Annotated in this window: 52 protein-coding genes (1 of these 52 running past the window's edge); 6 read left to right on the top strand and 46 right to left on the bottom strand. The window is 58.9% G+C overall.

The window, feature by feature from the left end; translation table 11 throughout:
• Positions 1-346 precede the first annotated feature (346 nt).
• The 19 genes from ASH01S_RS10250 to fmdA form a co-directional block, all read right to left on the bottom strand.
• Entirely contained in the window at positions 347-1,390 is a 1,044-nt protein-coding gene (locus tag ASH01S_RS10250; protein WP_067927451.1) for a DUF4097 family beta strand repeat-containing protein, read from the bottom strand.
• Positions 1,391-1,423: 33 nt separating this feature from the next.
• Positions 1,424-1,954 (bottom strand): hypothetical protein, encoded by a 531-nt coding sequence (locus ASH01S_RS10255; protein ID WP_067927452.1) that lies wholly within the window; start codon positions 1,952-1,954, stop codon positions 1,424-1,426.
• Positions 1,955-1,976: 22 nt separating this feature from the next.
• The gene (locus ASH01S_RS10260; RefSeq protein ID WP_067927455.1) at positions 1,977-2,405 is read right to left on the bottom strand and encodes a zf-HC2 domain-containing protein; all 429 of its coding nucleotides are present in this window, start codon (positions 2,403-2,405) and stop codon (positions 1,977-1,979) included.
• On the bottom strand, positions 2,402-2,914 hold the full coding sequence (locus ASH01S_RS10265; RefSeq protein WP_067927458.1) for a sigma-70 family RNA polymerase sigma factor: 513 nt from the start codon (positions 2,912-2,914) through the stop codon (positions 2,402-2,404). Before ASH01S_RS10265 ends, ASH01S_RS10260 begins: the two co-directional genes overlap by 4 nt.
• A 332-nt stretch (positions 2,915-3,246) precedes the next feature.
• Positions 3,247-4,182 (bottom strand): ROK family protein, encoded by a 936-nt coding sequence (locus ASH01S_RS10270; protein ID WP_067927461.1) that lies wholly within the window; start codon positions 4,180-4,182, stop codon positions 3,247-3,249.
• 49 nt (positions 4,183-4,231) lie between these two features.
• On the bottom strand, positions 4,232-6,694 hold the full coding sequence (locus tag ASH01S_RS10275) for a beta-mannosidase (RefSeq protein ID WP_306302860.1): 2,463 nt from the start codon (positions 6,692-6,694) through the stop codon (positions 4,232-4,234).
• 56 nt (positions 6,695-6,750) lie between these two features.
• Positions 6,751-7,689 (bottom strand): glycoside hydrolase family 113, encoded by a 939-nt coding sequence (locus tag ASH01S_RS10280; RefSeq protein WP_067927465.1) that lies wholly within the window; start codon positions 7,687-7,689, stop codon positions 6,751-6,753.
• A gap of 221 nt (positions 7,690-7,910) precedes the next feature.
• The gene (locus tag ASH01S_RS10285; protein ID WP_067927468.1) at positions 7,911-8,363 is read right to left on the bottom strand and encodes a VOC family protein; all 453 of its coding nucleotides are present in this window, start codon (positions 8,361-8,363) and stop codon (positions 7,911-7,913) included.
• 191 nt (positions 8,364-8,554) lie between these two features.
• Positions 8,555-9,586, bottom strand: coding sequence for a HoxN/HupN/NixA family nickel/cobalt transporter (locus ASH01S_RS10290; RefSeq protein ID WP_067927470.1), 1,032 nt, complete (start codon positions 9,584-9,586; stop codon positions 8,555-8,557).
• A 25-nt stretch (positions 9,587-9,611) separates the two neighbouring features.
• A complete protein-coding gene (locus ASH01S_RS10295) occupies positions 9,612-10,466 on the bottom strand; it encodes an urease accessory protein UreD (protein ID WP_067927473.1) in 855 nt (284 codons plus the stop codon).
• Entirely contained in the window at positions 10,438-11,046 is a 609-nt protein-coding gene (ureG, locus tag ASH01S_RS10300; RefSeq protein WP_067927476.1) for an urease accessory protein UreG, read from the bottom strand. Before ureG ends, ASH01S_RS10295 begins: the two co-directional genes overlap by 29 nt.
• A gap of 20 nt (positions 11,047-11,066) precedes the next feature.
• Positions 11,067-11,768 carry an urease accessory protein UreF gene (locus tag ASH01S_RS10305; protein WP_157067087.1) on the bottom strand — a complete coding sequence of 234 codons (702 nt, stop codon included), beginning with the start codon at positions 11,766-11,768 and terminating at the stop codon, positions 11,067-11,069.
• Positions 11,765-12,235, bottom strand: coding sequence for an urease accessory protein UreE (locus ASH01S_RS10310; protein ID WP_067927481.1), 471 nt, complete (start codon positions 12,233-12,235; stop codon positions 11,765-11,767). The genes ASH01S_RS10305 and ASH01S_RS10310 overlap by 4 nt, the downstream gene beginning before the upstream one ends.
• Before the next feature lie 58 nt (positions 12,236-12,293).
• Positions 12,294-14,009 (bottom strand): urease subunit alpha, encoded by a 1,716-nt coding sequence (gene ureC / locus ASH01S_RS10315; protein ID WP_067927483.1) that lies wholly within the window; start codon positions 14,007-14,009, stop codon positions 12,294-12,296.
• Positions 14,006-14,329: an urease subunit beta gene (locus ASH01S_RS10320; RefSeq protein ID WP_067927485.1), complete on the bottom strand. Its 324-nt coding sequence runs from the start codon at positions 14,327-14,329 to the stop codon at positions 14,006-14,008. Before ASH01S_RS10320 ends, ureC begins: the two co-directional genes overlap by 4 nt.
• Before the next feature lie 65 nt (positions 14,330-14,394).
• The gene (locus ASH01S_RS10325; protein ID WP_067927489.1) at positions 14,395-14,697 is read right to left on the bottom strand and encodes an urease subunit gamma; all 303 of its coding nucleotides are present in this window, start codon (positions 14,695-14,697) and stop codon (positions 14,395-14,397) included.
• A 1-nt stretch (position 14,698) separates the two neighbouring features.
• The gene (locus ASH01S_RS10330) at positions 14,699-15,754 is read right to left on the bottom strand and encodes an aliphatic amidase (protein WP_067927493.1); all 1,056 of its coding nucleotides are present in this window, start codon (positions 15,752-15,754) and stop codon (positions 14,699-14,701) included.
• A gap of 40 nt (positions 15,755-15,794) precedes the next feature.
• A complete protein-coding gene (locus ASH01S_RS10335) occupies positions 15,795-16,076 on the bottom strand; it encodes an FmdB family zinc ribbon protein (protein WP_067927497.1) in 282 nt (93 codons plus the stop codon).
• 23 nt (positions 16,077-16,099) lie between these two features.
• Positions 16,100-17,281 (bottom strand): formamidase, encoded by a 1,182-nt coding sequence (gene fmdA / locus ASH01S_RS10340; RefSeq protein WP_067927499.1) that lies wholly within the window; start codon positions 17,279-17,281, stop codon positions 16,100-16,102.
• 321 nt (positions 17,282-17,602) lie between these two features.
• Here fmdA and ASH01S_RS10345 point away from each other — a divergent pair, with 321 nt between their 5' ends.
• Entirely contained in the window at positions 17,603-19,306 is a 1,704-nt protein-coding gene (locus ASH01S_RS10345; protein ID WP_067927502.1) for a purine-cytosine permease family protein, read from the top strand.
• Positions 19,307-19,411: 105 nt separating this feature from the next.
• Here the strand turns inward: ASH01S_RS10345 and ASH01S_RS10350 are convergent, their stop codons facing one another.
• The 17 genes from ASH01S_RS10350 to ASH01S_RS10430 all read right to left on the bottom strand — a co-directional run bounded on the left by ASH01S_RS10350 (position 19,412) and on the right by ASH01S_RS10430 (position 40,594).
• Complete coding sequence (locus ASH01S_RS10350; RefSeq protein ID WP_373278569.1) at positions 19,412-20,869, bottom strand: aldehyde dehydrogenase family protein; 1,458 nt, start codon at positions 20,867-20,869, stop codon at positions 19,412-19,414.
• A 231-nt stretch (positions 20,870-21,100) separates the two neighbouring features.
• A complete protein-coding gene (locus ASH01S_RS10355) occupies positions 21,101-22,651 on the bottom strand; it encodes a DHA2 family efflux MFS transporter permease subunit (protein ID WP_067927622.1) in 1,551 nt (516 codons plus the stop codon).
• A 584-nt stretch (positions 22,652-23,235) separates the two neighbouring features.
• A complete protein-coding gene (locus ASH01S_RS10360) occupies positions 23,236-23,865 on the bottom strand; it encodes an isochorismatase family protein (protein ID WP_067927504.1) in 630 nt (209 codons plus the stop codon).
• Positions 23,866-23,964: 99 nt separating this feature from the next.
• The gene (locus tag ASH01S_RS10365; RefSeq protein ID WP_067927624.1) at positions 23,965-25,239 is read right to left on the bottom strand and encodes an MFS transporter; all 1,275 of its coding nucleotides are present in this window, start codon (positions 25,237-25,239) and stop codon (positions 23,965-23,967) included.
• 188 nt (positions 25,240-25,427) lie between these two features.
• Positions 25,428-26,315 carry a DUF1932 domain-containing protein gene (locus ASH01S_RS10370; RefSeq protein WP_067927508.1) on the bottom strand — a complete coding sequence of 296 codons (888 nt, stop codon included), beginning with the start codon at positions 26,313-26,315 and terminating at the stop codon, positions 25,428-25,430.
• A 48-nt stretch (positions 26,316-26,363) separates the two neighbouring features.
• A complete protein-coding gene (locus tag ASH01S_RS10375) occupies positions 26,364-27,044 on the bottom strand; it encodes a 4-carboxy-4-hydroxy-2-oxoadipate aldolase/oxaloacetate decarboxylase (RefSeq protein WP_067927511.1) in 681 nt (226 codons plus the stop codon).
• The gene (locus ASH01S_RS10380) at positions 27,041-27,748 is read right to left on the bottom strand and encodes a PIG-L deacetylase family protein (RefSeq protein WP_067927514.1); all 708 of its coding nucleotides are present in this window, start codon (positions 27,746-27,748) and stop codon (positions 27,041-27,043) included. The genes ASH01S_RS10375 and ASH01S_RS10380 overlap by 4 nt, the downstream gene beginning before the upstream one ends.
• Before the next feature lie 85 nt (positions 27,749-27,833).
• Positions 27,834-28,760: a DUF6282 family protein gene (locus tag ASH01S_RS10385; RefSeq protein ID WP_067927517.1), complete on the bottom strand. Its 927-nt coding sequence runs from the start codon at positions 28,758-28,760 to the stop codon at positions 27,834-27,836.
• Between the two features lie 167 nt (positions 28,761-28,927).
• Positions 28,928-29,587 carry a GntR family transcriptional regulator gene (locus ASH01S_RS10390; RefSeq protein ID WP_245629026.1) on the bottom strand — a complete coding sequence of 220 codons (660 nt, stop codon included), beginning with the start codon at positions 29,585-29,587 and terminating at the stop codon, positions 28,928-28,930.
• A gap of 37 nt (positions 29,588-29,624) precedes the next feature.
• Entirely contained in the window at positions 29,625-30,566 is a 942-nt protein-coding gene (locus ASH01S_RS10395; protein WP_373278570.1) for a catechol 2,3-dioxygenase, read from the bottom strand.
• Positions 30,567-30,928: 362 nt separating this feature from the next.
• Positions 30,929-32,443 (bottom strand): NCS1 family nucleobase:cation symporter-1, encoded by a 1,515-nt coding sequence (locus tag ASH01S_RS10400; protein WP_067927530.1) that lies wholly within the window; start codon positions 32,441-32,443, stop codon positions 30,929-30,931.
• A 69-nt stretch (positions 32,444-32,512) separates the two neighbouring features.
• A complete protein-coding gene (locus ASH01S_RS10405; RefSeq protein ID WP_067927533.1) occupies positions 32,513-33,406 on the bottom strand; it encodes a nitrilase-related carbon-nitrogen hydrolase in 894 nt (297 codons plus the stop codon).
• 23 nt (positions 33,407-33,429) lie between these two features.
• Entirely contained in the window at positions 33,430-34,821 is a 1,392-nt protein-coding gene (gene hydA / locus ASH01S_RS10410) for a dihydropyrimidinase (RefSeq protein WP_067927538.1), read from the bottom strand.
• A gap of 124 nt (positions 34,822-34,945) precedes the next feature.
• Entirely contained in the window at positions 34,946-36,202 is a 1,257-nt protein-coding gene (gene preA / locus ASH01S_RS10415) for an NAD-dependent dihydropyrimidine dehydrogenase subunit PreA (RefSeq protein ID WP_067927539.1), read from the bottom strand.
• 2 nt (positions 36,203-36,204) lie between these two features.
• Entirely contained in the window at positions 36,205-37,572 is a 1,368-nt protein-coding gene (locus ASH01S_RS10420; RefSeq protein ID WP_281178212.1) for an NAD(P)-dependent oxidoreductase, read from the bottom strand.
• A 239-nt stretch (positions 37,573-37,811) separates the two neighbouring features.
• Positions 37,812-39,260, bottom strand: a complete 1,449-nt coding sequence (locus tag ASH01S_RS10425) for a CoA-acylating methylmalonate-semialdehyde dehydrogenase (protein WP_067927540.1) — start codon at positions 39,258-39,260, stop codon at positions 37,812-37,814.
• A 17-nt stretch (positions 39,261-39,277) separates the two neighbouring features.
• Entirely contained in the window at positions 39,278-40,594 is a 1,317-nt protein-coding gene (locus ASH01S_RS10430; protein ID WP_067927541.1) for an aspartate aminotransferase family protein, read from the bottom strand.
• A 523-nt stretch (positions 40,595-41,117) separates the two neighbouring features.
• Between ASH01S_RS10430 and ASH01S_RS10435 the strand changes: the two genes are divergently transcribed.
• From ASH01S_RS10435 to ASH01S_RS10450, 4 genes are all read left to right on the top strand, one after another.
• On the top strand, positions 41,118-42,389 hold the full coding sequence (locus tag ASH01S_RS10435; protein WP_067927545.1) for a PucR family transcriptional regulator: 1,272 nt from the start codon (positions 41,118-41,120) through the stop codon (positions 42,387-42,389).
• A gap of 136 nt (positions 42,390-42,525) precedes the next feature.
• On the top strand, positions 42,526-45,183 hold the full coding sequence (gene ppdK, locus ASH01S_RS10440; protein WP_067927549.1) for a pyruvate, phosphate dikinase: 2,658 nt from the start codon (positions 42,526-42,528) through the stop codon (positions 45,181-45,183).
• A 172-nt stretch (positions 45,184-45,355) separates the two neighbouring features.
• Entirely contained in the window at positions 45,356-45,910 is a 555-nt protein-coding gene (locus tag ASH01S_RS10445; protein ID WP_067927552.1) for a shikimate kinase, read from the top strand.
• A 100-nt stretch (positions 45,911-46,010) separates the two neighbouring features.
• Positions 46,011-47,264 (top strand): MFS transporter, encoded by a 1,254-nt coding sequence (locus tag ASH01S_RS10450; RefSeq protein WP_067927555.1) that lies wholly within the window; start codon positions 46,011-46,013, stop codon positions 47,262-47,264.
• A gap of 87 nt (positions 47,265-47,351) precedes the next feature.
• On the opposite strand, the gene ASH01S_RS10455 is transcribed toward ASH01S_RS10450, so the two are convergent.
• The 4 genes from ASH01S_RS10455 to gabT form a co-directional block, all read right to left on the bottom strand.
• Positions 47,352-47,753: a Na-translocating system protein MpsC family protein gene (locus ASH01S_RS10455; RefSeq protein ID WP_157067090.1), complete on the bottom strand. Its 402-nt coding sequence runs from the start codon at positions 47,751-47,753 to the stop codon at positions 47,352-47,354.
• A gap of 83 nt (positions 47,754-47,836) precedes the next feature.
• A complete protein-coding gene (locus tag ASH01S_RS10460) occupies positions 47,837-48,685 on the bottom strand; it encodes a carbon-nitrogen hydrolase family protein (protein ID WP_067927558.1) in 849 nt (282 codons plus the stop codon).
• 27 nt (positions 48,686-48,712) lie between these two features.
• Positions 48,713-50,059 (bottom strand): APC family permease, encoded by a 1,347-nt coding sequence (locus tag ASH01S_RS10465; protein ID WP_067927572.1) that lies wholly within the window; start codon positions 50,057-50,059, stop codon positions 48,713-48,715.
• Between the two features lie 16 nt (positions 50,060-50,075).
• A complete protein-coding gene (gabT, locus tag ASH01S_RS10470; RefSeq protein WP_067927579.1) occupies positions 50,076-51,413 on the bottom strand; it encodes a 4-aminobutyrate--2-oxoglutarate transaminase in 1,338 nt (445 codons plus the stop codon).
• Positions 51,414-51,750: 337 nt separating this feature from the next.
• Between gabT and ASH01S_RS10475 the strand changes: the two genes are divergently transcribed.
• A complete protein-coding gene (locus ASH01S_RS10475) occupies positions 51,751-53,412 on the top strand; it encodes a sigma-54 interaction domain-containing protein (RefSeq protein WP_067927582.1) in 1,662 nt (553 codons plus the stop codon).
• Positions 53,413-53,615: 203 nt separating this feature from the next.
• Here ASH01S_RS10475 and ASH01S_RS10480 read toward each other — a convergent pair whose 3' ends face one another.
• From ASH01S_RS10480 to ASH01S_RS10505, 6 genes are all read right to left on the bottom strand, one after another.
• The gene (locus ASH01S_RS10480; RefSeq protein ID WP_067927586.1) at positions 53,616-54,542 is read right to left on the bottom strand and encodes a catechol 2,3-dioxygenase; all 927 of its coding nucleotides are present in this window, start codon (positions 54,540-54,542) and stop codon (positions 53,616-53,618) included.
• A gap of 14 nt (positions 54,543-54,556) precedes the next feature.
• Positions 54,557-54,934, bottom strand: a complete 378-nt coding sequence (locus ASH01S_RS17955) for a 2Fe-2S iron-sulfur cluster-binding protein (RefSeq protein ID WP_083517045.1) — start codon at positions 54,932-54,934, stop codon at positions 54,557-54,559.
• Between the two features lie 51 nt (positions 54,935-54,985).
• A complete protein-coding gene (locus ASH01S_RS10490; protein WP_067927590.1) occupies positions 54,986-55,417 on the bottom strand; it encodes a GlcG/HbpS family heme-binding protein in 432 nt (143 codons plus the stop codon).
• Positions 55,418-55,504: 87 nt separating this feature from the next.
• A complete protein-coding gene (locus ASH01S_RS10495; protein ID WP_067927593.1) occupies positions 55,505-56,362 on the bottom strand; it encodes an alpha/beta fold hydrolase in 858 nt (285 codons plus the stop codon).
• A 112-nt stretch (positions 56,363-56,474) separates the two neighbouring features.
• Positions 56,475-57,500 (bottom strand): NADH:ubiquinone reductase (Na(+)-transporting) subunit F, encoded by a 1,026-nt coding sequence (locus tag ASH01S_RS10500; RefSeq protein WP_067927596.1) that lies wholly within the window; start codon positions 57,498-57,500, stop codon positions 56,475-56,477.
• Positions 57,487-57,671 carry the end of a XylR N-terminal domain-containing protein gene (locus ASH01S_RS10505; RefSeq protein ID WP_067927602.1) on the bottom strand. It continues 1,768 nt past the right edge of the window, so 185 of the gene's 1,953 nt are visible here — the last part of the coding sequence; the start codon falls outside the window, past its right edge — the gene reads right to left on this strand; it ends in the stop codon at positions 57,487-57,489. Before ASH01S_RS10505 ends, ASH01S_RS10500 begins: the two co-directional genes overlap by 14 nt.

Here is a 57,671-nt window from a genome sequence, read left to right on the forward strand (position 1 = left end):
GGGTCCTATACACGTAGTATACCTCATTGTGGGCGTCGTGCAAGCCTGGAATACGACCTCCAGGTCGGATGACGACCATTCGCATGCAGCATGCCATCACCGCCGCGCTCAGAGATCATCCTGACGGCTCCACGAACCGATGAGTTCGTACCAGCCACCGGTGCCTCTACGAAAGTGCCTGGCGCACTCGTAGGTAGCACGCGGTGGGCTTTTGATCGATTCAGGCGACAAGTTTCACAGGTGATTCCGCCCCCGCAGGCCGTACGAAAAACCGCCACTCAGACATGAGCAGCGGTCTCGCACAAATCAGGAACAAATGGCCTATGTTTTTGCTATATCATTTGCTTTACCTATTTACCGATTCTCGTCGATCGACCTTTACGCTACCATTTGTTGTACTCAAGTATACCTCATGGTCCCCCGAACCCAGATTGACCCTGCCATGTTGCCTGGAAGCAAACGTCCAGTGTACGCCACCGCCAATGCTCCCATTGGTGGTCTGAGCATGCACCGTCGCGTTGGTATCAGATGGGACGCTTAATTCAATGGCTCCATTAGTCGTCGAACACGTCCAATCTCCGCCGATCTCGGACGTCCCCCGAATCCTCCCATTCGTCGTGTGTACGTCGACACGGCCTGCGATATTCTTCAGCGTGACCGTGCCATTACTGGTTCCCACGGTGACGTCACCTCTGACATCCGTCAAGCCGACCACGCCATTGCTGGTATGAACAGTACTGGACGAGTTCATTTGCGCTACTTGCACGGAACCGTTGGACGTCACCACCTCGGTTGATAACGTCTTGGGGACTTGCACGTTCAAGTAAGGATGCGGGCCCGCAAAGCCCCCCATGAAACCGAGGGATGGCCTTGTATTCAAACGCATCTCAAGTACATCCCCCACTTGATGGACAGACCATTGGGCATGAATTTTCCGCTCCGCGTCCCTTGGTGAAAACGCGCCAACGTCCAACTCGCCATCATAGGTCACCTCCGAGCCGGTCGCCCCAGTGACCGTCACCCGAGCGTTCTCGACCTCAATCTGAACCCTCTTGATTCCGTTGCCTACACTCACATGGCCGTTCACGGGTTCCACATACCTCACACCGATGTGCTTCCCGATAAACCCGGATGCCCTTACAGATTGACCGATGCCCAACAACATCACCAGTACAATCAGAACCAGGCTCCATCCGCTCACCTGCACACGCTGCTCGCGGTTCGTGAGATATCCCCAAACCAACTCCACGCCGAACGCGACGAGCAGGATTGGCCATAAGTACTTGAAAACCTCGTAGGATACCAGCCCGCTTATATGCAAGACGATGACGACTCCGATTGCGATAAACGTGAACGCGCTTGTCAATATGCCGATTTTCACTGTCTTCATGGATCTTCCCCCGTCAGCCTTGCTCGGCTTGTTTCATGACTTCTTGCTGTACGTTCGAATCAACCACAGCCCAAACCCTATCAATACGACCGCGAGCAGGATACTGCCGATGTGCATGACTACCAGCATATGCCACACTATCGGAAAAACCTCTCTCACGAGTACCAACAGGCCGACGAGGATGCAGACACCGCCAATCCACAGTGGATTCACGGTGTTTTGTTCGCGCAAGGCCCGTAGCGGATCGATGGCTTGATCCAAATCTGTGGTCAGAGAATCACGGCCAATTCCTGCGTCTCCCGAGTCAGCCGGAATCGATGGGGCTCCCTGTTGCGAGGCCAGTGTATTTATCACTGTTGCCTTTTGCAACGCGTCGAACAGGGAATAGAACCAGAGAATCGCTAACACGAACGGAAACACAAACGGCAACAGCGGAATCAAGATGATACAGGCGAAGAATGCAGCCATGAACTGAAGTCCCCGCTTATTGAGTCCGAGGTACAGGTGACCAAGCCCCGGAAGCCAGGAGAGCACAAATGTCAGAAATGCGCTTTTGCGTGTCAAGGTTGAACCTCCATTCCTTTATTTACATATTGGATAAAAAATGCATCAAACTGTATATTCGGTCTGACAGCACCAGGCCATTTTGCATCAGAGTCGCTCCTAAGCGTGCGAACACACCGAACTGAAACAGGGCCAGAGCGATGGACGCGGCCAGCCCATAATGAACCAGCGTGATGCGAGAAGGAACGTTCCACCGTGGTGCCACGCCTGAATCCCCAAGCTCAGGAGATCTGTCTGCCACTTCAAGGCGTGAGAGCACCGCGTCCACCAGGTTAAGTCCTGATACCTGCACGTCCTCCATCCACACATCCGCCAGACCCAGAACCTCTTGGTGCCAGAGGCGGCACTCTTCGCACGTCTTGATGTGGCGCCGAACGGCCTCGGCCTTCGTCGTCGGCAAGTCCCGCGTCACGAACGCGGCCATCAGGTCTTGAACCTCTGAACACTTCACCGCAACCCTTCTCCTTTCTCGCGCAGCATCCTCCTTGCCCTGTATAGCTGTGACTCGACTGTCTTGACCGACGTTCCCGTCCGTTCTGCAATCTCCTTGTAGGATTGTTGATAAAAATAGAACAGCTTGGTCACTGTGCGATATGGTTCCTGTAACCCCTCCACGAGCTCACGCAATCGCAGGGTCCGTTCCTTGTCCACCAAACTGCGTTCCGGTGTCTCCGAATCGGGCCATTCGTATTCGTCATATAGCGCTTCCCCGTGTCGTTGCCACTCTCGTTCCACCGAGCGTTTCCAATCCAGGCACTTGCGAACCGTAATTTGGTAAAGCCAAGTGGAAAACAAAGCATCCTGCCGAAAACCTGAAAGGGCATGGTACGCCTTGATAAAAACCTCTTGTGCCAGGTCTTCGGCCGCGTGTTCGTCGCGAGTGAACTTCAGGCAGACTCGGTACACCATGCTCTGGTATTTGGCGACCAGTTCGCCATAGGCGTCACGATTTCCGGCCACGGCTTCGTGGATGCACTTGAGTTCGTCCAGAGCACCTCACTCCTCCCGCTCATCCCATTAGACGATAAGGAGCATCGAGCCACTGCACAATCAAATCCTGGCCACTGGTGACGAACGGATCCACATTATGTATGAAATATGGAATTGTAATTCGCACAACATCATTGGTCCGTGTCGAGTTCCAGGAGGTGAGAACCTCACGGCGGGCATGGGGCGAGTTTGAGGGACTTGTATACCCGCCAAATTGTGGGGCGGCATGCCGATTGGAGGATGGCCAAAGAGCTCGTCATTCAGGCTTTGGGGAAAGCGCATCAGCGCTGGTCGAGGATACATCAACACGGGTGAGAGTCGACTGCCGTCCTGCAGGCCAACCAGGGGAGGGCGGCCGCGCCGATGACGCCCGCTTTCGTCCCCAGATGAGCGGGTACAATTGGCACGTCCATGCCGTAGCTTTGGCGGAAGTAATTGTGCAAGACCGCCTCATGCAGGGCGTCGAACAGCGGCGGTCCGATGCGCGCCACACCCCCGCCGATGACAATCAAGTCCGGATCGTACAGGTTCACGATATTCACCAGACCGATGCCTAGATAGGAAAACGCCGTGTCGAGAACCTGCCGCGCCTTTTTGTCTCCACGCGCCGCCAGTTCAGCCACCTGCTCCGCCGTCAGGTCGCGCCTGAACGCCTCGCTCGCCATGCGTGCAATGGCCGTCCCCGACGCCACAGCCTCCAGGCAGCCGCGGTTGCCGCAGTGGCAGCGGGCGCCGGCTGGATCGACAATCATGTGGCCAATCTCGGCAAACCCGCCGGCGGCCCCCTGGCGCACCTGCCCATCCACCACCACGCCACCGCCGATGCCGGTGCTGACGGTGATGTACACCATCTGCCGGCTGCCCTGGCCGGCGCCAAAGCGGTGTTCGGCAATCGCAGCCGCGTTGGCGTCGTTCTCCAGGTATACGGGGAGGCCGTACACCTCATGCAGCTTGTCCCGCAGCGGAATGTGGTCCCATCCCGGCAGGTTGGGCGGACCCAACACCGTGCCGGTGTGCGGGTTGAGGGGCCCGGGAGCCCCAATGCCGATGCCGATGACGTTGGCGTGCCCCACCCGATGCAGCATTTGATCGACGGTGCCGCGAATGCGATGGATGACGGCATCCGGGCCGTCTGTCGCCATCGTCGGCACTTCCAGAGTGTGATGCAGGGTTCCCTGCTCATCGAGAACCCCGGTCAAGATTTTGGTTCCGCCCAGGTCAACGCCAATACTGTACACGGCGGGTGTTCCTCCCTTTCCTAGCGCTGTCGGCGCACCCGCCGCGCGCTCATTCGTGATCGTACGTATCGTAGAGACTGGTCAACTGCAAAGCCTGCGCAAACTCGTCCCGGGACAACGGGTGAGACAGAGACGATTTGGCCACCGTGACCGTACGCGGCGCATCGGCCGACAGGTCGAAGAAGTTGTCGCTGAACACCGCGTCCGCACCGGACAAATCGACCGCCACGTACTTGGCGTACGCCTGCGCCGAAACGCGCACCACAAAGGCGTCGCCCGCGTCCTCCACAGCGGCGGACAGGTGCGGATCGACAAACTCAAAGTGTTTCGCCGGCACCAGCAGCAGCGTTCCCTGACGCACCCCGTCGCCAGTCTCGAAGCTGTATTCGAGATAGGTGCGGCGCCGCACGTCCATGTCTGTGAACACATCGGACAAATCGAGGTCGACGACCTTTTGCGGCGACAGCGCCGGCACCGTGACCGCCTGTTCGTCGGCGCGCAAAACCTGCGACCGCGGGTCGCAGAGCCGCCAGCGCACCGTGCCGGAGACCGGCTGCAAGCGGTCGTTGGTCAGCCACAGCGCCACCTGGCTGCCTTCCTCGCAGGCCGAGATGAGAACCGGATCGAAAAAGCGTCTGGCGAAGTAGTGCAGCGCCTTCCACCGACCATAATAATCGATGCTCGCCCAAGAAGCGACCGGCCAGCAGTCGTTGAGCTGCCAGTAGATGGCCCCCATGCAGCGCCCGCGGTGGCGGCGCCAGTGCTCGACTCCGTACTTGATGGCTTCCGCCTGCAGGATTTGGGACGTGTACACGAGCGCGGGCAGGTCCTTCGGATAACGGAAGTTCTCCGCTAGGTAATATAAAATCTTGCCGTTGGCCGATCCGTTCTTCTGATGATTCTCCATCACGTACGAGAAGACGTTGCGGTCCTCGGGCTCGGTGAAGGTCCCTATCGTCTTGATGGACGGGAAAGACTGAAACCCAAACTCCGAGCAGAAGCGGAAATGGAACTTCCGGTATTCGGTGAACGGCTTGAGCCCGTGCCAGACTTCCCAGTAATGGACGTCGCCGCGGTTCTCGTCGTTCGGGTTGTCAAAGCCGCCCCCCGACGACGGCGAAGCCGGCCAGTAATCCACCTGCGGCGCCTCCTGGCGCGCCACCTCCGCCAACACCTGCTCAAACATCCTCAGGTAGTCCTGGCGCAGGTCATCGGGCTTCGGGAATTGCCAGTCTGCCCAGGCCACCTCCATCTCATTGTTGCCGCAGAGGAGGCCAAGGCTGGCGTGGTGGCGCAGCCGACGCAGGTTGTCGATGGCCTCCTGGCGGATGTTTTCTTCAAACTCGGGCGTCAGCCGATAGACCCCGCAGGCGAACATGAAGTCCTGCCAGACCACGAGCCCCAGCTCGTCGCACAGGTCGTAGAAGTAATCCTCCGGATACAAACCGCCGCCCCAGACGCGGATGAAGTTAAAGTTGGCCGCGACACAGTCTTTGAGCAGCCGCCTGGTTTTTTCCCGGCTACGCCGGGCCAACAGGTTGTCTTCCGGGATGTAGTTGGCTCCGCAAGCGAAGATGCGCACCCCGTTGACCTCAAACAGGAAGGATTCGCCCCACTCGTCTGGTTCCCGCACCAAGCGCACAGTGCGCAGCCCGATGCGCAGCGACCGCGCGTCCCGCGTCCGACCGGCTGCTGCAAGACGCACCTCCACATGATACAGAGGCTGCTTCCCGTAGCCGTTCGGCCACCACAGCTCCGGGTTTTCGATCTCGACCGTCAGCGCGTTGTGCCCAGGCGCCGCGGATTGGCATGCGCGGTGGACCTGCCCATCCGGGGAGGTCACCTCCACCACCAGCTCGAGCGAAGTGTCCTGCCACGCCTCGACGTCCGTCAAGACGTCCAGCCGCACGCGGCCCTCCGAGTGGTGCTGGTCGATGCGCACATCGGCAATCCGGCCGACCCGGTAGGCGCGCAGAAAGATGTCGCGCCAGATACCCAAATCAGGAATCTTCGGGCCCCAGTCCCAGCCGAACATGTAGTGGCCCTTGCGCAGATGCGGAAACCCCTCCACCGAGTCGCCGGGTCCCCAGAGCGGATCCCGCGCGTTGGCCTCTAGGATGTAGTTGAGGGCCGAACGAAAGACGATGCGAATGTGGTTCTGTCCGGGATGGAGCAGATGCTTCACATCGAACTCGTACGTCCGGTGCATATTGTCGGTGTGCGCAACATGCTGACCATTGACCTCAATGGCCGCCAGCGTATCGAGACCCAGGCAGGTCAGCAACACCTTGTCAGCGGCGAGCAACTGCTCATCCACCTGGAACTCGCGCTCGTACTCGTAATCCTGCTTCGCCACATCGAAAACGCGCAGTTCGTTGTCGCGATAGAATGGGTCGGGAATGCGGCCCGCCCGCAGCAGGTCCAAATACACCGACCCCGGCACCTGAGCGGGCACCCACTCCGCCGCATTCACAGCCTTCATGCGCCAGTTGCCGTTCAGATCTATGACCACACGATGTCCTCCTATTCTCTATGTGCCCGTTCGTGCAGCACGAGCATCCCCGATGCTCATCCGGATGCCGCCTTGGCCGCGTAGTACGCACGAATGCGCTCGGCGGCCGGCTTGCCGTACATGCAGTAGCCGCGGTCCGTACTGGCCTGCTCCAAGGGATACAGGTGTGCCGGCCAGTCCCACAGCATATACCCATAGAACCAAGGTTCCTTATCCAACGCAGCAAACAGGGTCCGATAAAACTCGTCTTGTTCCCCGGGATTGGCTTCCCCCGGATGTGTCCAATCATAGGGCGCTTGGGCCGATCCCGTCCGACTTGGGCAACCGACTTCCATGAAGAAAAAGGGTTTGCTCCAGCGCTCGGCAAACGCCCGCAGTTGCTGAACCCGCGCCGGCCAGCTGGCGAGCGCGTAGTAGCCACTGGACGAAATCACGTCCACCGCGTCCCAGAATTGCACACGCTCCTCTTGGTACTTATCGCAGTTATACGTGACCAGCCCGGAATACACGTCCCGGACGCGGGCAACCAGTCTCCGCCAGTCGTCCACTCGCCTATCCGCCTGCACCATCTCGCAGCCCACGCAGAACATCTCACACTGCGTCCTTTCGGCGATGTCCGCGTAATGTAGGATGAAGTCGTCGTAGCTCTTCCACCACGCGCGCCACCCCGGCTCACCCGGCACCTCGTGGTCAAAGAAATTGATATGCGCCCGCCATGTGCCGTCCCGACAATTGACCACCGGTTTGAGGCAGACCTTGATGCCCAGCCGGTGAAAGCGGCGGATGGCGCCAATAACTTCGTCGTCTGTCAGTGTGTCGCCGCCTGCAAAGTCGATGCGCGTGGACTGCGGCTCATCCTGCAACCCTTGAAACGCAAGCGTCACCCAGTTGATGCCCAACTTGACCGCTTCCGCCATCGAGTGCTCCGCCTCTGATGTCGCCCACGTACCGGGAATGCCTACCCAACCCCATGTCAATCCCCGGATATACTCCATCGACGCACCTCTCCCTGTCCGCCCGCGCCGTTCAAGCTCGGCCCCGAGACCAGGATGCATGGCCTCATGACCACACTCTATCGAAATCGCTTACAGGCGAACATGATATTGAATTGAGATTTATGGCGTTTCTATCGTCAATACAGGCTCTGTTCGGATAACAAACAACTAACAGAGACAAACAAGCAGATGTCGTACAGGTGCCACAGCCCCCGCACCGGTTAGTCGTTTTCCAGAAGCTCCACAATCACCTTCAGGGACTCGCCGGCATCCACATAGGCGTATCGACCGCCCTCGTAATCCCCACGTTGGACCAACGGGATGCCCATGGCATCCAATGCCTTCAGTTTCCCCTGCATGTCCTTGACTACAAACGCGATATGATGGACCCCTTCACCGTGCGTGTCGAGGAACTCCTGCCAGGTGCTCGGGCCTCCGACCGGCTCAATCAGTTCAATGTCGACCGATCCCATGTGGAAAAACGCCAGTTTTGCACGCGCATCCGTCGCTTCGCCCCGGTACTCGGTATGCGCCCTGTCCTGCCCATCCGTCAACTGCCAAGACGGGGTTTCCACACCGAAAAATTCCGCGAATTTCCGCGCCGTCTTCTCAATATCACGCACAATGATGCCAATCTGCGTCACAATCTGGGTTCCCAATACACCATTAGCCACGCGAATTCCTCCGTTTCCGCGGAAGGGGCAGATGCCAGCTTCCGCATGGATTCACGGCGCTCTTCACAACCTCGCCTAACAAGCACGAGCGCCGACCCATTGCTTAATTGATTGTAGCGCTTCAACAAGCAAAAACAATTGACATTCCGTGCAAGTATAGTCATCCTGTGTGCTGAATCGGGAGGATGCCCTCAATCGGACAGGCGTCGAGCCCCAGCGCCGCCGCGCGCGCGGGGCGTACGCAGGCTGCGCAGCCAAGCCATCCCCCACAAGCACAACAGAAGCCCCGTCAACCACAAGCCCCACATGTCCTCGTGGCACCACTCGCCCAGGTTGATGGCCTGCCACATCGTGCCCACGAGACCTTCGGCAAAAATCTGTGTCCACTCAAAGGTGCCGACCATCCAGGCCGCCCCTGCCGACAGGGCAGTGACCGCCACGTTGTAGCGCCAGCGCCGCACGGGGTCTTGGTTCGCCCAGCCGTAGGCTCGGGCCATGCACAACCCGTCCAAACCGTCCAACAGACTCATGCCGGCCGAAAACAACAGGGGCAGCACCAGGACGCTCAGGGTTTCCAGAAGACTCCAGGCGTTCGTATGTACATCCCCGATTGTCGCCGTACCGAAAGCCAATAGGGCAATCTCAGTGGCCGTGTCGAAGCCGAGACCAAACAACAAGCCCACAAAGTACATGTGCCAGTCGCGGTTCACCCACCGCAGACTGACGCCGAACACGGTGCTCAGGATCCCCTTGCCTGCCGGCGCCTGCCTGTGCTCCGTGCCCGCATGCAGCCGTCTCTTGCGCAACAGGGTCCACAGCACCACCGCGTTCCAGATGGCCACCACGTAGAGGAAGGTCGCCGAAACCAGAGATCCGGTGAGCGTCAACGCGACCGGGGCGGCGGTGGCCACCCAGTGGCGGCCGCAGACCGCCAGGACGGCAACCAACCCAAACACCACGGTGGAATGCCCCAGTGAGAAATACAGACCCACCGCCCGCGGGCGGGATCCCTCGTGCAAAAGTTTGCGCGTGGTGGTGTCGATGGCGACCATGTGGTCCGCATCGACCGCGTGGCGCAGACCAAACAGGTACGCCATTGGCCCAAGCGTCCACAGGCTCGACAAATGATGGGCCCCCAACCACCACGCGCCCCATCCCAGGCACTGCAGAACGCCCATCACCATCTCCGGAGTGCGGCGACAAGGCGCGCCTTGTGGGCTCAATACTCTCCCCCCCTGTAAGACAGCCTTAATACTTGCGCAGCAGCTGCGGCGTCGCGCCGAACCATTCGCGCCAGATGCGCCCCCGAACAACATGAAAGACCTGCTCCACCTCGTCGGTGGACAATCCGAACACGCGCACCATAAACCCCGGGCCCGGCAGCGGCGACAAGCCGACGCACCCCTGTATACCAAGCCCTTGCACGGACTCGGCCAACACGTTATGCGTCGGGTGGGAGAGCTCATAGCCCATCACCAGCAGTGTCCCGTAATGGGTGTAACCTTCCATCTGGCCGAGGCCCAGGAACGTGTTATCTGGGCACAGCCACTGATGGTCGTACAAAACGGGCCGGTCATCCACCCAAACTGTCAACCACGAGCGAAACTCGCTGTAACGGAACCACCCGCCGTCGGCGGACCAGCCCGGGGTGAGAATCTCCGAATAAAGCAGCCGTGAGGAGGAGCTCATGCGCACGTGTGTGCGCTGGTGATAGCGGGCGTTCTCGTAGGGGATGATGACATCCGGGCGAAAGTCCAAGCAGCCGCCTGGCGCCAGTTCGATGGCGAGGGACTGTGTGACAGGCCGCACCGGACTCTTGTATACCTTGGTCGCGGACTGTGTGGTTAACACCGCCCGCGATCCGCTCTCACAGACCACGGTCAGCTCGTACGCGTCCCCCTCCACACACCCGCCGCCCACGTGAATCAGGTATAATTGTGGATCTGGCCCCACTCCGTACACCGGGCGGGACAAGCGAAACTCGCCTTCTTCGACCAGGGACTCAATCTCGGTCCGCCCCCGCCGCTCCGCCAACTCAATCCACAACCGCCCCGTCAACTTCGGACAGCGGGAGTCAGAGCCCGGCCAAGAATGCGTGCTCATGCAACCACCCCACCACTTCGGCCACACCAACGTCATCCCGCAGATTGGTCAGAAACAGTGGACGCCCCGCCCGTGCCCGCAGCGCATCTTGCTCCATGACTTCCAAGCGGGCTCCGACGTACGGTGCCAGGTCAATCTTGTTGATGATGAGCAAGTCAGATTTGATCATCCCCTGCCCGTTCTTGCGCGGAATCTTCTCCCCCTGGGCCACGTCAATCACGTAAATGGAGAGATCGACGAGCTCCGGGCTGAAGGTTGCCGACAGGTTGTCGCCACCGCTCTCGACAAAAATGACATCCAGGTGTCCGTGACGCTGAAGCAGTTCGTCCATCGCGGCGAAATTCATGGAAGCATCCTCGCGGATGGCGGTGTGCGGGCACCCGCCCGTCTCGACCCCGATGATGCGGTCCTCGGGCAGCACCCCTGCGCGGATGAGGTAATTCGCGTCTTCCTTGGTATAGATATCATTGGTAATGACTGCAACACTGAGCTGCGGATACAGCTGGCGCGTCAGTTTATCCACCAACATGGTCTTGCCGGCGCCAACCGGGCCGCCAATGCCAATACGCACCGTGTCCAAACCGGAATCCCTCCTGACGACTAGGACATGAAGATTCGCACGTGAACCTGGCTGTGCCGCAGCTGGGCCATCTCCAGTCCCGGGGATACCGCGCCAAAGTCGCAATCCTGCAGTTGCAGCACCCTGCTGACGGAGTCGGGAATCTGGGCGCGCAGCGCAAACAGCAACAGCTGTCCATCGGTCTGCCCCAGCGGGATGGCGCGCACCCCGTTCTGCACCTGGACAGCCAAACTGCTGTACAAATAGCCGGCCAATCCAAGCGGCATGTCGATCCCGGCGGCGTGCGCAGCCAATCCATACACCACCGCAGGATGCCCATGAACACGACCGGCCCGAACGCCCTCCGCATATTCCCTCAGCAGCGTGTCCTCTGGAAACAAGGAGCGGGCAGTCACCACCAACCGAGTGCCCATGCGGCACGCCGCGCCGCGGGTCTCCTGCGGAACGTTGTTCACATACAGACGCTCGTCCACGCTGGCGATCCGCCCGAAGTCGTGGTCTGCAGCCGCCTCGTGAACAATCCGGAAAGCGAAGCCATCCGTGTACACCAGCGGCCCTCGCAGATAGGCCTCCAGGTACTCCCGAAACGTCGCCGCATCACACACGCGGCCGTCCTGGATGTACGTCTCCAGCCCCAACGAGTGAGCGTAAGCGCCGGATGGAAAATTGGAATCGTACAATTGAAGAAGGGTTAACAGCGCGTCCAGCATGTCGACAGTCAATCATGCCCGTGCCCGTGACTATGGCCGTGCTCCGCGATATGCCGAAACGGCTCCCGCAGCACCCGCTCTTCACGGGCAAAAGGGACGTCGAGGCTGACAAACAACTGCTCCAGCAGTGGATCGTCGGCGACGATAAGGGTGTCCCCCTCAAACTGGGCCGGCACATGACGGTTCCCCAGACGGTGCGCCACCTCGCCCATCTCCCGCAATGACCTGGGGGAAACCACCAGCACAGGCTCCGGCAACACCGACACCACGACAGCCGCCTCATCATCCATCCACAGGATATCTCCATCGTGCAAAGTTCCGCTGTCCGCCGGCAGCCGCAGCCCCAGTTCCCGCCCTGATTCTGTGCGAAGCCGCTGTATGCGTTTCAGCAGCGCGTCCGAATTCACCCACACCCTATCCAACCGGCGGGAACCCGCGGCGTCCCGGTGTACATTGCCCACCACCTTGGTGCAAATCACGAAAAAACCTCCGTTTCTCTTGTGGTCATGGGCCGGCGACGGATGGAGCTGCCAGTGCTCAAAACAGAAAGTACCTCTGCGCCATCGGCAACCTATCCGCAGGTTCACAGTGAACCGGCTCCCCATCCACCCGCACCTCATAAGTCTGCGGATCGATCTCGATCTCCGGGGTCAGGTCGTTGTGCCGCATGTCCGACTTCTGCAGACGCCTCGTCCCCGACACGGGCAGCGTACGTTTGTGCAAGCCCAGCCTCTGGCCAATCTGGCTCTCCTGCGCCACCTGGGAGACAAAGGTCACGCAGGTGTCAAACCGCGCCCCGCCCAGAGCTCCGAACATGGGACGATACAGGACAGGCTGGGGCGTCGGGATGGAGGCATTGGCATCCCCCATCGCCGAGAGCACAATCATGCCGCCTTTGAGCACCAGGTCGGGCTTGATCCCGAAAAAGGCCGGATCCCACAGGACCAGGTCCGCCAGCTTTCCTTCCTCCACCGAACCCACATAGTCGCTGATGCCATGGGTGATGGCCGGATTGATGGTGTACTTCGCGACATACCGCTTCACCCGCGCATTGTCCCCCACCCGCCCGGCATCCTCCGGCAGCTTCCCGCGCTGGCGCTTCATTTTGTCCGCCGTCTGCCAGGTGCGGATAATCACCTCGCCGACACGCCCCATCGCCTGCGAGTCGGAACTCATCATGCTGATGGCGCCCATGTCGTGCAGAATGTCCTCCGCCGCAATCGTCTCTGGGCGAATCCGCGAGTCGGCAAACGCGATGTCCTCCGGCACGTTCGGATCTAGGTGGTGGCAGACCATCAGCATGTCAAGGTGTTCAGCTACCGTGTTCACGGTGAACGGACGAGTCGGATTGGTGGAGGACGGCAGGATGTGGGGATACGAAGCCACTTTCATGATGTCCGGAGCGTGTCCTCCCCCGGCGCCCTCCGTATGATAGGTATGAATCACGCGTCCCGCAATGGCCTCCAGCGTCCGTTCGACGAACCCGCTCTCGTTCAACGTGTCAGTATGGATGGCCACCTGCACATCCATCTCATCAGCGACCCGCAGGGCCGCGTCTATCGCCGCCGGCGTGGAGCCCCAGTCCTCGTGCAGCTTCAACCCAATCGCGCCAGCCTCCACCTGCTCCACCAGCGGATCCGCATGGGACGCGTTGCCCTTGCCGAGAAACCCCACGTTCACGGGCAACCCGTCGGCCGCACGCAGCATCCGGTGCAGGTTCCATACGCCGGGTGTGCACGTCGTCGCGTTCGTACCGTCCGCCGGGCCGGTGCCCCCGCCGAGCATGGTGGTGATCCCGGATGCCAACGCCGTCGGCACCTGCTGCGGAGAGATGAAGTGAATGTGCGCATCCACGCCCCCCGCTGTGAGGATTTTCCCCTCGCCCGCAATCACCTCGGTGCCCGCGCCAATCAGGATGTTGACCCCGTCCATTACCCATGGATTGCCCGCCTTGCCGATGGCCGCAATGCGACCATCGCAAATCCCGACATCCGCCTTGTATATCCCGGAGGCGTCCACAATCACCGCGTTCGTGATCACCAGATCCATCACCCCATCCGCCCGCGTGGCGTGAGGGTGCTGTCCCATGCCGTCCCGAATCACTTTTCCCCCGCCAAATTTCACCTCGTCCCCGTACACGGTGAGGTCTTTCTCGATCTCGATGAACAGCTCCGTGTCGGCCAACCGCACGGCATCCCCGGTCGTGGGACCAAACATGTCCGCGTACTGTCTGCGGGACATCCAAAGTGTCATGGCTCGGTTTTCTCCTCCAGTGGACCTTCCGCGCGGGCGTTGAACCCGTGCACGCGGCGCTCCCCGGCAAACGGCACCAGTTCCACCGTCCGGGCATCCCCCGGCTCAAACCGAGCTGCCGTTCCGGATGGAATATTCAGGCGCTTACCCCACGCCTGCGAGCGGTCAAAGACCAGCGCCTCGTTGACCTCATAGAAATGATAGTGAGAGCCCACCTGAACCGGCCTGTCGCCGCGATTGACCACGGTCACCGTGACCACCGGCCTGCCCTCGTTGCATGTTATCGGATCGTCCAAAAGTACATATTCTCCCGGTATCAAAGCCACTCCACCTTTGATGAAAGTTCAGGGTCTTGCCCAGTGGATCCGGCGCGACGGCTCCGCTACTACGAGATGGGATTGTGCACAGTGACCAATTTGGTTCCGTCCGGAAACGTCGCCTCCACCTGAATCTCAGGGATCATTTCGGGAATTCCTTCCATGACATCGTCGCGCGAGAGCACCTGTCGGCCCAATACCATCAGTTCCTCCACCGACTTGCCGTCCCGCGCACCTTCCAAGATCTCGCAGGTGATGAGCGCCACAGCCTCAGGGTGGTTCAGCTTCAACCCCCGCTCTCTCCGCCGCCGCGCCAAATCCCCCGCCACGACCAGCAACAGTTTTTCCGTCTCCCTATCGGTCAGTCTCACGTCAGGTCTCCACCGGTTCCTTGTCCAGCACCGTCTCGGGCTGAGGAATACCCGGGACCGGACACTCTTCGTATCCAATCGTTGGCCGAGTCAACCGTTCAACCCGCGCCACCGCCTCGTCCGGGCGGGCCACCCATTCCTTGTAAAAGTCGAACGGGCACTCGGCAACCCCTTTGTCCCCTTCTCCGGAGTGATAGATACCGGTGTAGCCGCGGTGCAGCAGCTTGAACAGATGATTTTGCGACTGCGCGCTGCGGCGAAAATCGCGAATCTGCGACACGGACAACTCCGCGTACTGGACGCTGTTCTCCTCTGCCCCGCACTCGCCGAGCGTTCGCCCATCAAAACCGATGATGGCAGAGTGGCCAAAATAGGAATAGACCCCGTCGAATCCACTGGCATTGGCCACCGCCACATAACAGTTGTTGGCCCACGCCATCGCCTTGGCCATCCACACCTGCTGTTCCTGCGCTGGATACATGTATCCCTGAGCACGCACAATCAACTCCGCGCCCTTCATCGCGCAATCCCGCCAGATCTCCGGATAGTTGCCGTCATCGCAGATGATCAGGCTGATCATCAAGCCTTTCGGCCCCGGCGTGACCAATGTCTGGTTCCCGGGATACCACCCCTCAATCGGCGTCCAGGGCATGATTTTGCGGTACTTCTGCACGATGTTCCCTTCGTTGTCCATGAGCACGAGCGTATTGTACGGACGCTTGAGGGGGTGATCTTCATGGCGCTCGCCCGTAATGGAGAAGACCCCCCATGTGTTGGCAGCGCGGCAGGCTTGCGCAAAGATCTCCGTCTCCTTGCCTGGAATCGTAGTTGCCGTCGCCATCATTTCGTCCACGTCATACATGATTCCATGCGTGCTGTACTCGGGGAATACCACCAGGTCCATGCCCGGCAGCCCCTGCTTCATGCCCACAATCATGTTGGCAATCCGACGCGCGTTATCAATGACCTCCAATTTGGTGTGCAATCTCGGCATTTTGTAATTGACGACTGCAACCCCCACCGTATCCTTGCTGCTGGAGATATCCCCATGGCGCATCGCACTCGCTCCTCTCGCAGATGGTTGATCCGCCGTTTCCTCAGTGCCCGATTTGCCACGGACGATGCGCACGCTGCACCGCAGCCGGGTGATGATGGTGCGCCTGCGCGCGCCACTCGGCGGCCGACACCCGCCTCGGCTCGGAACCGCGTTCCATCCGCTGCCTGAGTAAGGCGGATTGCTGAAGCACCCCAAACGGCCTGTACACGCGCAGCGCCTCGCCGCCGCACTGCGGACACGCCGCCACCGAAACGGCCTCGCGCATGCTCAGCGTGAGTTGAAACTCCCCACATTGCCCACAGCGAAACCCATACTCCGGCATAAGCCTCCCCCTCGCTAGAAATGTTACGCGTGCGGCAGCACGTCCCGGTCAAAGATGGCCGTCGGGATGGCCAGCGTGCAACAGGCGTTGGGCACATCGACGATGCCGCTGATGCGCCCCTCCACAGGCGCCGTGCCCAAGATCATGTAGCCCTGTTCCGCCGTGTAGCCCAACACCTGCAGGTACGCGATGGCGTTTAGACAGGCCCGCCTATAGGCCACGTTGGCGTCCAGGTAGTGCTGGGTGCCGGTTGTCTCCTCCACCGAAATCCCTTCAAATACCAGGTACTCGCTGAAGCGAGGCTCCACGGGCCCCGGCCGAAATACAGGATTGTCCGTAATGCCGTATTTGGCCATTCCGCCCTTGATAACGTCGACGTGCAGGTCTATCCATCCACTCATCTCGATGGCGCCGCAGAACGTGATCTCTCCGTCCCCCTGCGAAAAATGAATGTCACCGACGGACAACTTGGCCCCGGGCACGAACACAGGGAAGTAGATACGGCTGCCTTTCGACAGGTTTTTGATGTCACAATTGCCCCCATTTTCTCTCGGCGGCACGGTGCGGGCAGCCTCTGCGGCCACCCTGTCGAATTGCGCACCACGCAGTGAACCCAAGACCGCGCTTCGCGGTTCAGGCAGGTTGGCCAAAGGCGGAATCCGGCCTGGGTTGGATTTGACCAATTCTCGCTCACGCGCGTTCCACGCATCCAACAATTCGTGGGAAGGCGCCACCCCTATCAACCCCGGGTGAATCAAGCCGGGAAATCGAACGCCAGGCACGTGACGGGACGTGGTGTAAATTCCGTGGAAATCCCAAATCGACTTGCCCGCCTCGGGGAAGTAGTCAACCAGAAACCCGCCCCCGTTCTCGCGCGCGAAGATACCATTGTATCCCCATTCGGCCCCTGGCAGGGCGCCTATGTCGAGGATGTCCACCACCAGCAGGTCGCCCGGTTCTGCGCCCTCAATGTGGACCGGACCGCTGAGCACGTGCACCCGGGTGAGGTCCACGTCACGAATATCGGTCGGATCGTCATTGTTCTGAATCTGCCCATCGGTCCAGTCCTTGCATTCGATGCGAAATTCGGAGCCGGCCTTGACCGATACCGCGGCAGGGATGTCGGGGTGCCAACGATTGTGTCCAGGTACATCCTGTTCTTCCATTGGTTTAGATAGGTCGATGTGGAACAGAACCTCAGGCATGGACGGTGTCCTCCCCTCAGCGAACTGCAGACAGAAATGGGATTGAAGATTCACTGCATGACGTCTGCAGAGACCACTCTAGCACGTCAAAAACAAAACACAACGTTTATTGTTATATTTTATAACATAAATTCCGAATGCCCGGCCTTTCTACCGACAAAAACAGCCGAGAACGATCTTTTTTCGTTCTGAAATTGTCAAGTTAAATTACAACCAAGATTGAAGTGTGCTGGTTTCACGTGATAAAGTGTCCTCACCCACGCCAAATCAACGAAAAACTATATCCATTCTCAATTGGCGTGGCAGAGAGGAGTGGAGCAGATGTCCGTGCTGGATGTGGAACAGAGCCGAAACGCCAGACAGAGGAGAACGTTCAATCGTTGGGTCAACAACCCGGTGATGGAAGACTACGCACTGCGCTACGCGCCGCGTTCGTTCCGCCGATGGAGTGAATTCACGGTGGCCAACTCGGCATTGGGCGGTATCGCCTACATGGCCGACTTTGCCATCGGCGGTTCTATCGCGTTGAGTTTCGGGTTCGCCAATTCGTTGTGGGCCATTCTCGTCGTTGCGGCCATCATCTTCGCCACCGGCATTCCGATTGCCTACTATTCCGCCCGATACAACATCGACATGGACCTGCTCACCCGCGGCGCCGGATTCGGGTATTATGGATCCACCCTGACCTCCCTGGTCTATGCGTCGTTCACGTTCATCTACTTCGCCACCGAAGGATCCGTCATGGCGCAGGCATTAAACCTCTTCTTTCATATCCCGCTGGCGGTCGCATACCTCATCTGCTCCTTGATTGTCATCCCGCTGGTGATGTACGGGATGACCGCTTTGTCCAAGCTGCAGGTCCTTACGCAGCCTGTCTGGCTGATCATGATGCTCGGTCCACTGGCCGCCATAGCCATCAAAGACCCGAGCGCGTTCACGGCCTGGAGCCATTTCGCCGGTGCGTCCGCATCAGGGGCGGCGTTCAGCCCGGTTGAATTTGGCCTAGCCTGCGGCGTAACGCTCTCCCTCATTGCCCAAATTGGAGAGCAGGTGGATTATCTGCGCTTCATGCCCGACCTGACCCCGTCCAACCGCTCCAAGTGGTGGATGGCGGTCCTCATCGCGGGCCCCGGCTGGGTGATTCTCGGCGCCTTGAAACAACTTGCCGGCTCCTTCATGGCTTTTTACATCGATCCGCTGGTCGGCAAGGTGCAGGCGGATGAACCGATTCATATGTACACCTACGCCTTCCACACCGTCATCCCGAGCATGTTCGCCGCGCTGGCGGTGGCCACCTTCTTCGTGCTCCTGTCGCAGATCAAAATCAATGTCACGAACGCCTATTCGGGGTCCCTGTCCTGGTCCAACTTCTTCTCCCGCATTTTCCACTTTCATCCCGGCCGGGTGGTCTGGCTGTTCTTGAACGTAGCCATCGCGCTGGCCCTGATGGAGTGGGGAATCTTTGGCTTCCTCAACACGGTGCTCGGGTTCTATTCTAATGTCGCCGTGGCCTGGATAGGCGCCCTGGTGGCGGACATCGTTGTCAACAAAATGATTCTGGGCATCAGCCCGAAATCCATCGAGTTCAAACGGGGACACCTGTACAACTTCAATCCGGTCGGATTCGGCTCCATGATCATCGCCTCAGCCGTCTCCATCGCCGCCTTCTTTGGCGCGTTCGGATCCACCCTGCAGGCGTTTTCGGCGCTCTTGTCCCTCGTCCTGGCGTTTGTACTGGCCCCCATCATCGCGCTGGCGACGAAGGGAAAATACTATATCGCACGCGACAGCCGTCAAGACCATGACGTCGCGACGGCTCCAGATACGGCGACACTGCACCCGCAGGGTCAGGCTGAGGTCACCTGTTCGTGCTGTGGCTACTCGTATGAACCCGCAGACATCCTGCATTGCCCTTTTCACGCCGCTCCGATTTGCTCCTTGTGCTGCAGTCTGGAACAGGCATGTCATGATCAATGTAAGAAAACTCCCCAGACCGTCACGGAGACAAAGGCACTGCGCGCATAAGCAAAAGCACTCAGTCCGCGCCTCGGAGAAGGACACCCGTCCACAGTGCGAGGCGCGGCACGCCCATTGCGAAGACTCTTCACGTTGGCCTCATGCACTCCCTGATTAAAACGGGTAAACACGCGGCTGGCGCTGGACGGACACCCAACGTACGGTGGTAAACTCCTCCAGGGACCACTCGGCGCCGAAACGCCCCAGACCTGACGCCTTTTCTCCGCCAAACGCGACGTTGGGCTCATCATTGATGCTCTGGTCGTTGACGTGTACCATTCCCGTTTGGATGCGCAGTGCCACATCGACGCCGTGCTCCAGGTCCCTTGAAAACACGGAGCCACTCAGGCCGTGCTCACTCTCGTTCGCGACACGAATCGCCTCTTCCTCGTCGTCGAATGGGATAATCGAGGCCACGGGACCGAACACCTCATGCTGCGCAATCTCCATGTCGTTGCGCACATCGGCCAGGACAAACGGCCTGACCAGACAGCCCTCGATGGTACCGCGGAGCACGACGCGGGCTCCCTCGCGCTCGCCCGCTTCAATCAGACGAGCCACCTTTTCCGCTTGGCGGCGATTGATGAGCGGACCAATGGTCACGGACGGATCGGCTGGGTCGCCTGCTTTCAACTGGCTAGCGTGGGCGACAAACTTTTCGACAAATGAGTCGTACACGTTGCGATGAACCAGGATGCGGTTGAGACACATGCAAATCTGGCCCTGATGCATAAACTTTCCGAATATCGCGGCTCGGACGGCCTGCTCTACATCCGCGTCAGCGAGAACAATCATCACGTTGTTGCCACCCAACTCCAGCGCGACACGCTTGAGGTGACGGCCACAAATCTCGCCGATGCGCCTACCCACAGCGGTGGACCCGGTAAACGAGATGAGTCTCGGAATGGGGTGCTCAACGAACGCATCACCCACCTCGGCTATGTCCGGCACCACCATGTTCAACACGCCCGCGGGGAGTCCAGCCTGTTCAAACAACTGTGCAACCAGAGATCCGCCGGTCAAAAAGGTTTGTGGATCCGGCTTCAGCACGACCGCATTGCCGGCAGCAATGGCAGGAGCCACCGAACGAATGGAGAGGGCCAGCGGAAAGTTGAACGGACTGATGACGCCCACGACACCTATCGGGAGACGATAGATTCGATTCTCCTTCCCCGGGATCATGGAGGGGCGGATGCTGCCTTCCATACGCAGCGGCAGGTCGCTGGCCGCACGCAGCATGCCGAGGGCGATGTCGATTTCGACGTGGGCCTTGACCTGAGTGCCTCCCAGCTCTTCGACAATCAGCTGGACAATGTCTTGTCGCTTTTGTTCAAGCAAACCAGCCACCCGCTGCAGCAAGGCGGAGCGTTCGTAAGCTGACGTTTTCCCCCAGTTTGGCTGCGACCGCAAGGCGGCGTGATACGCATCATCAATGTCAGCCACCGACGCAAAGCGTATTTGGGCAATCGATTCTTGAGAATATGGATTTACGTCGGAATATACCGTTTCACTACGACCCTCGCACCATACGCCGTCAATATACTGGCGGCTCAGCGCGCGTTTATCCAGCACGGAATACCACCTCCGACAAGAAAATCGCTTTCAATCATGGCTTGTGAGAGTCGTAAAGATTGGGTATTATTGGTCAGTTTAGGACGGAGATATGGAGATCGACAAGGCGTGGGTTCCGCACAGCGAAACGAAGCAGGACGAAAATTGAAAAAGCGGCCCCGCAACACGGGGTCGCCGCATTATGTTACCGAGATACCTGTCCAGGACCGGGGACCGGCCCGCCGCGTCGGACTACTCCCGCACCCCCAAAGCCACGCGCCGCGAGATGCGTGTCTTTTGACGGCGGCTCCGGGCCACGGAAATGAAATCGGGCATGGGCGTGGTCTTCTGCAGGAAAAATGCCAGAATGAAAGCCACAACCAACAGTCCCGTAGCAATCATAAACGCGTCGTTGATGCCCATGACCAGCGCCTGCCGGCTGAGATCGGCCACCTGCACCTTGTCTGTAGGCAAGATGTGATGACTGACCATCAACTGCTTCAAATGTGCAGCCGCGCGACTGGCCATGATACTGACCAACAACGCCATGCCGACGGCGCCTGATACCATGCGCAGCGTGTTCGACATCGCGGTGCCGTGAGGATAGTAGCGTTGCGGCAATTGATTCAGCCCCGCCGTCATGATGGGCATCATGAGGATTGACATGCCAAACATGCGCGCCGTGTACACCGCAGTCACGTACGCAAAACTGGTGTCCAGCTGCAGCCGCGTCAACGCGTAATTGGTCACGGTGGTGACACCCAAACCGACCACCGCGAGCCAGCGCGCGCCAATCTTATCGAACAACCGGCCTGTGATGGGCGACATGATGCCCATCACCACGCCGCCGGGCAGCAGCATCAGCCCTGACATCAAGGGTGAAAAGCCACGCACGTTCTGCATGTAAATTGGCATCAGCAGCATCCCGGCGAACATCGCCATCGTCACAATCAGCAGGATGACGGTGGTCAGGGTGAACATCGGGTAGCGGAAAATGCGGAATTCAAGAATCGGCTGGTCAATGCTCAACTGCCGCCAAACAAAGCCCAACAGACTGATGCCCCCGACCGCAAACGAAATCACCACATCGGTCGCTCCCCAACCGACGCTGCCAGCATTGCTGAACCCATACAGGATGCCGCCGAAACCCAGGCTGGACAAAATTACGCCCCACACATCCAGGCTGGGATTCCTCGTTTCCGTCTCATTACGCAGGAACAATACCGATACAACCAAATCCACCAACGCGATCGGCAAGATAATAAAGAACAGAATTCGCCAAGAGTGGTGCTCGACAATCCACCCTGACAAGGTCGGCCCCAGTGCCGGCGCAAAGTTCAGCGCTATGCCGAATATACCCATGGCCCAGCCGCGGCGCTGCACGGGAAACAAGGAAAAGATCACATTGGTCACAAGCGGCATCAGCACACCCGCGCCTGCCGCCTGAATGACACGCCCGGCCAGGAGCGTGAAAAAGTTCGGTGCAACACCGCAGACCAAGGTCCCGGCGGCGAACAATGCCATCGACACCAAATAGAGTTGGCGCGTCGTAAACCGTTCCAGCAGGAAGGCGGTGATGGGAATGACAATGCCGTTCACCAACATATAGATGCTGGCCAACCAGTCCGCGGTCGTCGCGCTGATATGCAGCCGATCCATGATCTGCGGCAGAGCCACATTCATCAAAGTCTGATTCAAAAAGGCGACAAAAGCACCCGCAATCATCAGCGCGAAGATGGGCGCCACACGAACCCCGCCGTTTTGTTCATTCGAACTTCGCGGTACCATCTGTTCTTGGCTCATGAGAGTCTCCTCTCCCTCCAGCAGGTTCTCTATGTTTTTTGGCAATCGGAAATTCCGGTCCCCGGACAACCGGCCGCGGGGACACCGGATCGTCACCGTAGTCTGCCCCCGTACGTCTTCCCACATTGTGACCGATCCGCTCCACCTGCAGGCCATCGAGTCGCATCCAACAGACACAACCTATGTCGTCGCTGGCCATCCCCCGACTCGTGCACTAATTTATCCCAAATGTCACCCGTGTTATGGGGGAGACAGTTGATGTGGAGCTACGTCTTATGTGCATCAAGATGCATTCCAGCTGTCGCGCTGCTTTGTCGCAGAATAAAGCAGTCCCCGACGGATGCCCTGCATCCCGGAGACCGCTCGACTGTCATATTATATCCTACAGCTTATCACGAAATCTCGTATGCGCAAGAGGAAAGATGTGAAAAAAGTGTTAACAGAGCCGGCAAGGTCCAGTTTTGACACGGGGACTGGTTAAGCGCCACCTCTTCCCCGAACAGCAACACCGCTGGGGGCAGAGAAGTAAAGCAGGAGAGGCTGAGACAAGGGCCCTTCTCAGCCTCCCGTCGGCTACGCCATCGTTATTCGCTGGCGTCCAGTTCGGCCACGACAGTGTCCGTATCCGTCACACATCCGAAGGCACGCCGAATAGTCTCGAGCGTGGCTTGCTGTGACGCCTCGTCGAATCCGCCGTTTGCATCACTGACAAAGACCACCTTCAAGTCTCGCATATAGGCACTGCGCGCCGTGCTCTCACAGCAAATGCTGGTCACCGTCCCTGTAATGATGACCGTGTCAACCTGCCCAGGGCTGCGAACGGTACGGATGAGTGTTTCGAGTTGCGTATTGTAAAACGCATCATAGCGATGCTTTGGCACCACAAACTCTTCGGCTAGCGGCTGCAGTTCCGAAACGATGTCAATACCATCAGTGCCATAGCGGATGCCTTCGCGTTGCAAGTGCGGCTGGATTCGCACCTCCAGAGGGGAGATATTTACATGATCGTACAGAATATGTTGGGTAAAAATCACGGGTACGCCATGACGGCGACAAGCGTGGAGAATCCGCTGCATATTAGGCAGGAATTGGCGCGCCATAGGGACTTCCATTGGAGCCCCTGCACGGACAAAGTCATTTTGCATGTCGATGACCAACAGCGCCGTCCGCAGCGGATCCACCCGCCAAATCGGCTCACTGGTGTATTGAACCACGCGCATTCCCCCAACTGAATTCTTTGTTGACAAAGTCATCAACATGATTAGTGACGATAATCCAGAACTGCACCATCGTCCAGTATTGTTTCCTTCCCATCACGAGAGCGACGCAGCAGATCCCTCGCCGACCTGCCCATGTACAGGCCGGTTCTTCACAGGCGCGGTTTCCTTAACGGCAAACGCAATTAAAGCGCTTATAAACGCGCCGCCAGCCGCAATCCACAGCGGCGCAACCAATCCATAATGGTCTGCCGCAATACCGCCGATAGTCGGTACTGCTGTTCCGCCGATCAATTCACCAACCAACTGAACTAAACCGACGGCGGTGCCGACATACTTCGGAGACAGGGATTCGCTCGGAACAACAACCATGAACAGTGGGAAGCACGCCTGACCGACACAGGTCAAAAATCCAATAATGCTCATTACCGCGACTGATCCGTGAACGAGGGCCAAACATACCGGTGAAAGCACTGCGATAAACGAGAACAAAATCAGCGTCGGCTTACGTCCCCATTTGTCGGAGATCCAGGGGCCAACGAATCCCCAGAAGAAGGTGCCAAGGCCCATAAATGCTGTGATAACGCCCATCTGGGTGCCGGAGAATTTGTCGTGTTCAGTTAAGAAGGTCGGTGCAAACGTGGTAAATGCGAAGAGCCACGTCATCATAAATACAGCAATAAACATCGTAATCCAGACGTTCCTCGTGCGGAAGACAACCGGGTAATCTTCACGGCGAAGCCGATGTTCATGTTTCGCCAACTGTTCTTTCGACATCCTTCGGTTGGGCTCTTTCATCCAAAACAGCAGGACAAAAAACATGATTAATCCCGGTACACCGGCCAGGTAAAAACCCGCATGCCATGAATACTTTGTGGCCACATAGGTCAAAACGAGCGGTGCGACCGCAGAGCCAATCAAACCCAAAGAACTTTGCACAAAGCCCATGTTGAACCCTCGGCGGTGCGGCTGTGAGTCCGCAACTACAGAAGCTTGGGCAATCGGAAGAACCGGGCCTTCGGATACACCCATCAGACCGCGAATCACCAGCATTGAACCGATGCTCCTTGCAATACCTGTTAAAAAGGAGAAAATTGAGAATGCCAACGTAATCGGCAACAGTACTTTCTTACGCGATCCAATCAAGTCAGACAGGGAACCAAATACGAATCCGGACAGGGACCAGCAAATCGCCAATATGGAAGTCATCAACCCAAGGTCTGCATTATTCATTTTCAATGCGGGACCAAAGAACGGAAACAGAAAAGAAACACTGAGCCGCTCCATAAAGACAAAGCCAAAAGTGAAAAACATCATCAGTACGATAGCGTTTTCATATCGAAAAAACGATTTTTTCGATCCGTTCGTCATACGGTACACCGTCCCTTCCCCATGGATTTTCATAGAATGAATGCCGATAACCTACTTTGCGCCCTTTGGTAATCGCTTTCAAAGTTATCGAACCACCTCCCTTCCGCTCTTGCTCAACACACTATCCCGCGTATTCCTCTCACAGGAACCACCTTGTTCCTCCATGCGGAATACGACAGAACTTTTGTTTAAGGACCAGTCGGCTCCTGGGATGAAACCGCACTCAACAATGCACGCAGCCACTCTCGACACGGCAGTACCTTGGTAGTGCTGGTCTGAGATCGCACCTTGGCCGACCACTCCAGCCGCTGTGCGGCACCTTCAGTTACCAGCGGCTCTACTCCGAGCCCCTGGAGAGTCAAAGCCGCTTCCTTCATTTCCTGTGCGCGCCGCTTCCCGTGTTCTTGATTACGTCGCAGCAGATACTCGGCGAACTCGCCCCAGCGCACCTGCGGAAAGGAGGCATCCAGCGACTTCAAGACCTGGTCAGTCACATCTGCGGACTCAGCTGCCAACAACGATTCCAGAAACAGTGCCTCTAAGCCCTTCACCAGGACACTGCGGCACATTTTCAGCACTGCTGAAACACCCACAGGGCCATCCATGACCTCAATCCGCATACCGTACGGACTCAGCGTAGCCTGCAATGGCCGAGCCCCGGGACCATCCGCCACCATGGGTACGCGGTGGCGCCACGGCGGTACAGCCGCCATCACGGACACGCACGCAAACAAGGCCTCACAACCAGCGCCTTCCAGAACTTTTCCGATCTCCCGCTTGGTTTGCGGTGAACACGAATTCAGATCCGCATAAACAGCTCCGGATCGTACATACGGGGCTGCGGCCTGCGCCACGGGCAGGGCGACCGCAGCTGTGACCATCGAGAGGATGATATCCACTGACTGCACCAGTTCGGGAAGGCTGTTCACCCATTCCACGCCAGCAGCCTGCGCGCGTTCCTGCAACGCCGGGGAATCGGCCGAGTCAAACGCCGCCATGCCGCGCAGGCCAGCTTCGCTAAGCCCAGCGGCAATGGCTGAAGCCGCCTCACCGAAACCGATGAATCCGACTCGCACGGAGTACTCCCCCCACACCGTGTTCATTGTTTCACTGAACAGTTCGCGTCAGCGCTCCACATACTCCACACCCAGTTGACGGAGCTTCGCTCGCAAGCCATAGATGTCTATCCCCAGTTCGCCGCGTGCCAATCTTGCCCGCGTGTCATTCTCTCGACGCGTTCGCTCCTGCGCTCGCGCGGCAACAACAGCCGCCTGTTCCTTCGGTACGACCACCACGCCGTCAGCGTCGCCTAGAACGATGTCGCCAGGGCGAATCCACACACCGGCGCAGACGACCGGGACATTGACCCAACCGGGACTCTCCTTAACTGTGCCTTTTGCTGAGACGGCCTTGGCCCACACAGGGAACCGCATATCCGTCAGCACTTTCGTATCGCGCACCCCAGCCTCAATAATCAGTCCCTTGACCCCATGTGCCCGAGCCGACACGGCCAACAACTCACCAAACATGCCGTCAGTGGACGAAGACGTGGTTGTAACGACCAAGACATCCCCCGGTCGGCAGGCCTCTATAGCGGCGTGAATCATCAGGTTGTCCCCCGGCTGGCAACAGACAGTGACCGCTGTCCCGCAGAGTTCAGCATCTGGATAGATAGGCCGCATATAGGGGTGCATTAAACCGGTCTTGTTCATCGATTCGTGCACGGTGGCACTCCCGAATGGAGCTAATGCATCGACAACCGCAGGCGAAGGACGCTCAATATCCAAGACAACTGTCGGTTTCACACCAACTCGCCTCCCACAGACGGATACACACGCTGATAGGCCTCCGCATAACGAATAGATTGCCCGGAATTGCGTCCGGCCTGCACACCACGGCGTTTCGCCACATCCGTGTAGTAGGCCCACAGGTGTTCCTGCGCCTCCATACATTCCATCGCCTGACGCTTGCGCTCGAATACGGACGAGATGTCCAAGAGCGCATCAATACGAAACTGGCACTGTTCGGGCTGATGAGGCTCATAGAGAAACACGGGCGGTGCACCAATCGGTGGATACGGTGACGGATAGCCGTGTGCCTGTGCGAGAATCCGGCATTCTAGAACAAGCTGCGTGGTCCGCGGGTGGTCGGCGTTGTAGGGATCCGTCAAGCTGTGCGTGAGGATGAGATCCGGCTGATGTTCGCGAAACTCCTGAACCAACTTGTCGCGTAGTTCCGGTGTCACCTCCAGAGGATAGTCTCCCGCATCCAAAAAACGGATGTCGGCCCCAAGAATCTGAGCTGCATGTTCAGCCTCCGCATGGCGAATGGACTTGATGTCATCCAACGTCTTGCCACTCTTCCAGAGTCTCGCGGATTCCCCTCGTTCCCCATAGGATAGGCACAAGACTCGAACCTGCCATCCCTTGTCATGATAGAGCGCGATGGCTCCCCCAGCCCTCCATACGAAATCGGCTGCGTGCGCGCTGACGACCATCAAGGTTGCCATCTGATGTGCTCCTCCCCTACGTGAATCCCATTGAAAATCCATTTGGATAACAAACTGACCATCTCCATGGTGCGATGCGTCGCGCTCACCGATCTACCAGGCGGCGTGTGTTGTCGACCATCATCAGCTGAACGTCGCGCTCCTGAAACCCAGCGGCCAGCAACCGCTCTGCAAAGTTGATCAAGCCGTCCACAATCGGTGGGTTCACTTTCTGGCCCAAATCTGAAGACAACACACACCGGTCAGGTCCCACGGCGCGTATGGAATCAAACAGTGTATCCCAATCGCATTTCCCGGTGTAAAACGTGGTGTAACAGTGTTCAATCAGGGCTCCCAGGTCAGCCAATTCCACTTGTTCCTCAATCGTCAAAGCTTCGGCCGGGAATAAGGCGTGCGTCACGACAACGTGATCCACCCCAGCCCGTTTGGCCTCACGTACTACGGTGAATATTTCGTCTCTATCCAGGTGACCGGTGGCCAGAGCCATTCCGTAATCCGCCACTAAGCCAAGACAGGTACGGAGATCGGATCGCAATTCCCCGTTCTCGTCGAATACGGTGAGAGGAGCAAGCGAAATCCCTTTCTCGCGGATTTCTTGTTGGATTCGCGCCCAAAAAGGCACGCGATGTTCTCCTCTCTGACGTTGCCGCTCCGTACTTTCGTTGGCAGCATCGACCGTCGGCAACCACACGATGCGGGCTCCCGCACGCCCAGCCAGGTCGACAGCTACAGGATTGAATCCACCCACCGAGTGATTGAGCGCAATGGCTCCGTATGCGTGGGCACCAGGCACTGCTCGATTAACGACTTGGGCTCGTTCCACGGTCGGGAAGTAGTGCGATTTCAGTACAAATCCATGCCATCCAATACTGAGCATGTATCGCGCCAAACTCAGGTCATCTGTTTGCCTCTCCAGTAAGTCAGGCTCCACATGGATGTGTGTATCGCAAGCGCCTTGTAAGAGTTCACGTATGTACGCTCGTTGGTCGGTCTTGTCCGCTCCGATAGGCATACGCTCTGTCCCTCCCTGCGCCTCATTTATGCCCATCTTGCCTGGACACCGGCTGCTGTCAGCAGAATTTCGCCAAGAGCCAGCCAGAGGTATCTGCGGCCACCCCAAAATCATAAACATTATTGTTAACAATCACAGTGCTAGCATCCCCTTCTCCCACATTCCGTTTACACGCCTGGCTTTATCTGCCGCAAAGTCTCACACACATGGGCCAAGTGGATTTTCATCGCCGCTTCGGCCGCATCGGGATTGCGGGCGGCTACTGCATCCACGATCTCCCTGTGTTCACGTAAAGAGCTCTCCGGCCGGCCTTGCGCCATGATGGTGCGGTATTGGTAGCGCACACTCTGGGAATTTAACGTGTCCAACAAGCGCTCCGCCGTATGATGACCTGCCATCGCCACCAGCTTGCGGTGCAGCCTGGCGTTATTCTCGGAGTAACTGATGAGGTCATTGCGCTCCTGACAGCGGCGCATGTCCTCCAAGATCTCCTGTAGAGCCGCGACATCTGCATCAGTAGCGTGCATAGCCGCGTATCGAGCAATCAACGCTTCCAGCGCCGCCCTGACTTCCAAAATCTCTACGGCTTCAGCATGGGTGACCATGCGTACTCGCGCACCTCGGTAACGCTCCCGTTCCACCAATCCTTCCTGTTCCAGCCGTGCCAACACCGTTCGAACCGTGGCTCGACTGGCGTTCATAGACTTGACCAAATCCATTTCCACCAAGTGCTGATTTGGCATCAACGTGCCGTCAACGATCGCCTTGCGGAGACGCTGATAGCACTCTTCCTCGGTCAATAAACCCGTCTGCGGCATTGTCGACATAGCGAAGCTTCCCATCCTCTGTTCATGAATGTCTTCATTATACCCCCTCCACCACGGGTGTACCGTAGCGATGGAAGCTCGCGACCGTCGGATTGCCCCAGGCTTGCCCGCGTTTCCGTTCGGTCTCTGTCCACGTGATCGGCTGCCAATCCGGCGCCAGGACAAGGTATCCGCCGGAGCAAACCTCAATTCGATTTCCTCCTGGTTCATACACGTAGACAAAATAGGTTTGGTTGATGGCGTGTTTGCTCGGCGCAAATTCAATGTAGACACCGTGATCGACAAACAGGTCGGCCGCGCGCCAAATGGACTCATTGCTGTCCACGCGAAACGCGATGTGATGCAGCCGGCTTTTGGCACCGGTTTCATCATAGGTATACACCAGATCATATGATTTGTTGGCGACACGATACCATAGGCCCGCGTGGCGACCATTGTCCAGCACAATCTGTTCGGTCAGCCGCAGGCCCAGCACGTCCTCGACCATCTGACCGTCCGCTTCCGGGTTGGAAGAAAGGTAGTTAATATGGTCCAGGGTCTTAACTGATGCGCCACGACCTGTAAACTTCTGAGGTTGATTTTTTAGTGTCGGGCGAAGCTCCGCTGGCGGCTGGTAGTAAGTCGTTTCATAGTATAACTCCATGAGATGGCCGTCGGGCCCAGAAAATTGATAGGCGGGACCGTGTCCACGGTCTCCTTCGACCCATTTCCCGTTAACACCCCGATCTTTGAGGGCTTCAATCCGCCGGTCCAGTGCCTCTGGACTCATCGTTCTCAGCGCCGTGTGGCCCACACCAGGTTGAGGTGACTGCGTCACCTTCAGCGAGTAGCGCTCATAGTCACCCCAACACCGTAGGTAGACCGACGCGCTATCTTCGTCGACCACTTCCATACCCAACACGTCGCGAAAGAACCAGACACTTTTCTCCAAGACCGGCGTAAGGAGCTCCACATGACCGAGATGAGCGATTTCAAACATCGGTGCAGCCACAAGCATCCTCCTCTCCTTCACAGAATCGGTGCACTCAACAAAATTGTCAACAATTTTGATTATAATCTCCGCAGGGCATCTGTCAATAGGGAACAGACAGTCGATTACAAATCCAATCACGCCTGGAATAGGCGGTGGCGGCGGGACAGCTGGCGACATTTGCGCTATGAGAAGACATCCGGCATGTCGCAGAGATGCCCTTGACCAGTGCCGGCAGGGCGGACAAGCGGCGCTTTACAATGCCCTCAGCCGACCGAGAGCCAGGGTCTTCCGAGGCCGCGCGTACGCCTGCGCAAGCCTCGGTGTCAGTTCCTGAAGGAGATTGACCCTTTCGTCCCATCACCCCCACATCACACGTCGGCCACCACACCGCCTACCGGCGTCGGGTCGGTTTCCACCTTCGTCATCCGCTGGTAATCGGCAACGTCCAGTACCGACGGATGGCCGCGCATCAACAGGACGTAAGCGATGAGTCCGCCGAGCAGGCTGAATAACCAGCCACCGCTCCAGAGAAAGTGGAGCGAAGGAAACACCAGGCCCAACAGGGCAATCACCCAGCCAATGACGAGCGCCCCCAGCGCACGCAGGTTGAAGCCACGGTCGTAGTCGTAGCGCCCCTCGGTCGAGTAGAGGGCGAGCAGGTCGAGCCGGCAGGAACGAACCAGCCAGTAGTCGGCGATGGCGATGCCGTCAAACGGCCCGAGGAGAGTGCCGTAGGTGCCGAGCCAGTTGTAAATGTAGTTGCTGAACTCAGACATCACATACCATGGCTGCATACACAGAGCCAACAGACCGGTGATGGCGGCCCCGACGCCAAACGTGATGCGCCGCGGCCACAAATTTTCAAAAGCGCGAGCGGGAGCCATCACGTTGGCGCCCACATTGATGGTCACCGAAGACAAGATCACAACTATCCCCGACACGATGACCATGATGGTGGGAAACTTAACGATGAGTTGGACCGGATCCCAAAGCGCTTGGTGATAGAGCATCACCGTCGCCGAAGTGACGGCAATCCCGATGAAGGAAAACCAGGCCATGGTCAACGGCATGGACAGGGTCTGACCGAGCACCTGTCCCTTTTGCGTCTGCGCGTAGCGAGTGTAGTCGGGAATGTTGAGAGCCATCGTCGCCCAGAAGGCGATCACGCCAATCACCGAGGGATAGAACGCGGCCCAAAACTTGGCGCCGTGGATAGTCGCCGGAGCGGACAGCATCGCGCCAAAACCGCCCGTCCGAAAAGCGGCCCACAACAGCAACACGACCGCCCCGACGGCCAGTGTGGGCGCCGCCACCACGGCCAGCTTGCCGATGGCCTGTGGACCGCGCATGGCTATGAGGATGTTGATGGCCCAAAAAACGAGAAACGCGATGCCAAGGTGCCACGCGAATCCGCTCCAACCCGGGATGACCCGGCCCAGAATGGCGTCGAGCGCCTGGCCGCCAAACCAGGAGTTAATGCCAAACCACCCGGCTGCGATGACGGCGCGCGCCAGGGCGGGAATGTGCGCCCCCCTCTTGCCGAACCACAGCCGTGCAAAGACGGGGTACGGAATCCCGAACTTGGTGCCTGCGTGCGACATCAAAAGGATGGGAATTAACACAATACAGCTTCCCACCAGCACCGTGAGGACCGCCTCCCACCAGTTCATGCCCAGCGCGATGAACCCGCTGGCCATCGAGTAGGTGGGCAGACAGATGCACATGCCAATCCACAACGACGCAAACTTCATCCCGGGCCATGCGTGCTCCTTGCGCGTACACGGGCGCAGGTCCTCGTTCCACAGTGTATGGTTGCCTGCCACCGAGCGGGCCGCGGCCTCGGTCAACATGACGGTATCGCCTCGCTGCACCTGAGTCTGCACAATATCGCCTCCTTTCTTGACGGCGGAGGCAAGGAGACACCGCCTTGCCTTGTCGCCGCTGGGGCCCCTCTACGGCAACAGGCCCACCATGTCCGTATACGTTTCGGGCCGCCGATCCCGATAGAATTGCCACGTGTTGCGCACCTCGGCAATCTGGCGTCGGTCCATCACACCCAGGACCACCTCGTCCTGATCACGAGATCCGAGCGCCACAAACTCGCCGCGCGGATTCACCAGGTACGACTGGCCATAGAACTCGCCCATGTTCCAGGGCGCCTCCCAGCCGACCCGGTTGATGGCGCCAACGTAATAGCCGTTGGCAACCGCGTGAGCCGGCTGTTCCAGCTTCCACAGGTATTCCGACAGCCCGGCCACCGTCGCCGACGGGTTGAGCACCAACTCCGCCCCGTGCAAGCCCAACAGCCGCGCCCCTTCCGGGAAGTGGCGGTCATAGCAGATGTACACCCCGATTTTGGCGTACTGCGTGTCAAACACCGGGTATCCACCATTACCCGGCTTGAAGTAATACTTCTCCCAGAATCCGCAGCCAGCCGGACCGGCTTGTACCTGCGGGATATGGTGCTTGCGGTATTTGCCCAGGTACCGCCCGTCTCCGTCGATCACGGCCGCTGTGTTGTAGTAGACGCCCGGCATCTCCTCTTCATAAACGGGCACCACCAACACCACTTGAAGCTCCTTGGCCAGCTCCTGCATGCGCCGGATGGTCGGGCCGTCGGGCACAGGCTCGGCCGCCTCGTACCACTTCGGGTCCTGCTCGGTACAGAAATAGGGCCCGTAAAACAACTCCTGCAAACAGACAATCTTCGCTCCCACAGCCGCCGCCTCGCGGATGAGACAGACGTGCTTCTCAATGGCCGCCTGCTTGTGCACAGCCACCGGCTCTCGTCCATCCACGTCGTGATGCGCCTGGATTAAGCCAATCGTCACTTCGCTGCCCGCCATGGACGAGCCTCCTTTCGCGGTCTTCAAAGTACAGTCGCACTCACCCGACCGCAGCGTTGAAACCGTCCCATCCCCGGGTGGCCATAGAACTGCCCGCCATCCACAATCACCTGGCCGCGAAGCAGCACCGTGCGCGCCTGGCCGCGTACGCGCATGCCCTCAAAGATGCTGTTGTCCACGTTCATGTGATGAGTGGCTGCGGAGATGGTGCGTTCGACGTCCGGATCCCAGATCACCAGGTCGGCGTCGCTGCCCACGGCCACCGTGCCCTTGCGCGGGAACAGGCCGAACAACTTGGCATTGTTGGTCGATGTCAGGGCGACGAAGCGATTGAGAGAAATACGCCCCTCGTTGACCCCATAGTGATACAAAATCGCCATCCGGTCCTCTATTGTCGGCGCACCGTTCGGGATCTTGGAGAAATCGTTACGTCCGAGCTCCTTCTGGCCTTGGAAATTAAACGAACACTGGTCCGATCCGAACGCCACCAGTTCCCCGTTGCGCAGGCTGCTCCACAACACCTTCTGGTGAAATGGCTCGCGCAGGGGCGGGGACATCACGTACTTGGCCCCCTCGAAGCCGGGACGCTCGTAGTCACTGAAGTCGCAGACCAGATACTGCGGGCAAGTCTCGCCAAAAATCGGAAGGCCGCGTTTGCGCGCGTCGCTAATGGCCTCTGCTGCCTGAGCGCATGTGACGTGCACGACATACAATGGCGCCCCCGCAATCTCCGCCAGTCGAATGGCCCGCTCAGTCGCCTCTCCCTCCGCCTCGGGCGGCCGGGTCAGGGCGTGATATTTGGGTTCCACATGGCCCTGGGCCAACGCCTCGCGCACCAGGACATCAATCACATCCCCGTTTTCCGCATGCACCTGCACCAGGGCGCCGCTTTGCGCCGCCATGCGCAGGGTTTGGAACAGGGTCTCGTCGTCGACCTGGAGGTTGTTTTTGTAGGCGAGAAACACTTTGAAGGAGGACACGCCCTCTTCCTCGACGATGCGCGGGATTTCGTTGCGCACCTGCTCATTCATGTCGCCAACCATCACGTGGAACGCGTAGTCGATGGTCGCCTTGCCCTCGGCTTTGCCGTGCCAGGTGCGAATCGCGTTTTGCAGCGTGTCTCCCTTACTGTGCAGGGCAAAGTCAATCACGGTGGTGGTGCCACCGAAGGCGGCGGCCACCGTACCGGTGCGAAAGTCGTCAGCCGTAACCGTGCCGCCAAAGGGCATGTCGAGGTGGGTGTGCGGATCGACCCCGCCTGGGAACACGTAACAGCCGGCCGCCTCCACCACTTGGTGACCCGACGTGTCGATACGGCGGGCAATGGCAGTCACCACCTCGCCTTCAATCAGGATGTCCGCCTCCTGGGTATCGGTCGCGGTCACCACCGTCCCTCCACGAATCACCGTTCCCATAGGTCCAGCCCTCCCTGATCACACAAATCCAACAGCATCATCGGCTTGCCGTTTGAAGATGGACGTCTCCTGCCATAGCCTTAACGCCGTATGTCGCCTTTCACAACGCTCACCCAAGCATTTGTCACGCGTGGATGGACTGCCACTGACGCCACGTCTCAGGCGGCCGGCCCGTGTCAACCTCGACCATCGTGATGCACCCCTCGACCGGACACACCATATGGCAGAGGTTGCAGCCGACACACTCGTTGACGTCCACAACCAACTGCTGCCCGCCGCTGCCGTCCTCCGCCGGATGAATGCACTGGTGGGCGGCGTCCTCGCAGGCGATGTAGCAGCGATTGCAATGGATGCACAGGTCCTGGTCGATGTTCGCAACCACTTTGTAGGAAAGGTTGAGGTCGTTCCAGTCCACATACTTGTGCACCGACTTTCCGACAAGGTCCTCCACACTGGCCAAGCCGCGGGCGTCCAGGTAATGGTTCAGACCTTCCACCAAGTCCTCAATGATGCGAAAGCCTTGGTACATGACCGCGGTGCAGACCTGGACATTGCTTGCGCCCATCAACAGAAACTCCGCCGCGTCCTGCCACGTCGCCACCCCGCCGATACCGGAGATGGGGAGGGGCACGCCGGGATCGCGCGCGCAATCGGCCACCATGTGCAAGGCGATGGGTTTCACGGCTGGACCGCAGTAGCCACCGTGCGCTCCGAGTCCGTCCACGTGCGGGATGGGATTCCATGTGTCCAAGTCCACACCCATCAAACTATTGATGGTGTTGATCATGCTGACTGCATTGGCTCCGCCCTGAGCCGCGGCCCGGGCGGTGTGGCGGACGTCGGTGATATTGGGGGTGAGCTTGACGATGACCGGAACCTCAGCCACCTCCGCCACCCATTCGGTGTTTTGGCGGACCAAGTCGGGTACCTGTCCGACCGCTGACCCCATCCCCCGCTCCGACATGCCGTGGGGACAACCGAAATTCAACTCAAACCCATCCACCCCAGCGTCTTGTACGCGCTTGACCACTTCCTGCCAGCGCTCCCGCTTGGGTTCTATCATCAGCGACGCAATTACGGCCCTGTCGGGGAACCGTCGTTTGACCTCGCGGATCTCGCGCAGGTTATCCTCCAGCGGCCGATCGCTGATGAGTTCAATGTTGTTCATCCCGGCCATCGATTGTCCGCGAAAACGCAGCCCGGCAAAACGAGAGCTGACATTGACGACCGGATCGTCCGTGAGAGTTTTCCACACCGCCCCGCCCCAGCCGGCCTCAAACGCGCGCATGACCTGATAACCGCTGTTGGTCGGCGGCGCAGAAGCCAACCAGAACGGATTCGGGCTGCGAATGCCGGCCAGGTTTGTGGACAGGTCGGCCATGCTCAGACACCCCCTTGGGCTTGCCCAGACAGAAAAGCATGTACCTGGCGGGCCGTGCGCTTGCCCTGTTCGGCCGCCTCCACTACCATGGCCTCACGTCCACCCTTGGCGAACGTACAGTCGCCGGCCGCGAACACCTTGCTCAGATTCGTGCGGCCGTCCGTGGTCTTGACGACGCCCGCTTCATGTTCTACGCCCAGCGCCTCCAGCAGACGCGCCCGGCGTGACTGGCCGATGGCGCGTATCACCGTGTCGACGGCCACCATAAACTCGCTGCCCGGTACAGGCTGAACGCGTTGGCCGCCATTGGCATCCTGTACCAGGTCGGTGGCGACAAACTCAATGCCCTGCACCCGCCCGGACCCGCCGAGAATGCGTACCGGCAGACAGCGCCAGCGAAACACCACCCCTTCCGATTTGGCAAAGGCGAATTCGCTGGGATACGCGGTCATCTCTGCCTCGCTGCGCCGATAGTAAATCACCACCTCCTCGGCCCCAAGCCGGCGCGCGCAAGTGGCCGCGTCTATAGCCGTATTCCCGGCGCCAATGACGGCCACGCGGCCGGGTACGGGAACGGGCTCGCCCATCTTCACCCGTTCAATCAACTCAATCGCGTCCCACACCCCCTGCAAATCCTCGCCCGGGATTCCCAGCTCCGGCACGTAGCCCATGCCGCAGGCGAGCACCACCGCGTCGAACTGGGAAAGAACGGTATCAGCGGAGATGTCCAGCCCGACGACTGTCCCGGTGCGGACCTCCACACCCAGGGCCGTCACCTGCTCAGCCTCCCAGAGGGAGACAGCAGCCGGCAGCCGGAAGGGCACGATGCCGTACGTATCCAGTCCGCCCAGCTGGGATTTGGCCTCAAACACCGTGACGGCGTGGCCGAGAAGGCGCAGCTCTCGGGCCGCCGACAGACCGGCGGGTCCACCGCCGATAATGGCTACCTGGCGACCACTGCCCGGCCCTGGGGTGAACAACTTCACACCGGTCGCACGCGCCCAGTCGGTCACGTAACGCTGCAGGTCGCCAATGCGTATCGGAGACTCATCATGGCTCAGCACGCAAGCCCCTTCGCACAGGTACTCCGTCGGACATACCCGGGCACAACTGGCGCCAATCGGATTGGCCTCCATGATGACGCGGGCGCTGCCCAGCAGATTGTCGGTTGCGATTTTGCGAATGAAGGCAGGAACATCGATATGGGTTGGGCAGGCCCGGGTGCACGGGGCGTCGTAACAGTACAGGCAACGATTGGCCTCATGCCGGACCTGGAGATGGCCCAAAGGTGGATGAATACTCACGTGGGCGGCATCCTCTTCAGCCAACGCGGGCCTATCCAGAGGCGATTTGAAAGCAGGACCCGTCACGAGAATTCCTCCTTCCCATGTGCGCTTGCTGCATGATGTTTCATGTGAATTATATGGGCACGCCCGTCCTCCCAAAAGCTAAAATGTTAAAAATCATGACATATATCTCAGGATTTTTTTCTGTTCACATGCGTAGATACTCTAATCTGTTATAATTACTTACAAATTACCGCGTCAGAGGGCCGAGCACCAAGTGACACATATGCCTGTGTCTCGGCTTCCCTGTCCGGCACAGACACCTAACTGTCAAACCAGCGCGTGGTCACGACCTTTTTGCGCGTGTAAAACTCCACACCGTCGCGCCCGGTGGCATGGAGATCGCCATAGAAGGAACCCTTCCATCCGGAGAAGGGGTAGAACGCCATCGGCGCCGGCACCCCCACATTGACGCCAATCATGCCGGCCTGAATGCGTTCGCGAAACTTGCGTGCTGCGGCACCGCTTTGCGTATACAGCACGGCCGCGTTCCCATAGCGCGATAAGTTGGCGATCGCGATCGCCTCATCCAGGTCCTGGACACGGATGACGGATAGCACCGGACCGAAAATCTCCTCGCGGGCGATGGTCATCTCGGGGCGGACGTGATCAAACAAGGTGGCCCCCAGGAAGAAGCCGGGACTCTGGACCAATGGGGCCTGACGTCCGTCGCAGACCAGTACGGCCCCCTCGGCTACCCCCTGTTCGATGAAGCGGACAATCCTGTCCCGGTGCTCCGGGCGAATGACCGGCCCCAGTTCTTTGCCCGGCTCGAGGCCGCTGCCCATCGGCAGAACCCGGGCGGCAGCGGCCAACCGGGACACCAACTCGTCTGCTATCGCCTCCTCCACCACGGCCACACTCCCGGCCAAGCACCGCTCGCCGGCGTTTCCGTAGGCGGAAGCCACGAGGATTTCTATGGTCCGGTCCAGCGGTGCGTCGCGCAGGATGATGTGGTGGTTTTTTGCTCCGGCCAGGGCTTGCACGCGTTTGCCGTGAGCGGCCGCGGTTCGGTAGACATACTCGGCGACGGGGGCGGAGCCGACAAACGAAATGGCTTGGATGTCCGGATGGGCCAGGAGCGCGTCCACCACCTCCTTGCCCCCGTGAACCATGTTGAACACCCCTGCCGGCAGACCGGCTTCGGCGAGCAGTTCCGCCTGTCGCACCGCAGACAACGGAGTCCGTTCGGACGGCTTCAGGATGAAGGTGTTGCCGCAGGCGATGGCGATAGGGTACAGCCAAAGAGGAACCATCAGCGGAAAGTTGAACGGTGTGATGCCAGCGACCACACCGAGCGGGTAGCGGTATACCTCCGAGTCGATGCCGCGCGACACATCGGGAACCGTCTGCCCCATCATGAGTGTGGGCATGCCGCAGGCAAATTCGACCACCTCGATGCCCCGCCTCACCTCGCCCCGGGCGTCCTCGAGGTTCTTCCCGTTTTCGGTCGTCACTAGCACAGCCAGGTCTTCCTTGTAACGCTCAAGCAAGTCGCGATAGCGAAACATGACGCGAGCCCGTTCCACCACCGGCACGACGGCCCAATCCGCCGCCACCGACAAGGCAGCCGCCACCGCCTTTTCGGCTTCGGATGCGGCGGACAACGGCAGTTCAGCCAGCTGCTCTCCGGTTGCTGGATTGGGCACCTCGAGTACACCGACCTCTTCGCCCGCGCAGAATTCGCCGCCGATATAATTCTTGAGTTTCATGCCGATCCGCCTCCCTTTCACTCGCTGACATGCCGCAGTTCCGGCTCCTCCGCCACCATGCCGGCCAGCGCCTCTCCCATCACAGCGAGCGCATCATCCACCTGTGTGGCATTGACCGACAGGGGCGGGGCGATACGCACCGTGTTGCCGTACAGCCCGCCCTTGCCAAGCAACAGTCCGTTCTGTTTGGTGTACTCGAGAAAGCGGCTGACCAAATCGGGCGCTGGCTGTTTGTGGCTGCGCACAAACTCCAGCCCCTGCATCAGTCCCCTGCCGCGCACGTCGCCTATCATCGGGTATCTGGCCTGCAACTCCTCCAAGCCGATGCGCAGGCGCTCGCCCTGGATGCGCGCATTGCCCGTCAGGTCCTGTTCCTCGATGACGTCCAGCGTCGCCAGAGCGGCCCGCATCGACACTGGATTGCCACCGAAGGTGGATATGGTGTTGGACTGATACGATGTAGCCACGTCTCGCGTGGCGATGGTGGCACCGACAGGCAGTCCGTTGGCCAATCCTTTGGCAAACGTCATCAGATCCGGACGGACCCCGGCGTGCTCAATCCCAAACATCCGGCCCGTGCGCCCAAACCCAGTCTGCACCTCGTCGGCGATAAACAGGCCGCCGTACTTGCGAACGATGCGCCAAATCTCTTGAAAGTAGACGTCCGGGGGCGTGATGAAGCCGCCCACCCCCTGAATCGGCTCCGCAATCACAGCCGCGACGCGACCCGAAGTTGAAGTGCGAATCGTCTCCTCCATGTCTTTGGCGCACTCCAAGGCACACGTGTCGGGCGTGCGGCCGAACGGACAGCGGTAGCAGTAGGCGTTCATGGCGTGCACCACGCCTGGGATGCCGTGCATGCCCAGCTTCCAGCTCGCTTGACCCGTCAGTGTCGTGGCCAGGGCGGATCGGCCACTGTAGCTGTGACGCAGGGCAATCACCTCATAGGCGCGGGTGGCCATGCGTGCCATGGCGACAGCCGTCTCGTTGGCCTCGGTGCCGCTGGTGGTGAAGAAACTGACCTCAAGGTTGCCAGGTGTCATGCGCGCCAATCGTTCGGCAAGGTCCACCATCGGCTGCGTGACATACAGCGTGGAGACATGCGTGAGCTTCTGAATCTGATCTGCCACGGCCGCATTCACCCGCGCCTGGGCATGCCCCACCGAGACTGTCAGAATGCCGCCAAAGAAATCAAGATAACGCTTGCCATCAGCGTCAAACAGACAGCACCCTGACCCATGGCTGAACACCAAAGGCTGCTCGTAATAGGTCGCCACACTGGGAGCCAGGTACCGTCTCTGCCGGGCAATCAGCGCTTCCGTCGTCTCCGCCATGGTTATCCTCCTGTCCCGCAAAGCCTCTCACCCCACCCGGAATCCGCGTCGTCTGGGTACCTTAGCAACCATTCGAATTGTCATGATAGACCGGGCTTGCGAATAAGGTATCATAGGTGAAATTCCACATCACGATACACACTGTACGACTGTCAGAGAGGTACCTTTTACAACCTGTCGAACCGTTCAGGTAACGCTCTATTAAGGACAGGACCAGCTTCGTGTAAGAATTTTGACATACATCACCGCTTTGGCGAAAACTTTCAGACCTTCACGCGGGAAATGATGTCCTCAATCCTTCCAATCGATCTTGCGCATTCACCTCAAAAGTGCGATCTTACCCATAGAAACCATCGAATACCTCTTCTGCTGATTGTTCGCTTCTTTTAGGTAGATTGCACTTGATGGTCTTATCATCGAGGAACCATCTCATAAGTATCAGTATCCCTGGGCTTTCATACCACTACTGAGTATTCGCTCGTCTTTCTCCGACTGAACCGCCGTCGAAACGGAGGCATGTGTGATGTCCGCTTGGCTCCGGGTGTGCGATGTCCTGAAACGACCGCCGTTTCAATCTGCCCTGCTCGCCGCGGGACAAGGAGGGCTCTCACGGCCCATCCGCTGGGTGCACATCCTGGACGTTCCAAACGCCCGCGGGCACATCCACGGCGGAGAACTGGTGCTGACGACCGGACTGGGCTTCGGAAAACATCCGTATCAGTTCCAATCGTTTATCGAAGAGCTGATTGAAGGCCAGGCAGCCGCGCTCTGCATTGAGTTGGGCACCGCCATTCGTGAGCTGCCAACCGCCATCCGACGCCTGGCTGACGCCAACAACTTCCCCGTTCTGTTGTTTCCGAAACACGTGCGATTTGTCGACATCACACAGGACCTGCACAAACAGATCCTCATCCACGAGCGCCAGGCCCTGTCTGAACAGACCTGGGTGGAAACCGTCATCAGCGGTCAAACCGTGTGGGATACAGAACCCTTGGCAGCGGCGATGTTACCCACACGATGGTTCTGCGTTGCCGTGTTGGCCCTCGATGAGCTGGTGGCCAGCAGAGCCGCGAATCCAAGCGTGGCGCTGGAAGTCTCGGAACAGCACAGGCACACGGAATCCGATTGGATGCAACTGACCGCGTCGGCTTGGCGCGACGTGATCCCGTTCATCCGTCCGGCGTTTCGAGCTGAGGGACTGCGGACACATTTGGCTATGCGCCAGGAAGAGGTGATTGCGGTGCTGGAATTCAGCGATCCCGAACGGGACTGGGTGAGTGTCCTGAACACCGGTTTTTCGGCCGTTCAATCGGCGTGCTCAGAGTGCCTCGGCGCGCCGGCGGCCACTGCCCTGCACATGGGAGTGGGCAGACCGGTCAACGGTCTGGCCCAAGTACCGAACAGCTATCAGGACGCGCGCAAAGCGCTTCTCATCTCGCGGCGGGTGCCCGGGCGCAGGTGGTGGATGTACGACGAGGCCGGTGTATTCCGTTGGCTGACACTGCTGGCCGGCTCACAAGCCGCGGCGGAACTGGCCGCGCGCGACCTCGATGAGTTGGCAGCCTACGACCGCCGGCATGGCACCCAGTTGCTGCAGACCCTGCGCGTCTACCTGGATTGCGACCGCTCCAAGCAACGCACTGCCGCCGCGCTGTACATCCATCGTCAGACGCTGTACCACCGATTGGAACAAATGGAGGCCATTCTGCGGTCCAACCTGGATGATCCCGTGCAACGTCTGTCCCTTCACCTCTCCGTGTATTACCGGACGTTCTTTCAACACCAACCCCATTGATGTCCATTCTGAATCACCCATTTGTCCTCTCACGCGTTTTTAGTATCACACATTTTATTTATATATGATATACTCATTTCGGATTCAGCCCTGTTAATTTGCCGATCATGTCCAATCCTGATTTGGGGGGCCTTCCATGAGCAAATGGGTATATCGATTCGATGATCCCGTTCATCCCGACAAGATGATCTTGGGCGGCAAAGGTGCCAATCTGATGGAGATGACCCAGGCCGGACTGCCGGTGCCTCCGGGGTTCACCCTGACGACCGAGCTGTGCCCGGTCTATCGAGAGCACCACGACCTGCCGGAGGCCGTGTTTCGTGAAGTCGAGGCGGCGATTGCGTGGCTTGAGCAGCGTACCGGCAAGACGTTTGGCGATGCCGACAACCCGCTCCTGGTTTCCGTTCGCTCGGGTGCGCCCATCTCGATGCCGGGGATGATGGATACCATTCTCAACCTGGGCCTCAATCCGGAGACAGTGGAAGGATTGGCCCGGCGCACCCAGAACCGGCGGTTTGCCTTCGACTCGTACCGCCGCTTCATCCAGATGTTTGCCGACGTCGTCCTCGGTGTCCCCAACCATCGGTTTGAACAGCAGCTGGAGGCAGCCCGCCGACGGGCCCGAGTGCAAACAGATCAGGACCTCGGCGAGGAGACGTTGGCCGAGTTGGTCCAATCCTACCTGGACATCGTCGAGCGCGAAACCGGCCTGCCCTTTCCTCTGCATCCCCACCAACAGCTGCGCATGGCCATCTGCGCTGTGTACGCCTCGTGGGACAACGAGCGCGCAAAGGTGTATCGAAAGGTGAACGGGATTCCCGACACCCTCGGCACCGCGGTCAATGTGCAGAGCATGGTGTTCGGCAACATGGGCGACGACTCCGGCACCGGCGTCGCGTTCACGCGTAACCCATCCACCGGCGAGCCGGGCGTCTTTGGCGAATACCTGATCAACGCCCAGGGAGAGGACGTTGTCGCCGGCATCCGCACGCCACAGCCGATTCACCGCCTGGCTGAACACATGCCGGCCGTCTTCGCCCAGTTCCTCAGCGTTTGCAACCAGTTGGAGGCGCACTTTCAGGACGTCCAGGACATCGAGTTTACCGTCGAGCGCGGGCGCCTGTATCTGCTGCAGACCCGCTCTGCCAAGCGCACTCCCGAGGCGGCGGTCCGCATCGCCGTCGACCTCGTGGAAGAGGGGCGGATCGACCGCAAGACCGCACTCAGCCGCATTCCTCCGACCACGCTCGGCCAGCTCCTGCATACACGGATGGATCCGTCCGCACCTGTCACCGACCTGGCCAAGGGCCTGCCTGCTTCGCCCGGCGTCGCCAGCGGGCGCATTGTCTTCACGGCAGATGACGCCGAGGCATGGGCGCGGCGCGGCGAAAAGGTTATTCTGGTGCGCAGCGAGACGACACCCGAGGACATCCACGGCATCCTGGCCGCAGAAGGCATCCTGACCAGCCGCGGCGGCATGACCAGCCATGCAGCCGTGGTCGCCCGGGGCATGGGCAAGCCGTGCGTGTGCGGCTGCGACGCGCTGCGTGTGAACGAGCGCCAGCGGACGCTCGAAGTGGACGGCCGCGTGCTGGCCGAAGGCGACGTGTTGAGCATCGACGGCGCCAGCGGCCGGGTGCTGTTGGGCGAGGTGCCGCGCGTCGCCCCCAAGCTCTCATCCCATTTCGAAAAGTTGCTGGCCTGGGCGGATGAAACGCGCCGATTGGGCGTACGCGCCAACGCTGACACGCCGGAGGACGCGCTGCGAGCCCGCGAATTGGGGGCGCAGGGCATCGGGCTGTGTCGCACCGAGCACATGTTCATGCATCCGGATCGGGTGCCGGTGGTGCAGGCGATGATCCTCGCATCCACCAAGGAAGATCGACAGCGCGCGCTGCAACAGCTGCTGCCCATGCAGGAGGAAGACTTTTACGGGATCCTCCGAGCGATGGACGGGCTGCCGGTTACCATTCGTCTGCTCGATCCGCCCCTGCACGAGTTCCTCCCCAACCTGGAGCAACTCGCCGCTCGCCAAGCCGCCCTGCGCACGCGGCGCGAGATGAGTGACAAACAGGGAGTGGCGGAGTTGGAGCAGGAATTGGCGGAAGTCGAGCGCATGCTGGCCCAGGTGCGCGCACTGCATGAACTCAACCCGATGCTCGGCCATCGCGGCTGTCGGCTCGGCATCACCTTCCCGGAGGTGTACGAGATGCAGGTGCGCGCCATTTATCAGGCGGCGGCTCGACTGACACAGGAGGGGCTGCAGCCGCGCCCGGAGGTGATGATCCCGCTGGTCGGCCACGTGGAGGAACTGCGGCGCCTCAAGCGCCTGGTTGTGGACACTGCGCGGGCGGTGCAGGCGGAGACGGGTGTGGAGATACCGGTCAGCGTCGGGACGATGATCGAGGTGCCGCGCGCCGCTCTGACCGCAGACCGCATCGCCGAAGAGGCGGAATTTTTCTCTTTCGGGACAAACGACCTGACGCAGACCACCTTTGGCTTCAGCCGGGATGATGCCGAGGGCAAATTCCTGCACCAGTACATGGAAGAGGGTATCCTCCCCCACAACCCATTTGCCGTCCTGGACGACGAGGGGGTCGGACAGTTGATAGCGATGGGTGTCGAGCGCGGACGCCGCACCAGAGCCGGCCTGAAGACCGGTGTGTGCGGGGAACACGGGGGCGATCCGTCCTCCATCCGCTTCTGCCACGCCGCCGGCCTGGACTATGTCAGCTGCTCCCCGTTCCGCGTCCCGGTGGCCCGGCTAGCCGCCGCCCAGGCGATGCTTGCGTAAGGTGTGCACCATCCTGTGCATTCCCATGAATGTTGAAAGGCGCCCGACGGCCGACCGCCGCCGGGCGCCTTCTGCAATTGACACCTCTGGTCGTGCGCGTATACAATTTTAAGACGATTACCGATGGCGTGCGCAACCCAGAGCGCCTGCCTGGGCGAAGCGGGTGTTTAGAGTGGACAGTGGCAAACCGGCGGCTATCGACAAGACAATTGTCTTCACCGGCTTCATGGGAGCCGGCAAGACGACCCTTGGCCGTGAAGTCGCGCACCGATTGGGACGCACCTTTGTCGATGTCGACGAGAAGATTGTACAAGATTTCGGCATGAGCATTCCCGACATCTTCAAGACGCACGGAGAGCCGGCTTTTCGCGCGCGTGAGCGGGAATTGGTGTTCCGCCACTGCGAAGCGTCGCGCAGTGTCCTCTCCCTGGGCGGTGGAGCGTTTCTCCAAGAGGACATCCGCGCGGCCTGCCTGCGCCACTGTATCGTCGTATACCTCGACATCGACTGGCACTACTGGGTCAACGAGCGGTACCATCTTGTCGTCGACTCGCGTCCGCTGTTGCAGCAGCTTGATTTGGAGGAGATCCACCAGCTGTTTCAACGCCGCCGCGCCGTCTACCAAGCCTACCACACGTGCCTCAAATTGGATTATTCCACGGCAGACAGGGCGGTGGACCTGCTCCTGGAACTGATCTGCGAGCAAATGCTCACCCGGGCGTCCTAGCGCATATTTTTCGGCGTCCTTGCTTTGCGTTGCATCTGCCTGCGCATGGAGCCGGGAGATGGCTCGGCGAGTGTTCGGATTTCCCAGGGAGGTCGATAGCATGTCCAGTTCAAGCCACGTCTCGCAGGCCCCCATCCCTACCTCACAACACACACGCGGCAACAGTATGAAAGCGCTTGTGTCCATCGGTCTGGCCTGGGCGTTCGACGCCATGGACTTTTCGATTCTGACCTTTGTCCTCACCGACATCATGAAAGACTACGGCGTCGCGCTGACCTTGGCCGCCGGCGTTTCCTCCGCCACGACATTCGCCCGGTTGGGCGGCGGACTGCTGGGAGGACTGATGGGCGACGCCTGGGGGCGGAAGATCAGCTTGGTTCTTTCCATCGTATGGTTCAGTGTGTTTGAATTCTTGACCGGATTTTCCTTGGGATTTACCATCCTGTACATCGTTCGCATCCTGTATGGCATCGGCATGGGCGCCATGTACGCCAACGGTACGCCGATGTTGATGGAAATGGTACCGGCCAAATGGCGCGGATTCGCCTCCGGGCTGATGCAATCGGGGTTCTCATTCGGTTACATTTTCGCCGCCATCATCTACCGGGTTTGGTATGGCGATCTCGGTTGGCACGCGATATTTTGGATTGCCTGCATCCCGGCTCTTCTGGTAGCCATCTACATATGGGCGCAACTGCCCGAATCGTCGCGTTGGCAGACGGAGCGCAGGGACAGCCGCGCACACGCCGTGCCGGTCTCCCATCTGTTTTCTGGAGGGCAAACCTGGAGCACCGTGCACGCCGCCATCATCGCCCTGGTCGCGTTTGCCATCACATACCCCATCAACGTGTTCTACGCGACCCTGCTCAAGACAGGCGGCCATTTCAATCCTGAGGTGGTGGCGGACACCATCATCATCCTGAACGTCGCCGGCATTGTGGGAAACCTCCTGGGCGGATGGGTGTCGGACCTGATTGGTCGACGCTGGACCATCATCTTGTCCTCGCTCGGCACCATCGCCTGCTCCTTTGTCTTCCAGTCCATCGCGACCGATTGGGAACGAAACGTGTTTACCTTCCTGATTGGATTGTTCTCCATCGGAGGCGTGTGGGCCGCCATTCCAACCTACCTGGCCGAACATTTCCGGACGACGATCCGCTCGACCGGCCAAGGCACGACTTATCATTTTGGCGCCGCCGTCGGCGGAGCCGTCATCCCGCTCATTGTCTCGTCTATCGCGCCCGACGTCGGTGGACTAGGACACGCAATGACCTATGCGGTGGCCATCGCCTCGGCCGTGATGGTCATCCTGGTGCTATTGTGGGGGGAATCGAAGGGAACCGAGTTACGCTGACACTAGGCGGTCCCAAGCTTGAACCGAGTTTCGCTGGCGGCCTGGAAGTGATCCAGGAAAGCGGTGGACTCCAAGCCTGTCCTCATTCTATCCAGTGTGGCGATGTGTGTCCAGACCCAGCGGTCGATCAAACACGTAGACGGTCATAGCGGTGTCCGATCCCACGTCAAAATCGCAGTACAGCTGTACCAGCTTCGCGCCCACTGTGTCCTCGACCTCTTTGCGCACCGCCTCATCCTTGTAGATCTGCTTGACGAAGGTGGTGCGCAGTTCGTGCACAATGCGCGGTCCTTCTGCGGTTTTCGCCACAAACTTTTGCATACCCGTCAAAGTCCCTCTCATCTCACAGATGGCCCACGAACCGAGAAAGCGGGTGGTAATCTGCTCCGGTCCCTTTCGGTATGCTTTTTTCGCACCTCGCGCACCAGGTTGTTGAAATCGTGCACCACTTGCGCGGTGTCCACGGCCATCCCCCTTGTGCACGCCCATCCCTTGGTCGAAACTGGATTCTATATTACCCCCCGCACCCGTTCTGGTTCAATCCAGCGTCCCGACGAAGCTGCGGGCGGCACTTACTCGGACGATGTCAACCGACCATACAGATCCGGCCGCCGGTGCGCCCGGTAATCCAGCGCCGCATCCAGTTCCCGGCACAGACTCACCTCGATGTCGGCAACGACCACCCCTTCCTCGGACCGCGCTTCCACCAGCCAGCGGCCGAGCGGATCGACCACGCCGGATCCACCGCAAAAATGGATACCGCGTTCTTCCCCGACGCGGTTGCTGTAGATGACAAACAGGTTATTCTCCATCGCCCGCGCGGCGGCGAATACGTGATGGAAATCGCCGTAGGGGTGCATGTTGTTGCTGGGACAGATTATGAAATTGGTCCGTTGCAGCCCGAGGATTCGCGCTGCCTCGGGAAATTCCAGGTCGTAGCACACAAGCAGCCCAACGCGCCCCCAGGGCGTATCCCAGACCGGCATCGTGAGCCCGGCGGCAAACGTGGCCGGCTCCTCTCCGAACAGGTGCACCTTGGCATACGTGGCGACGACACCTTGTCCGTTGACGATGGAGACCGCGTTGTACAGAGACGGCTGGGAGCGGATGGGCTGACCGCCCACGTCGGCCGTCGGCCAATCCAAGTTGTCAGCGTGATACGACGGGTGGCCCACCACCACCCATACGCCGGCCTCGCCGGCCGCCCGGCGCACCTGGTCCAGCCAGTCCTGCACGTCATCCGGGCTGGGGCGGCCTGGCCACAATTCGGGTACATACCCGGTCACGTATAACTCCGGGAATACCACCCAGTCCGCACCGAGTCCGTCGCGCCCGGCCTGGTGAACCCAGCGGCGCAGCGCGGCCAGATTGTCAGCCGACCGGCCGGGCACCGGTGCTGCCTGTATCAGAGCCACCCGCACTCCAATCCCCCCTTGTGCCTGCTCGTCTCAACCATCCATGGCGGTCCAATCGTCCAATCGCATCTCCGGCGGCGCCACGCGGAACCCGCGCGTCAACACCGTGAGGTAAATCAGCCCCACGACCAGCCAAATGGCGCCCAAAATCATCGCGTTCCGGTCCAGATTCAGCCACAGCCAGGCGTCGAAGCCAAAGCCAATCAGCGGTAGCAATCCGTAGAGAATGGCGCCCCATCCGCCGCGCAAACGCTGCTGGACAAAGTAGTGAACGATCACCGCCAGGTTGACGAATGCGAACGCCGTGAAAGCGCCAAAATTGATGAACGAGGTCGACGTTTCGACGCTGAAGAACAGCGCCAGCAAACCAAAGAGCCCAACCAGCAGGATGTTCAAATCCGGCGTGCGAAAGCGCGCATGGATGCGGCCAAAAAAGCGGCGCGGCAACACCTTGTCGCGGCCCATCGCGTACAGCAGGCGTGCGGCGCTGGCCTGGGCGGAAATACCGGAGGAAAGCTGGGCGATGATGAGCCCCGCCGTGAACACGGCCGTGAACAGGTTGCCGCCAATCTGCCGGGCAATCTCGACCGCCCCCGCGTCGGCATTCGCAAACTTGGTGTAATCCGGATACACCAGCTGCGTAAAGTACGTCGCGGCGATGAAAATCACTCCGCCTATCAGGACAATCAGCATAATGGCGCGCGGCACCGTGGGCTCCGGACGGATCGTCTCCTCAGTCATGGTGGTGACGGCATCGAAACCGAGAAAGGAATAACAGGCAATGCTGGCACCCGCCATGATGAAGCCAAACTGGACGTGCGGATTCACAAAGGGCTGCGCCGACAGAAGACGGCCCGCCCCCATTCCGTGCGCAACATCCCGGATACTGAGGGCCAGGAAAATCGCAATCACTAAGAACTGGAACATCATCAACAGCAGGTTGACATTGGTGCTGACGCGGATGCCGACCACATTGATAATCGTCGTGACGACAATGAACAGCACAATCCAAATCCACGTCGGGACGCCGGGCAGCACGGCGTTCAAGTAGACGCCGCCAATCAACCAGATGACCATGGGCAGGAAAAAGTAGTCCAGCAGGGTTACCCAGCCGATGACAAAACCAAGATGCGAACCCATGGTCCGCCGAACGTACGTGTACGCCGAGCCAGAAATCGGATACGCTTTCGCCATTCGCCCGTAGCTGTACGCGGTGAACAGCATCGCTACGGAAGCGATGATATAAGCCGTAACCGCCGACCCGTGCGTGGTCTGGTCCATGACGCCAAAGGTGCCGAAAACAATCATAGGGGCCATGTAGGCCAGTCCGAACAACACCAGCGGATAGAGGGTCAGCGTGCGCCGCAACCCATGCTCCATCTAGGCATCTCCTCCGTTAACCATGCAGCGCCCGGACCGCGCCAAGAATGGCTCGCTTTAGGCGATCCAGTCCGTCCACAAGCTCTTCGTCCTGGATGACAAGCGGGCTCAACATGCGAATGACGTTGTTGTAGACCCCCGCCTTGATGGTCAGCAACCGCTCCTCCAGACAGCGGCGCGAGATCTCCGCCACCAGCTCCGGATAAGGGGCCTTGTCGGCTCCACGGACAAACTCGACGGCGACCATGGCGCCTTGTCCGCGCACCTCGCCGATGTACGGAACCTCCCTCTGCAGCTCCCGCAGGCGGGCCATGCTGATTTCGCCAATCCTGCGAGCCCGTGCGGGCAAGTCGTCGCGCTCCATGATTTCAATCACCTTGAGCGCGGCCGCCGCCGCCACCGGATTGCCGCCATACGTCCCACCGAGTCCGCCGACCTCCGTCGAGTCGAGGATCTCCGCACGGCCAACGACGGCGGAGATGGGCAGTCCCGCGCCCATCGACTTGGCCATCGTGATGACGTCCGGATTGAGCCCGGGATAGTGCTCGGTGGCAAACAGCCGGCCCGTGCGGGCAAACCCGGTCTGCACCTCGTCGACGATGAAAACGATGCCATGCTCGCGGCACAAGCGGCGCAGCTCGTACAGGAAAGCGGCCGGTGGGACGATGAATCCACCCTCGCCCTGCACAGGCTCGAGAATGACCGCCGCGACATTGTTGGCGTCGACGTACATGTCAAAGGCGCGTTTGACCATGGCCACACTCTCGTCGACAAACTCCTCCTCGCTCTGCCCCTCCGGACGGCGATACGGGTTGGGATAAGGCAGGCGGTAGACTTCCGGAACAAACGGACCAAAGCCAGCTTTGTACGGGTGCACCTTGCTCGTCAGCGCCAAGGTGAAGTTGGTGCGTCCATGAAACGCCTGTTCAAATGCAATGACGGCCGACCGGCCCGTGTAGCTCCGGGCCACCTTGACCGCGTTCTCCACGGCCTCGGCGCCGCTGTTTAGCAGCAGCGCTTTCTTCGATCCGGTAATTGGAGTGATTTCGCACAGCTTCTTCGCTAACTCCAGGTAGGGTTGGTTGAGGGTGACATGCACGCAGGTGTGAAACAGTTTGGCAGCCTGCTCCTGCACCACCTGCACGACCTCCGGGTGCGCGCTGCCGATGTTCAAGCAGCCGATGCCTCCGGCGAAATCCAGGTACTCATTGCCAGCGTCATCCCACATGCGGGCGCCCTCACCGCGGACGATGCAAACCGGGTTCTGCACGCTCACGCCGTTGGGGATGTAGCGACGGTACGAGGCCTCGGCAGGGGCGTCGGTCTTGACAGGGGTTGATCCGGATACACTCACGATGCATTCCTCCTAAGTAGCCTAAGTATCCTATCTTTCGTACCTCTTGGTAAACGCAAAAATCATGCCAACGTTGCACCGAATCTCCCATGGTAACGCGGTTGGCCTGCAACCGGAAGCAAGAAGCCACAAGTGATGCCGGAACCTCACCCAGGCTGCCCGCTGTCCTCTGGGGCGGCGACGCCTCGCCAGAGACCAGATGCATACAACCCGACTTGCTTTCGCTGCAGAGATGGTTCATATTTTGATGCAAATATGCATTTGCCTGGGCAGATGTGCATCAGTGGTCCTGCCCTCTGTGTGGGAAAATATTCCATAGAATGAGGAGACGATGCGGATGGAGTCGACAGCCCTGTTGTCGGTGCTGGATACACCGCTGCTGTGGGTGACGCAGGAACGCGTGGCATGGGCCAATCCGGCCGCCAACGCCCTATTCGCGTCCGCGCCTACAGGGCGGCCCTGGCAAGAAATCACGCAGAACCTTCCGGACGGCTACACATATCGGCTGCATCCGCTGACGGCGACTACGCAGGCTGGCATGCTGATGGAGTGCATCCCAAAAGCCAGCGACGAACTCTGGCGCGAAGTTCAGCGCCTGGCCGCGGAAAACCGGGAATTGGAACAGATTCTTGATTCTTGCCTGGACGAGGTATTCGTCACCGATGCCGACGGACGAACGGTTCGCGTGAACGAGGCGGCCGCGCAGATGTACGGCATGACCCGGGAAGAACTGATTGGCCAATCGGTTTACGAGCTCGAGCAGGCTGGGGTCTTCTACCCGTCTGTCACCTCGATGGTACTGCGCGAGAAAAAGCGGGTATCGGTACTTCAGACCACCCGATCCGGGAGACGGTTGATGGCCTCGGCCAATCCGGTCTTCGACGCAGACGGAAATATTGTTCAGGTAGTGACGAGCGCCAAAGACGTGACCGAGTTAGACCTGCCCCCGCTGATACCGCACACCGCCCAGCGGGCAGACGCAGAGGGCGCAGCATTTGGGCCCACAATCACTCTGGTGGCCGAGAGCCCGCGCATGCAATCCGTGTTGAAAACCGCCACTCGTGCGGCCGCCACCGACGTGACGGTGCTGATACTGGGAGAAACAGGCGTCGGCAAAAATCGCTTGGCCGAGTACATTCACGCCCACAGCCGACGCAACGGTCAACCGTTTGTGCGTGTCGACTGCGCGTCCATTCCCGAGAACCTGTTGGAAAGTGAATTGTTTGGCTACGAGCCGGGGGCCTTCACGGGCGCCGGCCGGCGTGGCAAACCGGGGTTGGTCGAGATGGCGGACGGGGGCACACTGTTTCTGGACGAGATTGCCGAGCTGCCGCCCACCGTACAATCCAAGTTGTTGCAGTTTGTACAGGAACAGAGCTTCACCCGTGTCGGTGGTGTGCGTCCAACCCGGGTCAATACCCGGATTGTCGCCGCGACCAACCGCGACCTCAGGAGCATGGTTTACCAGGGAACGTTTCGTGCTGACTTGTATTACCGGCTGAGCGTGCTGCCGATTGCGATACCGCCACTGCGTGAACGTCGTGAGGACGCGTCGCGGCTGTTCCGCGAAGCCGTGGACAGATACGCCCGCCGCTTCGGCACGTCGCCCAGGACGGTGACTCGGGAAACGTTGCGCTGTATCGAATCCTTGCCATGGCCGGGCAACATCCGCCAGCTGGAGAACGTCGCACAACGAGTCGTCCTGTTGTCGGACATAGCCGTCATCACGCCACACGTGGTGCGCCAGGCCATGGAAGAACCGACATGGGAGACCGACGCCCAGTGGGAGATTCCGCATCCTCCGGTTTCAGCCGTCAGGCAGCCTGCGCAACTCCCAACGGGCCAAACCCTCAAGGAACTGCTGGAAGAATACGAACGACACATTTTGGCGCAGGCGGCAACGTCCCATGCTTCCACCTACGCGATGGCCAAGGCGCTGGGCATCAGCCAATCCAGCGTCGTGCGCAAGCTGAGGCGATATGGAATCGGGGGAAGGTGACTAGCCAGTGAACGGGCTGCAGCTGCACGAATCATATCATAAACGCTATACTACGACGATACTGACCGTCGCGAATCCGTGCGCCGTGTCGTGTTGTACTTTGCAAATTTATGTGGGGCAGGGTGGCGGATTCGCAACATGCCGTCACCGCAGGCCATCGAAACGAAGCACAATGGCATTTACCCCACCCCGAAAACAGCTTGTCAGGTCGTGACACCGGTGAAACCTTCGAGCCACTCCTGGCGGTGGTTGAAATAGAAGATGCCGCGCGCCAACTGATCCACCGTCCACTTCACCACAGGCATATCGGGATAGGCAATATATCCTCCGGTAAACACTTCGTTGCGATTCCCTGACGGATCGAAATAATAGATTGTCTGACCGCGCGTGATACCGTGACGCTCAATTCCAACGTCAATCGGCACATCATGCTTGGAAAATATATCTCCAGCTTTGCGCAACTCGTTGAATTCATCCAACCAGAACGCAAAGTGGTGAAGGCCTTCGTCTCTGCCTGGGATGACCGCGATATCATGGGGCGTGTTGCTCCTGAACAACCATGCTGACATGGGGGTATCCGAACGCTCGTTCTCAACCACCTTTTCACTCATATAGAAATTCAGTGATTTCATAAGAAATTCGATTGTCTCGTGCGGTCTCTCTGCTGTAATGAGCAAGTGGTCTATCCGAGGAACCCCGACACCTATGAGACCTTCAGGCGCCGGTACGGGATTAATCTGCGGAATGGCTTTACCTACATAGTCCATGTCGACAAACAATTCCATAATATGGCCCGACGGCAACCGAAACCGAATTCCCTCACCCACCTTGAAATTTTCGTTTTTGGATACACGGGTTACTATAGCGCCATGCTGATGAACTTGTTTTTCCAATCTCTCGAGGTCTTCATACGTGTGAACCTTGAATGCCATTTTGACCAGACCGGCCCGATCAGACTGACGAAGCACGATGGAATGGTGGTCGTACTCGTCCCAACCTTTCAGATAGACTGTGTCTTCAGTCCGGCTAGTCTCTTGCAACCCCATCACGTCGACATAGTGTTGGCTCGCCGCCTCTAAATCCGTTACGCGAACGTCAACGAAACCCAAGCGCATGATTCCTTCTCCCATCTGCATTTCCTCCTTCATTTTTCTCTACATGTAGAGTTGCCCACATGTTTTCGCCGCAGCATAACCAACCTTTCAAGGCGACTTGTCATGTATATGGAGACATGAGTTTTGAGCAACGACTTGCACGCTAGAATGTATCCTTGTGCCTTTTCATCATCCGGAAGAGCAGCTCGAGAATAAACCGCGCTGTGATCCACGTCTCCAAAGAGCAGACGCATCTTACATGAGGCACATCCTCCCCGCCGACAACCGAAAAACAAGGGATGGCCTTCCCTGCCATAAAATTGGCGCATGAGTGCCTGCAGAAGGGTTTCACCCGGAAGCCCCCTCACCTCTTTTCCGTAGGGTTCAACATGGACCAAAAATCCATCGTCACTGCTATTAAGTTCCATATCCCCACCCTTTCGCTATGCTCGTCATAAGGTGGTTCAGATACGAAAACATCACAAGTATTCCTGCTGGATAATTGCCAACGCCGCTTCGCACACGGCTTCGTCCTCAGCTTCAGATCCTCCACTCACCCCAATGGCTCCAATCATCTCTCCGTCAACTTCGATAGGTGCCCCGCCGCCAAAGATGACCAGGTCCGGCGTATGGGGAATACCCAGTAATAGCCGTGGATTTTCTTTTAGCATGTTGTACCACCGATTTGTCGGCATCCGGAAGGCGGCAGCGCTGTACGCCTTCCTCTGGGCAATTCCAATCGACAGCAGTGGTGCCTTATCCATTCTGCGAAACGCCTTAAGATGCCCCGCCTCGTCAGTAATGGCGATGTTGACCACCACCCCCAATTCCTTTGCCTTTTCTGTGGCACGTTGAATCAGCGCTTCCGCAAAGTCGATGGTTATGCACTTCTCAACTTGGTACCTGTCCACTAATACATTCCGCCTCCCTGTATGAAACCTCTTTCCCACCGAGACACCACTTATCGTGAAGGTACGTCCATAGTGAACATCAAGTAATCAAATATTCATTCTCTCACGACCATCACTTCCCAGAAGAAAATCCGAAACCAGCACGCAGAATCCATCTTTGCGCTCAATTTGCGTCCAATGACCACACTGACCAAACACATGTAGCTCCGCTCTCGGCAAAAGCGTGAACAAACGATACGCATTCTCCAGTGGAATGACCTCATCTTCCCGTCCGTGAATAATCAAGGTCGCATTCTCGATCTTCCGAATATCATCATCTGGCGTAACCATGTCCCGTAACCGTTCCTCCAGGGGTTCACCAAACATTCGTTCGTACGCAGTGCGAGCCTCCGGATGCAGACTGTCTTGGTAGCGCATTTCCGCCAATCCAGGCGTGAGGTACTCCTTGTTGTAAGTGAAAATGTCCAGAAGTCGTTCCATTTCCTGCAGGTCCCGCGCCCTGTATCCCCAGACTGCTCGCAAGCCTTCCGTCATTTCAAACGGAACTCCCACCGACCCCATTAAAACCAATCTGCGACAGAGTTCTGGGTGCTCCGTTGCCAGGCGCAACGTCAGTGCCCCACCCATTGAATTGCCAATGAGATGCACCGGTTCACTCGTGACAGCGCGGACGAAGTCGTAGATATGCCGGACCCACACATCCATGCCATACGAAATCCCCACAGGTCTTTGCGTTTTGCCAAACCCCACAATGTCTGGCGCATAGACCCGAAAGTGGTTACCGAAAAAGGGGATAACCCGCCCCCAATTCGCCCAAGCAGAAACTCCGGGTCCCGAGCCGTGAATCATCACCAAAGGAGGTCCATCACCGTGGACGTGATAATGAGTCAAAATTCCACCTGCATCGATGTACTCGCCCTGTTCAAGTGCGTCTTCGTCAAGCATGGCCTACACTCCTCAACCTGGAATCAGGAACGCCGGGTCTTCATCCACTAGATACATATATTCGAGCGACTTAGATCACAAAAACTCCAGCCCCTGGCACACAGGAACACTCTTAAAATTCGTCGTAGAATATATTGGAGCTTCTCAACCCGCCCTTGTACAAAACCTTTAATGTGGTTTGAATGAGAATTGGCGGGCCACACAGGTATGCGTCCATGCCCAGGAAATCCTCCATGTATTTGGCCACCACATCAGCAATGTACCCTTCCTCCCCAGACCACTCATCGAGCGGTTCCTTGTCCGACAAAGCCGGAATGAAGTGGAACCTGTCGTGAGTCTCCTGCAGATTGGTCCAATAATCGAGCAGATACAGGTCTTTCTTTGTCCGGGCACCATAGAAAAACCAAACATCATCGGTAATCGGCTGGGTGAACAAATCCTCGAGCATCGCCTTGATTGGCGCCATCCCCGACCCGCCGGCGACGAACAACAACGGCTTGCTTCTATTCCTTAAGTACATTTTTCCATATGGCCCAGATCCTTGGATCGAGTCTCCAGGTTGGAGGTCGCACATGTAATTGGACCCTTTGCCTCCCGGAATCCGCTTGATATGAAACTCCAGAAGCCCGGCATTGGTGCACGGGGTGGCCATAGAATAGGCCCGCGAATCCTCCATGCCGGGGATGACAAACTCACAAAACTGCCCAGCAGCATAGTCGAAGTTCGGCCTGTCCATCTGTACCGTCAGTTTGTGAATGTCGTGTGTGTAAGGCGTGTTTTCGACCACCACCCCGTCAAAGTCATGGATGGGATAGTACCTAGCCCCCTCCTCTTCTTCGAGTTCCTCGACTTCGACGACCATGTCGCTCTCCGGGAGGGTGCTGCACATCAGGACGTATCCTTCGCTGCGCTCAAAGCTCATGAGCGCGAACTCCGAAACTCGGTCCATCAACTGATAGTCACCCTCTAACACGCGCGCCTTGCAAGACGAACAGTTGCCGTGGCGACACCCGTACGGTATCGGAAACCCCGAGCGAAGGACCGCGTCCAAGAGTGTCTGTCCTTCCTTGCAGACCACCTCACGACCGCTGGGCTCCAAGCTAATCCGGTATGTGGTCAACGAGTCAATCGCGTTCATCCACTGCTTCCTCCTCCGTGAGTTGGGCACTGGCCAAGGATGGGAGCGTCATGTGATGGGTCCCCTGCCCACCTATGCGGGGGTCAAGTGCGGCCAAAGATAAGCTGTCATGAATCTGTAACGCCATTTGCACGACAAATCGGTCGTGTCCACGGTTCAAGTCCAGTCCGC

The sequence above is a fragment of the Alicyclobacillus shizuokensis NBRC 103103 genome (assembly GCF_001552255.1).
GTDB classification, from domain to species: domain Bacteria; phylum Bacillota; class Bacilli; order Alicyclobacillales; family Alicyclobacillaceae; genus Alicyclobacillus_G; species Alicyclobacillus_G shizuokensis.

Excerpts from the sequence above, each read along its gene's own strand:
- fmdA (WP_067927499.1), bottom strand. The coding sequence starts at position 17,281 with ATGCCTGAGGTTCTGTTCCACATCGACCTATCTAAACCAATGGAAGAA.
- ASH01S_RS10280 (WP_067927465.1), bottom strand. The coding sequence starts at position 7,689 with ATGGAGTATATCCGGGGATTGACATGGGGTTGGGTAGGCATTCCCGGT.
- ASH01S_RS10295 (WP_067927473.1), bottom strand. The coding sequence starts at position 10,466 with ATGAGCACGCATTCTTGGCCGGGCTCTGACTCCCGCTGTCCGAAGTTG.
- ASH01S_RS10395 (WP_373278570.1), bottom strand. The coding sequence starts at position 30,566 with ATGTTTGAAATCGCTCATCTCGGTCATGTGGAGCTCCTTACGCCGGTC.
- ASH01S_RS10500 (WP_067927596.1), bottom strand. The coding sequence starts at position 57,500 with ATGAACGCGATTGACTCGTTGACCACATACCGGATTAGCTTGGAGCCC.
- ASH01S_RS10475 (WP_067927582.1), top strand. The coding sequence starts at position 51,751 with ATGGAGTCGACAGCCCTGTTGTCGGTGCTGGATACACCGCTGCTGTGG.
- ASH01S_RS10455 (WP_157067090.1), bottom strand. The coding sequence starts at position 47,753 with ATGGGCGTGCACAAGGGGGATGGCCGTGGACACCGCGCAAGTGGTGCA.
- ASH01S_RS10330 (WP_067927493.1), bottom strand. The coding sequence starts at position 15,754 with ATGCGCCATGGGGATATCTCCAGCAGCAAGGATACGGTGGGGGTTGCA.
- ASH01S_RS10450 (WP_067927555.1), top strand. The coding sequence starts at position 46,011 with ATGTCCAGTTCAAGCCACGTCTCGCAGGCCCCCATCCCTACCTCACAA.
- preA (WP_067927539.1), bottom strand. The coding sequence starts at position 36,202 with ATGGCCGACCTGTCCACAAACCTGGCCGGCATTCGCAGCCCGAATCCG.
- ppdK (WP_067927549.1), top strand. The coding sequence starts at position 42,526 with ATGAGCAAATGGGTATATCGATTCGATGATCCCGTTCATCCCGACAAG.
- ASH01S_RS10335 (WP_067927497.1), bottom strand. The coding sequence starts at position 16,076 with ATGCCGGAGTATGGGTTTCGCTGTGGGCAATGTGGGGAGTTTCAACTC.
- ASH01S_RS10365 (WP_067927624.1), bottom strand. The coding sequence starts at position 25,239 with ATGACGAACGGATCGAAAAAATCGTTTTTTCGATATGAAAACGCTATC.
- ASH01S_RS10425 (WP_067927540.1), bottom strand. The coding sequence starts at position 39,260 with ATGAAACTCAAGAATTATATCGGCGGCGAATTCTGCGCGGGCGAAGAG.
- ureC (WP_067927483.1), bottom strand. The coding sequence starts at position 14,009 with ATGACACTTTGGATGTCCCGCAGACAGTACGCGGACATGTTTGGTCCC.
- ASH01S_RS10355 (WP_067927622.1), bottom strand. The coding sequence starts at position 22,651 with ATGAGCCAAGAACAGATGGTACCGCGAAGTTCGAATGAACAAAACGGC.
- ASH01S_RS10430 (WP_067927541.1), bottom strand. The coding sequence starts at position 40,594 with ATGGCGGAGACGACGGAAGCGCTGATTGCCCGGCAGAGACGGTACCTG.
- ASH01S_RS10390 (WP_245629026.1), bottom strand. The coding sequence starts at position 29,587 with ATGTCGACAATGCCGCAGACGGGTTTATTGACCGAGGAAGAGTGCTAT.
- ASH01S_RS17955 (WP_083517045.1), bottom strand. The coding sequence starts at position 54,934 with ATGGAACTTAATAGCAGTGACGATGGATTTTTGGTCCATGTTGAACCC.
- ASH01S_RS10465 (WP_067927572.1), bottom strand. The coding sequence starts at position 50,059 with ATGGAGCATGGGTTGCGGCGCACGCTGACCCTCTATCCGCTGGTGTTG.
- ASH01S_RS10250 (WP_067927451.1), bottom strand. The coding sequence starts at position 1,390 with ATGAAGACAGTGAAAATCGGCATATTGACAAGCGCGTTCACGTTTATC.
- ASH01S_RS10435 (WP_067927545.1), top strand. The coding sequence starts at position 41,118 with ATGTCCGCTTGGCTCCGGGTGTGCGATGTCCTGAAACGACCGCCGTTT.
- ASH01S_RS10380 (WP_067927514.1), bottom strand. The coding sequence starts at position 27,748 with ATGGCAACCTTGATGGTCGTCAGCGCGCACGCAGCCGATTTCGTATGG.
- ASH01S_RS10345 (WP_067927502.1), top strand. The coding sequence starts at position 17,603 with ATGTCCGTGCTGGATGTGGAACAGAGCCGAAACGCCAGACAGAGGAGA.
- ASH01S_RS10385 (WP_067927517.1), bottom strand. The coding sequence starts at position 28,760 with ATGCCTATCGGAGCGGACAAGACCGACCAACGAGCGTACATACGTGAA.
- ASH01S_RS10405 (WP_067927533.1), bottom strand. The coding sequence starts at position 33,406 with ATGGCGGGCAGCGAAGTGACGATTGGCTTAATCCAGGCGCATCACGAC.
- hydA (WP_067927538.1), bottom strand. The coding sequence starts at position 34,821 with ATGGGAACGGTGATTCGTGGAGGGACGGTGGTGACCGCGACCGATACC.
- ASH01S_RS10495 (WP_067927593.1), bottom strand. The coding sequence starts at position 56,362 with ATGCTTGACGAAGACGCACTTGAACAGGGCGAGTACATCGATGCAGGT.
- ASH01S_RS10480 (WP_067927586.1), bottom strand. The coding sequence starts at position 54,542 with ATGGGAGAAGGAATCATGCGCTTGGGTTTCGTTGACGTTCGCGTAACG.